General features: G+C 69.8%; 56 protein-coding genes (2 of these 56 running past the window's edge). 29 read left to right on the plus strand and 27 right to left on the minus strand.

The annotated features are described in order from the left end of the window. A protein-coding gene (locus tag V3W47_RS04895) for a cation:proton antiporter (protein WP_331824059.1) crosses the window boundary here: on the plus strand, window positions 1-975 show its 3' portion. The gene continues 192 nt to the left of window position 1, outside the view; the window shows 975 of its 1,167 coding nt (coding positions 193-1,167); its start codon lies beyond the left edge, outside the window; its stop codon occupies window positions 973-975. An 18-nt stretch (window positions 976-993) separates the two neighbouring features. On the opposite strand, the gene V3W47_RS04900 is transcribed toward V3W47_RS04895, so the two are convergent. From V3W47_RS04900 to icd, 4 genes are all read right to left on the minus strand, one after another. Continuing rightward, window positions 994-1,659 carry a hypothetical protein gene (locus V3W47_RS04900; RefSeq protein ID WP_331824060.1) on the minus strand — a complete coding sequence of 222 codons (666 nt, stop codon included), beginning with the start codon at window positions 1,657-1,659 and terminating at the stop codon, window positions 994-996. A 133-nt stretch (window positions 1,660-1,792) separates the two neighbouring features. Beyond that, a complete protein-coding gene (locus tag V3W47_RS04905; protein WP_331824061.1) occupies window positions 1,793-3,325 on the minus strand; it encodes a B12-binding domain-containing radical SAM protein in 1,533 nt (510 codons plus the stop codon). Between the two features lie 138 nt (window positions 3,326-3,463). Continuing rightward, a complete protein-coding gene (locus V3W47_RS04910; protein WP_331824062.1) occupies window positions 3,464-3,691 on the minus strand; it encodes a hypothetical protein in 228 nt (75 codons plus the stop codon). Between the two features lie 305 nt (window positions 3,692-3,996). Beyond that, window positions 3,997-5,256 (minus strand): NADP-dependent isocitrate dehydrogenase, encoded by a 1,260-nt coding sequence (gene icd, locus V3W47_RS04915; RefSeq protein ID WP_331824063.1) that lies wholly within the window; start codon window positions 5,254-5,256, stop codon window positions 3,997-3,999. 595 nt (window positions 5,257-5,851) lie between these two features. Here icd and V3W47_RS04920 point away from each other — a divergent pair. The 7 genes from V3W47_RS04920 to V3W47_RS04950 all read left to right on the plus strand — a co-directional run bounded on the left by V3W47_RS04920 (window position 5,852) and on the right by V3W47_RS04950 (window position 12,256). Further along, complete coding sequence (locus tag V3W47_RS04920) at window positions 5,852-6,097, plus strand: hypothetical protein (RefSeq protein WP_331824064.1); 246 nt, start codon at window positions 5,852-5,854, stop codon at window positions 6,095-6,097. A gap of 88 nt (window positions 6,098-6,185) precedes the next feature. Next, window positions 6,186-7,118 carry a carbohydrate ABC transporter permease gene (locus V3W47_RS04925; RefSeq protein WP_331824065.1) on the plus strand — a complete coding sequence of 311 codons (933 nt, stop codon included), beginning with the start codon at window positions 6,186-6,188 and terminating at the stop codon, window positions 7,116-7,118. After that, window positions 7,111-8,034 carry a carbohydrate ABC transporter permease gene (locus V3W47_RS04930; protein ID WP_331824066.1) on the plus strand — a complete coding sequence of 308 codons (924 nt, stop codon included), beginning with the start codon at window positions 7,111-7,113 and terminating at the stop codon, window positions 8,032-8,034. The genes V3W47_RS04925 and V3W47_RS04930 overlap by 8 nt, the downstream gene beginning before the upstream one ends. Before the next feature lie 209 nt (window positions 8,035-8,243). Further along, window positions 8,244-8,438, plus strand: a complete 195-nt coding sequence (locus V3W47_RS04935) for a hypothetical protein (protein ID WP_331824067.1) — start codon at window positions 8,244-8,246, stop codon at window positions 8,436-8,438. Next, complete coding sequence (locus tag V3W47_RS04940; protein WP_331824068.1) at window positions 8,435-9,862, plus strand: FAD-dependent oxidoreductase; 1,428 nt, start codon at window positions 8,435-8,437, stop codon at window positions 9,860-9,862. Before V3W47_RS04935 ends, V3W47_RS04940 begins: the two co-directional genes overlap by 4 nt. Before the next feature lie 118 nt (window positions 9,863-9,980). Further along, window positions 9,981-10,763 carry an alpha/beta hydrolase family protein gene (locus V3W47_RS04945; protein ID WP_331824069.1) on the plus strand — a complete coding sequence of 261 codons (783 nt, stop codon included), beginning with the start codon at window positions 9,981-9,983 and terminating at the stop codon, window positions 10,761-10,763. Further along, window positions 10,760-12,256 (plus strand): DUF4127 family protein, encoded by a 1,497-nt coding sequence (locus V3W47_RS04950; RefSeq protein ID WP_331824070.1) that lies wholly within the window; start codon window positions 10,760-10,762, stop codon window positions 12,254-12,256. The genes V3W47_RS04945 and V3W47_RS04950 overlap by 4 nt, the downstream gene beginning before the upstream one ends. Here the strand turns inward: V3W47_RS04950 and V3W47_RS04955 are convergent. Then, entirely contained in the window at window positions 12,253-12,615 is a 363-nt protein-coding gene (locus V3W47_RS04955) for a hypothetical protein (RefSeq protein WP_331824071.1), read from the minus strand. The genes V3W47_RS04950 and V3W47_RS04955 overlap by 4 nt on opposite strands. 80 nt (window positions 12,616-12,695) lie before the next feature. On the opposite strand from V3W47_RS04955, the gene V3W47_RS04960 reads away from it, so the two are divergent. The 3 genes from V3W47_RS04960 to V3W47_RS04970 are packed head-to-tail and all read left to right on the plus strand — an operon-like array spanning window position 12,696 to window position 14,489. Continuing rightward, entirely contained in the window at window positions 12,696-13,040 is a 345-nt protein-coding gene (locus V3W47_RS04960; RefSeq protein WP_331824072.1) for a hypothetical protein, read from the plus strand. 10 nt (window positions 13,041-13,050) lie between these two features. After that, on the plus strand, window positions 13,051-13,962 hold the full coding sequence (locus V3W47_RS04965; protein WP_331824073.1) for an ROK family protein: 912 nt from the start codon (window positions 13,051-13,053) through the stop codon (window positions 13,960-13,962). Next, entirely contained in the window at window positions 13,959-14,489 is a 531-nt protein-coding gene (locus V3W47_RS04970; protein ID WP_331824074.1) for a GNAT family N-acetyltransferase, read from the plus strand. Before V3W47_RS04965 ends, V3W47_RS04970 begins: the two co-directional genes overlap by 4 nt. 190 nt (window positions 14,490-14,679) lie before the next feature. On the opposite strand, the gene V3W47_RS04975 is transcribed toward V3W47_RS04970, so the two are convergent. Further along, a complete protein-coding gene (locus V3W47_RS04975) occupies window positions 14,680-15,876 on the minus strand; it encodes a branched-chain amino acid ABC transporter substrate-binding protein (protein WP_331824075.1) in 1,197 nt (398 codons plus the stop codon). Between the two features lie 99 nt (window positions 15,877-15,975). Beyond that, window positions 15,976-16,197, minus strand: coding sequence for a hypothetical protein (locus V3W47_RS04980; RefSeq protein WP_331824076.1), 222 nt, complete (start codon window positions 16,195-16,197; stop codon window positions 15,976-15,978). Window positions 16,198-16,414: 217 nt separating this feature from the next. Here V3W47_RS04980 and V3W47_RS04985 point away from each other — a divergent pair, with 217 nt between their 5' ends. Beyond that, window positions 16,415-17,992 carry an L-glutamate gamma-semialdehyde dehydrogenase gene (locus V3W47_RS04985; protein ID WP_331824077.1) on the plus strand — a complete coding sequence of 526 codons (1,578 nt, stop codon included), beginning with the start codon at window positions 16,415-16,417 and terminating at the stop codon, window positions 17,990-17,992. Window positions 17,993-18,131: 139 nt separating this feature from the next. On the opposite strand, the gene V3W47_RS04990 is transcribed toward V3W47_RS04985, so the two are convergent. Beyond that, the gene (locus V3W47_RS04990) at window positions 18,132-18,476 is read right to left on the minus strand and encodes a DUF4180 domain-containing protein (RefSeq protein WP_331824078.1); all 345 of its coding nucleotides are present in this window, start codon (window positions 18,474-18,476) and stop codon (window positions 18,132-18,134) included. 60 nt (window positions 18,477-18,536) lie between these two features. Between V3W47_RS04990 and V3W47_RS04995 the strand changes: the two genes are divergently transcribed. From V3W47_RS04995 to V3W47_RS05010, 4 genes are read left to right on the plus strand one after another with little or no spacing between them, the layout of a single operon-like run. Further along, window positions 18,537-19,040 carry a DinB family protein gene (locus V3W47_RS04995; protein WP_331824079.1) on the plus strand — a complete coding sequence of 168 codons (504 nt, stop codon included), beginning with the start codon at window positions 18,537-18,539 and terminating at the stop codon, window positions 19,038-19,040. Next, the gene (locus V3W47_RS05000; protein WP_331824080.1) at window positions 19,034-19,531 is read left to right on the plus strand and encodes a DinB family protein; all 498 of its coding nucleotides are present in this window, start codon (window positions 19,034-19,036) and stop codon (window positions 19,529-19,531) included. Before V3W47_RS04995 ends, V3W47_RS05000 begins: the two co-directional genes overlap by 7 nt. Further along, the gene (locus V3W47_RS05005; protein WP_331824081.1) at window positions 19,525-20,436 is read left to right on the plus strand and encodes an aminoglycoside phosphotransferase/kinase family protein; all 912 of its coding nucleotides are present in this window, start codon (window positions 19,525-19,527) and stop codon (window positions 20,434-20,436) included. Before V3W47_RS05000 ends, V3W47_RS05005 begins: the two co-directional genes overlap by 7 nt. A gap of 29 nt (window positions 20,437-20,465) precedes the next feature. Beyond that, window positions 20,466-21,767 carry an aminotransferase family protein gene (locus V3W47_RS05010; RefSeq protein ID WP_331824082.1) on the plus strand — a complete coding sequence of 434 codons (1,302 nt, stop codon included), beginning with the start codon at window positions 20,466-20,468 and terminating at the stop codon, window positions 21,765-21,767. A gap of 3 nt (window positions 21,768-21,770) precedes the next feature. Here V3W47_RS05010 and V3W47_RS05015 read toward each other — a convergent pair whose 3' ends face one another. Together V3W47_RS05015 and V3W47_RS05020 are read right to left on the minus strand one after the other, a co-directional pair. Further along, entirely contained in the window at window positions 21,771-22,541 is a 771-nt protein-coding gene (locus V3W47_RS05015; RefSeq protein WP_331824083.1) for a metallophosphoesterase family protein, read from the minus strand. Between the two features lie 3 nt (window positions 22,542-22,544). Next, the gene (locus V3W47_RS05020) at window positions 22,545-23,309 is read right to left on the minus strand and encodes a WecB/TagA/CpsF family glycosyltransferase (RefSeq protein ID WP_331824084.1); all 765 of its coding nucleotides are present in this window, start codon (window positions 23,307-23,309) and stop codon (window positions 22,545-22,547) included. A 119-nt stretch (window positions 23,310-23,428) separates the two neighbouring features. On the opposite strand from V3W47_RS05020, the gene V3W47_RS05025 reads away from it, so the two are divergent. Further along, on the plus strand, window positions 23,429-24,103 hold the full coding sequence (locus V3W47_RS05025; RefSeq protein ID WP_331824085.1) for a Crp/Fnr family transcriptional regulator: 675 nt from the start codon (window positions 23,429-23,431) through the stop codon (window positions 24,101-24,103). A gap of 323 nt (window positions 24,104-24,426) precedes the next feature. Next, window positions 24,427-25,986, plus strand: coding sequence for a bacillithiol biosynthesis cysteine-adding enzyme BshC (gene bshC / locus V3W47_RS05030; RefSeq protein WP_331824086.1), 1,560 nt, complete (start codon window positions 24,427-24,429; stop codon window positions 25,984-25,986). Here bshC and V3W47_RS05035 read toward each other — a convergent pair. The 4 genes from V3W47_RS05035 to V3W47_RS05050 all read right to left on the minus strand — a co-directional run bounded on the left by V3W47_RS05035 (window position 25,979) and on the right by V3W47_RS05050 (window position 31,473). Next, window positions 25,979-26,734, minus strand: coding sequence for a hypothetical protein (locus V3W47_RS05035; protein WP_331824087.1), 756 nt, complete (start codon window positions 26,732-26,734; stop codon window positions 25,979-25,981). The two genes, bshC and V3W47_RS05035, sit on opposite strands and share 8 nt — an antisense overlap. A gap of 100 nt (window positions 26,735-26,834) precedes the next feature. Next, window positions 26,835-27,359, minus strand: coding sequence for a DUF402 domain-containing protein (locus tag V3W47_RS05040; RefSeq protein WP_331824088.1), 525 nt, complete (start codon window positions 27,357-27,359; stop codon window positions 26,835-26,837). 97 nt (window positions 27,360-27,456) lie between these two features. After that, the gene (locus V3W47_RS05045; RefSeq protein ID WP_442877205.1) at window positions 27,457-29,991 is read right to left on the minus strand and encodes a U32 family peptidase; all 2,535 of its coding nucleotides are present in this window, start codon (window positions 29,989-29,991) and stop codon (window positions 27,457-27,459) included. Window positions 29,992-30,177: 186 nt separating this feature from the next. Then, a complete protein-coding gene (locus tag V3W47_RS05050; protein WP_331824090.1) occupies window positions 30,178-31,473 on the minus strand; it encodes a hypothetical protein in 1,296 nt (431 codons plus the stop codon). A 208-nt stretch (window positions 31,474-31,681) separates the two neighbouring features. On the opposite strand from V3W47_RS05050, the gene recN reads away from it, so the two are divergent. The 4 genes from recN (at window position 31,682) to V3W47_RS05070 (ending at window position 37,080) form a co-directional block, all read left to right on the plus strand. Continuing rightward, window positions 31,682-33,376: a DNA repair protein RecN gene (gene recN / locus V3W47_RS05055; RefSeq protein ID WP_331824091.1), complete on the plus strand. Its 1,695-nt coding sequence runs from the start codon at window positions 31,682-31,684 to the stop codon at window positions 33,374-33,376. 318 nt (window positions 33,377-33,694) lie between these two features. Then, entirely contained in the window at window positions 33,695-34,876 is a 1,182-nt protein-coding gene (locus tag V3W47_RS05060; RefSeq protein ID WP_331824092.1) for a protease complex subunit PrcB family protein, read from the plus strand. A gap of 225 nt (window positions 34,877-35,101) precedes the next feature. Beyond that, window positions 35,102-36,691, plus strand: a complete 1,590-nt coding sequence (gene pckA / locus V3W47_RS05065) for a phosphoenolpyruvate carboxykinase (ATP) (protein ID WP_331824093.1) — start codon at window positions 35,102-35,104, stop codon at window positions 36,689-36,691. Between the two features lie 23 nt (window positions 36,692-36,714). Continuing rightward, the gene (locus V3W47_RS05070; RefSeq protein ID WP_331824094.1) at window positions 36,715-37,080 is read left to right on the plus strand and encodes an immunity 8 family protein; all 366 of its coding nucleotides are present in this window, start codon (window positions 36,715-36,717) and stop codon (window positions 37,078-37,080) included. A gap of 52 nt (window positions 37,081-37,132) precedes the next feature. Here V3W47_RS05070 and V3W47_RS05075 read toward each other — a convergent pair whose 3' ends face one another. Beyond that, complete coding sequence (locus V3W47_RS05075; RefSeq protein ID WP_331824095.1) at window positions 37,133-38,020, minus strand: EamA family transporter; 888 nt, start codon at window positions 38,018-38,020, stop codon at window positions 37,133-37,135. 93 nt (window positions 38,021-38,113) lie between these two features. Continuing rightward, window positions 38,114-40,630 carry an alpha-glucan family phosphorylase gene (glgP, locus tag V3W47_RS05080; protein WP_331824096.1) on the minus strand — a complete coding sequence of 839 codons (2,517 nt, stop codon included), beginning with the start codon at window positions 40,628-40,630 and terminating at the stop codon, window positions 38,114-38,116. 126 nt (window positions 40,631-40,756) lie between these two features. Here glgP and V3W47_RS05085 point away from each other — a divergent pair, with 126 nt between their 5' ends. Beyond that, the gene (locus tag V3W47_RS05085; RefSeq protein WP_331824097.1) at window positions 40,757-41,224 is read left to right on the plus strand and encodes a hypothetical protein; all 468 of its coding nucleotides are present in this window, start codon (window positions 40,757-40,759) and stop codon (window positions 41,222-41,224) included. A gap of 190 nt (window positions 41,225-41,414) precedes the next feature. Here V3W47_RS05085 and V3W47_RS05090 read toward each other — a convergent pair whose 3' ends face one another. Next, window positions 41,415-41,591 carry a hypothetical protein gene (locus V3W47_RS05090; protein WP_331824098.1) on the minus strand — a complete coding sequence of 59 codons (177 nt, stop codon included), beginning with the start codon at window positions 41,589-41,591 and terminating at the stop codon, window positions 41,415-41,417. Beyond that, window positions 41,592-42,380, minus strand: a complete 789-nt coding sequence (locus tag V3W47_RS05095) for an inositol monophosphatase family protein (protein WP_331824099.1) — start codon at window positions 42,378-42,380, stop codon at window positions 41,592-41,594. A 210-nt stretch (window positions 42,381-42,590) separates the two neighbouring features. On the opposite strand from V3W47_RS05095, the gene V3W47_RS05100 reads away from it, so the two are divergent. Continuing rightward, window positions 42,591-43,250, plus strand: a complete 660-nt coding sequence (locus tag V3W47_RS05100) for a hypothetical protein (RefSeq protein WP_331824100.1) — start codon at window positions 42,591-42,593, stop codon at window positions 43,248-43,250. Window positions 43,251-43,262: 12 nt separating this feature from the next. Here V3W47_RS05100 and V3W47_RS05105 read toward each other — a convergent pair whose 3' ends face one another. The 5 genes from V3W47_RS05105 to deoC all read right to left on the minus strand — a co-directional run bounded on the left by V3W47_RS05105 (window position 43,263) and on the right by deoC (window position 48,020). Continuing rightward, complete coding sequence (locus tag V3W47_RS05105) at window positions 43,263-45,320, minus strand: peptidoglycan D,D-transpeptidase FtsI family protein (protein WP_331824101.1); 2,058 nt, start codon at window positions 45,318-45,320, stop codon at window positions 43,263-43,265. Further along, on the minus strand, window positions 45,317-45,874 hold the full coding sequence (locus V3W47_RS05110; RefSeq protein WP_331824102.1) for a Rod shape-determining protein MreD: 558 nt from the start codon (window positions 45,872-45,874) through the stop codon (window positions 45,317-45,319). The genes V3W47_RS05105 and V3W47_RS05110 overlap by 4 nt, the downstream gene beginning before the upstream one ends. Beyond that, window positions 45,871-46,653 (minus strand): rod shape-determining protein MreC, encoded by a 783-nt coding sequence (gene mreC, locus V3W47_RS05115; RefSeq protein WP_331824103.1) that lies wholly within the window; start codon window positions 46,651-46,653, stop codon window positions 45,871-45,873. The genes V3W47_RS05110 and mreC overlap by 4 nt, the downstream gene beginning before the upstream one ends. Window positions 46,654-46,747: 94 nt before the next feature. Then, window positions 46,748-47,350 carry a Maf family nucleotide pyrophosphatase gene (locus tag V3W47_RS05120; protein WP_331824217.1) on the minus strand — a complete coding sequence of 201 codons (603 nt, stop codon included), beginning with the start codon at window positions 47,348-47,350 and terminating at the stop codon, window positions 46,748-46,750. A gap of 7 nt (window positions 47,351-47,357) precedes the next feature. Continuing rightward, a complete protein-coding gene (gene deoC, locus V3W47_RS05125) occupies window positions 47,358-48,020 on the minus strand; it encodes a deoxyribose-phosphate aldolase (RefSeq protein WP_331824104.1) in 663 nt (220 codons plus the stop codon). Window positions 48,021-48,100: 80 nt separating this feature from the next. Between deoC and prxQ the strand changes: the two genes are divergently transcribed. Together prxQ and rpiA are read left to right on the plus strand one after the other, a co-directional pair. Continuing rightward, the gene (gene prxQ, locus V3W47_RS05130) at window positions 48,101-48,595 is read left to right on the plus strand and encodes a thioredoxin-dependent peroxiredoxin PrxQ (RefSeq protein ID WP_331824105.1); all 495 of its coding nucleotides are present in this window, start codon (window positions 48,101-48,103) and stop codon (window positions 48,593-48,595) included. Further along, window positions 48,588-49,274 (plus strand): ribose 5-phosphate isomerase A, encoded by a 687-nt coding sequence (rpiA, locus tag V3W47_RS05135; protein WP_331824106.1) that lies wholly within the window; start codon window positions 48,588-48,590, stop codon window positions 49,272-49,274. The genes prxQ and rpiA overlap by 8 nt, the downstream gene beginning before the upstream one ends. A gap of 470 nt (window positions 49,275-49,744) precedes the next feature. Here rpiA and V3W47_RS05140 read toward each other — a convergent pair whose 3' ends face one another. Continuing rightward, entirely contained in the window at window positions 49,745-51,787 is a 2,043-nt protein-coding gene (locus V3W47_RS05140; protein WP_331824107.1) for a thioredoxin domain-containing protein, read from the minus strand. A gap of 110 nt (window positions 51,788-51,897) precedes the next feature. Between V3W47_RS05140 and V3W47_RS05145 the strand changes: the two genes are divergently transcribed. After that, window positions 51,898-52,806 (plus strand): transglutaminase-like domain-containing protein, encoded by a 909-nt coding sequence (locus V3W47_RS05145; protein WP_331824108.1) that lies wholly within the window; start codon window positions 51,898-51,900, stop codon window positions 52,804-52,806. Between the two features lie 42 nt (window positions 52,807-52,848). Here V3W47_RS05145 and V3W47_RS05150 read toward each other — a convergent pair whose 3' ends face one another. From V3W47_RS05150 to V3W47_RS05160, 3 genes are read right to left on the minus strand one after another with little or no spacing between them, the layout of a single operon-like run. Beyond that, window positions 52,849-53,274 carry a DUF4262 domain-containing protein gene (locus V3W47_RS05150; RefSeq protein ID WP_331824109.1) on the minus strand — a complete coding sequence of 142 codons (426 nt, stop codon included), beginning with the start codon at window positions 53,272-53,274 and terminating at the stop codon, window positions 52,849-52,851. 41 nt (window positions 53,275-53,315) lie between these two features. Then, window positions 53,316-54,521, minus strand: coding sequence for a cysteine desulfurase-like protein (locus tag V3W47_RS05155; RefSeq protein WP_331824110.1), 1,206 nt, complete (start codon window positions 54,519-54,521; stop codon window positions 53,316-53,318). A gap of 38 nt (window positions 54,522-54,559) precedes the next feature. Then, a complete protein-coding gene (locus tag V3W47_RS05160) occupies window positions 54,560-54,922 on the minus strand; it encodes a hypothetical protein (RefSeq protein WP_331824111.1) in 363 nt (120 codons plus the stop codon). A 53-nt stretch (window positions 54,923-54,975) separates the two neighbouring features. On the opposite strand from V3W47_RS05160, the gene ybeY reads away from it, so the two are divergent. Further along, window positions 54,976-55,443: an rRNA maturation RNase YbeY gene (ybeY, locus tag V3W47_RS05165; RefSeq protein ID WP_331824112.1), complete on the plus strand. Its 468-nt coding sequence runs from the start codon at window positions 54,976-54,978 to the stop codon at window positions 55,441-55,443. Between the two features lie 10 nt (window positions 55,444-55,453). Continuing rightward, window positions 55,454-55,486: the start of a diacylglycerol kinase gene (locus V3W47_RS05170; protein ID WP_331824113.1), read on the plus strand. 357 nt of this gene lie beyond the right edge of the window; only the first 33 of its 390 coding nucleotides appear in the window; it begins with the start codon at window positions 55,454-55,456; its stop codon lies beyond the right edge, outside the window.

Raw genomic sequence — 55,486 nt, forward strand, 5'->3', positions numbered from 1 at the left:
GTGCTGCTGCTCTTCACGCTGGGGCTGGAGTACACCAGCCGGGAGCTGCGGGACAACCTCGCGGCGAACCGGCAGGTCGGCCTGCTCGACCTCGCGCTGAACTTCACGCCGGGCCTCGTCGCGGGGCTGCTGCTGGGCTTTCCCCCCCTCGCCGCCGTGCTGCTGGGCGGCGTGACCTACCTGAGTTCCAGCGGCATCGCCAGCAAGGTCCTGAACGACCTGGGTCGCCTCGGCAACCGCGAGACGCCCATCATCCTGGCGGTCTGCGTGCTGGAGGACGTGGCGATGGCCGTCTACCTGCCGGTGGTCGCGGCCCTCCTGATCGGGGGAACGCTCGCCGCCGTGGGCGTGAACCTCGTCGTCGCGCTCGCGGCGTTCGGGCTGGCCTTTTTCCTCGCGCTGCGCTACGGGCACGTCCTGAGCCGGGTGCTGAACGTGCAGAGCAGCGAGGCCCTGCTTCTGAGCGTGTTCGGGCTGGTGCTCGTGGTGGCCGGGGCCGCCGACCTCCTGAAAGTCAGCGCCGCCATCGGGGCCTTCTTGGTCGGTATCGCGCTCTCCGGCGAGGTGGCCGACCGCACCCGTCCCCTCATCGAGCCGCTGCGGGACCTCTTCGCCGCCGTGTTCTTCGTGTTCTTCGGGCTGCAACTCGACCTGGGCACGGTACCGGGCGTGCTGCTCCCCGCCGTCCTTCTGGCCGTGCTGACGAGCCTGACCAAGTTCGTGACGGGCTGGTGGGGCGCGGCGCGGGCGGGCGTGCAGACGCGGGGCCGCTTCCGGGCGGGGGCCACCCTCATCCCGCGCGGGGAGTTCAGCATCCTGATCGCCGGGCTGGGCCTGAGCCTCGCGCCGACGCTGGGGCCGCTCGCCGCCGTGTACGTGCTGCTGACGGCGATTCTGGGGCCGATCCTCGCGCGCTTCGACGGGCAGGTGGCCCCGCTGTTGGACCGAAGGCTGCGGGAGGCGCGGGCGGGTTAGTGGAAACCGTGGAAAAGCTTAATAAGGCAGCCCCAAAAATTTACGTGCTTTAGCAGCAATAGTATATTTACCCGCCATGTCCTTAGCTGGGTAGACCTTCAACATTCCATCCTGCTCGTATACATCGCCAATAGGAGTCAAATCTAACTGACCGTCAGTGTAGTATGCCTGTCCAAAAAACCCGTAGCCAGCCCCCATCTCATCGCCCATCATCACCATAGTGTCATCCGCATCCTGAGAATGGAGCGCGACTATCAAATCCATTTTGCTAATAGCCTGAGCAGCGTCAAAACTATTTTGTTTCATAGCAAGCATAGAAGCCCAGCTCCTAATAGTGCCTGAATAATATAAGTAATAGTCTACATACGCAAGCTGTGCGATTGACATTCCCGAGAGATTCATCTTTGGATAATCAGCTTTGTTAAATATTGCATGGAATATAATCGAGTTCTTCTCACCATCAATTGACACGGTACATCCACAACGCTTCATATTTAATTCCCCGGCTTTAGCATTTGCTAAGTCGGAGTATATTTTACTGCTCGCGCTCTTAAAATAATTTCTATAAGGTGTATCCAAGTTGTTTAATTGAATATTGACGCTAGGTGCAGCAAGCGCACTACCAAAAGTTGAACAGATAAGAGCGAGGTGAAGGGTAGCCGCTGAACTAGACTTTCTTGACATCGAATCGCAGTGTATCAACCAACTCGTACAAAATTCTGACACTTTTGCGCGTTTACCGCTTGGGTAGAAAGTCAAAGTTTTACAAAGTAAAGGGGCCGGAGCTTTCACGCCCCGGCCCCTTTACTTTGTGTCCCTACACCGCCAGCCCCTGTGCGTGCGCGCTCACCTCGCGCGGCTCGTACTGGCCGGGGGGCAGGCCGATGGCGGGCGTGTTCGCCTCGAACTCGTCGCGCCAGCCGACCTCCTCCAGCGCCTTTTTCCACGCGCCGATGCTCTCGTTCCTGTAGATGGAATAGGCCGCCATGCCGACCTCGGGGCCGCCGCGCGCGATGACTGACTCGACCCAAGCCCACTTGGCGGAGACGTTGCGGAGTTCGGCGGTCGTCCGCAGCTCCTTCTGGATGCGCTTGAGGCGTTTCTCGATGGTCACGACGCCGCCGAAGGGGTCGGCGAAGTGCGGCGTGTGGCGCTTGGGCACGAAGGGGCTGATGCCGAGCGCCACCCGGTTGATCTTCGCCAGGTCCTTCGTGAAGGAGATCAGCTCGGTGATGTCGTCGTCGTTCTCGGGGCCGAGGCCGATCATCATGTAGACCTTGATGCCCGAAAAGCCGAGGTCGCGGCTGATCTGCGCGGTCTTCGTCAGGTCCTCCGTCGTGATGCCCTTCTTCAGCCAGCGGCGCAGGCGCTCGGAGGGGGCGTCGGAGGCGACGGTGAAGGTCCGCAGGCCGCCCGCCTTCAGAATCTCGGCGAGTTCGGCGTCCACGGTGTCGGCGCGGATGGAGCTGACGCCCAGCTTGATGCCCCGGTCGGTCAGCGTGCGCCCGACGTACTTCGTGTGCGGGAAATCGGAGAGGGCCGCGCCCACCAGCCCGACCTTCTCCACCCAGTCGGGGATGGTGTCGAGGAGTTCCTGCGCCTGGTTGTTGCGGTTGGGGCCGTACATCGTCCGCGCGAGGCAGAAGGTGCAGGGACGCGGGCAGCCGCGCTGCGCCTCCACGAGGAACATGTTGCTCAGTTCCGAGTTGGGCGTGACGATCTGGCTGTAGGCGGGCAGCAATTCCTTCGGCGCGGTGGCCCACGTCGGCTCGTGGACGTGGCGGGCGGGGAGGAAGATGCCGGGCATCCCGTCGATCAGGTCGTAGAAGTCCTCACGGGTCTGCGACTCCCGCAGGGCCTCGGACACCACGGGCACGATCTGCTCGCCGTCGCCGATCACGATGATGTCGGCGAAGGGCGTCAGCGGGTACGGGTTGGAGGAGGTCAGCGGCCCGCCGATCATCACGATGGGATCGTTGTCGCTCCGTTCCTCGCGCAGAGGATTCATTCCCGCCACGTCCAGCGTGCGGATGATGTTGGTCAGGTCCAGCTCGAAGCTCACGCTCAGGGCGAACAGTTCGCAGTCGCCCGCGTCGCGTCCGCTCTCAACGGTGGGCAGCGCCTGCCCCATGCGCTCGAAGGCGTCCACGTCGTCGGGGAGAAAGGCCCGCTCGCAGGCGACGCCCTCCTCCTGATTGAACATGCGGTAGATGACCTGATAGCCCAGCGAGGCCATCCCCACGGAGTAGCGGTTGGGAAACGCCAGCGTGACGCGGATCGGGGCCTGCTTGAACATCGTGCCCGTCTCCGCGTCGAGCAGCGGTTTGATCTGATTGCGCCAGTAACTCAAGAAGCCTCCGTTGAACCCGGAATGGGGCGGCGCTGGGGAGCTTCTGTCGCTCAGGCGTCAGCGCACGTCACAATCGAATAGTTTAACGGATTTTGTTTCCCGAATTGAAGGGCGCGTCACCGGGCCTATGTCATTAGGTCAAGTACCCGGCTCCCGCACGGGCCGCCACGCGCTCGCCAGGAAGTAGGCCAGCCCGCCGAGCAGCCCCGTCACGAGCAGAAAGCCGAGCAGCCGCCCCAGCACACCCGCCGTGCCGACGAGGAAGACGCCCAGCCCGGCGAGCAGTTGCCCGACGAGCCACACCAGCGCCAGCGCGAGGACGGCAAGCAGGAGCACCCCCGCGAGGGCGAGGAGGAGGCGGGTCATGGGGGCAGGATAGAGTGCTCGGCGGTCAGCCATCAGCCCTCAGCAAAAGACGCCCGGTTGTAAGAGGGGGGAGGGGCAAAAGAAATAGCTTCATGTCCTCGTTTGGTCGTCCACCAGATGTGCCCTTTGCTCCCTCCCTCCTTGTGGGGGAGGGTCGGGGAGGGGGGTGACGAGCACCGCTCGTCCTTGTCTTTGACGATGAAAATACGCCGCTTACCCAAGCCATCACTTACATCAAGCGCAAAAAGCGAGGGCAGAGGGCCGGGGATGGCCTCTGCCCCTCGCCCTCTGCCTTCTTGCTTTGCTCAGGCGTTCCGCATGTTCTCGATGATCTTGTCCCCGAACTCGCTCGTCTTCACCTCGGTCGCGCCCTCCATGTTGCGGGCGAAGTCGTAGGTGACGACACGTTGCTGAATGGTCTGGTCCAGCCCCTTGAGGATCAGGTCGGCGGCCTCGGTCCAGCCCATGTAGCGCAGCATCATCTCGCCGGAGAGGATGACCGACGAGGGGTTGATGACGTTCTTGCCCGCGTACTTGGGGGCCGTGCCGTGCGTCGCCTCGAAGACGGCGTGGCCGGTGACGTAGTTGATGTTCGCGCCGGGTGCGATGCCGATGCCGCCCACCTCGGCGGCGAGGGCGTCGGAGATGTAGTCGCCGTTGAGGTTGAGGGTGGCGATCACGTCGTACTCGGTGGGGCGCAGGAGAATCTGCTGGAGGAAATTGTCGGCGATCACGTCCTTGATGATCATGCCGTTCGGAAGCTGGCACCACGGGCCGCCGTCGATCTCCACCGCGCCGAACTCCCGCTTGGCGAGGTCGTAGCCCCAGTCGCGGAAGCCGCCCTCCGTGAACTTCATGATGTTGCCCTTGTGGACGAGGGACACGCTCTTGCGCCCGTTGTCGACGGCGTACTGGATGGCGGCGCGCACGAGGCGCTCGGTGCCCTCCTGCGAGACGGGCTTGACGCCGAAGGCGGAGGTGTCGGGGAAGCGAATCTTCGTGACGCCCATCTCGTTGATCAGGAAGTCACGGAGCTTGGCCGCCTCGGGGGTCCCGGCCTTGTACTCGATGCCCGCGTAGATGTCCTCGGTGTTCTCGCGGAAGATCACCATGTTCACGTCACCCGGACGCTTGACGGGGCTGGGCACGCCCTCGAAGTACTGGACGGGGCGCACGCAGGCGTAGAGGTCGAGTTCCTGGCGCAGCGCCACGTTGATGGAGCGGATGCCGCCGCCGACGGGCGTGGTGAGGGGTCCCTTGATGCCGACGAGGTATTCGTCGAAGGCGTCCACGGTCTCCTGCGGGAGCCATTCGCCCTCGCCGTAGACCTGCACGCTCTTCTCGCCCGCGTAGACCTCCAGCCACTCGATCTTGCGCTCGCCGCCGTAGGCCACCTCCACCGCCGCGTCCAGCACGCGCACCGACGCCTGCCAGATGTCGGGGCCGGTGCCGTCGCCCTCCACGAAGGGGATGATGGGGTGATTAGGCACGTTGAGCTTCTCGCCCCCCATGGTGATCTTCTCGCCCTGCGCGGGCACCTTGACATGCTGCCGGGTATTGGTCATGACGGCCCAACTCTACCCCCACGGCGGGGGAAGGGGAATTGGTCACGGTGTTACCTGGGGGGTATGCACGCGGTTCAAGTTTTGCGGGAGGCGGGTGATGGGGGAGCTGAGGACTGCGTTTCCGGGGTTGCCAGGCCCGCTTCATCCCCTCTGCTTCGCAGCTCTGCGAGTCCCAGGCTCCACCCAGGGGACGCCTGATGTGCAATAAAAACCGAGCGTCCTAGACGTACTCTCTTCCCCCTCCTTGTGGGCGAGGGTCGGGGAGGGGGTGACGAGCAACGCTCTCCTCTTGCTGGATAGCGAAAACGCCTTCACTGCCCGATCTGCAATTCACATCAAGCGTTCAAGGGGGAGGAGCAAAAGAGCGAGGGCCTGAGCTGCTTTTCTCCCTCTCCCCTCGTGGGTGACTCGAAGAGCCGCGAAGCGGAGGGCCGAGATGAGGGGGCGACGTGACGACGCACCGCCCAGACCCTCCCTGCTCCCCAATGCCCCCAAACTGTAACGTTCCCCCCAACACCCCCCTCACCCACCGCCGCGCTTGCCGGAGCATCGTGAGACACCCAACCGGGAATTCAACGCACAGGAGGTCACACGCATGAGTGACGACAAGAGCACGCTGGGCAACCTCGCCGACGCCGCCAAAGCCAAGATCAACGAGGGGGCCGACCGCGCCCGCGCCGCCGGACACGACCTTGCCAGCCACGTCGGGGGCACCGCCGACAACCTGGGCGACAAGGCCGAGGCCGCCGAGGACCGAGCGAAGGCCGAGGTCCACAACGCGAAGGCCAACGCCGAGTACCAGGGGGGCAAGCGCGAGGCGCAGGACGGCGACGGCAGATAACGCCCGGCACCACCCGACTGGACCGGCTTCCTGCAAAGGGGCCGGTTTTTCATGCCGCAACTGCACAACTGCCCGTAGACTGCCGGGCATGACCACCACCCCACGGCGGGAATCGCGCCGGGCCGGGCACGTCCGGGGCGGGCAGGGGGCGCGCGTCACCGTGCGAAACACCCTGATCGCCTACGCCTTCATGCTGCCGTTTCTCGCCCTGCTCGTGCTGTACCACACCTGGCCGGTCTTTTTCGGCACGTACCTCGCCTTCACGAAATACAACATCATCAATCCGCCCGAGTGGGTGGGGCTGGAGAACTTCCGCGTCCTCGCCGCCGACTCGCAGTTCTGGTCGGGGCTGAAAAACAGCCTGAAGTACATCCTCGTCGTGCCCGTCATCCAGTTCCTGAGCATCGCCGTCGCCATGCTCGTCAACCGCCCGCTACGGGGCATCGGCTTTTTCCGCACCGCGTACTACGTGCCCGTCGTGACGAGCTTCGCGGTGGTCGGCCTGATCTGGACGTGGATGTACCAGCAGGACGGCCCGGTGAACGCCGTGCTGCGGGCGCTGGGGCTGGAAGCGCGCGGCAGCCTGCTCAACAACCCCGTCACGGCCCTGTATGCGGTGATGTTCGTGACGCTGTGGAAGGGAATTGGGTACTACATGGTGCTGTATCTGGCGGGCCTCCAGGCCATCGGGCGCGAGCTGGAGGAGGCCGCCGTGATCGACGGGGCGACCCGCTGGCAGGTCTTCGTGAACGTGACGCTGCCGGGGCTGCGGCCCACCATCCTCGTGTGCAGCCTGCTCTCCACCATCAGCGCGATCAAGGTCTTCGAGGAAATCTACGTGATGACGCAGGGCGGCCCGGCGGGAAGCACGTACAGCGCCCTCTTCTTCACGTTCTCGCGGGCCTTTATTGATTTCCAGTACGGGCTGGCCGCCGCCGCCGGGCTGATTGTGGCAGTCATCAGCATTTTCTTCGGGCTGATCAATTTCAAGTTGACGCGGGGGGGGAAGGCGGATGCTTAAGGAAGCTGTCAGCCGTCAGCCGTCAGCGATCAGCCCGACCTATGCGGAACTCAGGGCGCGCAGGCGGCGCAAGGACCTCCTCGCCAACACGCTCGCCTACGGCGTCCTCGTCCTCATCGCGCTGATCATGCTCTACCCGTTCTACTGGACGCTGATCACGAGTTTCGAGCCGACGGGGGACATCTACCGGGCGAAGCTGTGGCCGAGCGGCTTCAGCCTCCGCAACTACGCCGAGGTGTTCCGGGGGACGACGGTGCCGTTCTGGCGGCTGGTCCTGAACTCGGTCATCATCTGCACGCTGGGCGTCACGCTGACGGTCACGCTGGCGGCGCTCGCCGCGTATCCGCTCGCCAAGATGCGCTTTCCGGGGCGCGACCTGATCTTCTACGCCATCCTCGTGCTGATGGTCCTGCCGAACGAGGCGGGCCTGATCGTCAACTACATCACGACAATCAAACTGGGGCTGCTCCAGCAAACAAATCCCGTGCTGGACGCCGTGCGCCAGTATTCGGCGGTTGTGCTGCCGGGTATCGCGAGCATCGTCGGGCTGTTCCTGCTGCGGCAGGCGTACCTCGGCGTGCCCATCGAACTGATCGAGGCCGCGCGCATCGACGGGGCCAGGGAACTGACGATCTGGCGGCGCATCATGCTGCCGCTCGCGCTGCCGACCATCGTGGCCTTCGCCATTCTGGAGTTCGTGGCGTACTGGAACTCCTTCCTGTGGGCGCGCATCATGCTGCCCGACAAGGAGTTGATGCCGCTCTCGGCGGGGCTGCTGGAGCTGTCGGGCACCTTCTCCACCAACTCGCGCGCGGTGATGGCGGGGGCGGTCCTGACGATCCTGCCCATTCTGGTGATCTTCGCCTTCGGGCAGCGGTACTTCATGAAGGGCATCGAGGGAGCGGTGAAGGGGTGAGGCCGACATGGAAAAGCCGCGTCCTGACAGCCGCGTTGCTGGGGCTGCCGCTCACTGCCTGTCAAGACAAGGCCAGGAACGAGACCGCAGAAGCAGCGATGCCCCGTCATATGCGCGCAGAGCAGGCCGCCATCCAGCCCCCAGACGCGACAGGTGGGCGAGAGATCACCTGGGAGGTATACGTACACTCCTGCGACCCCTTTCGGAGCATGAGCGTGCAGCGTCAAGGGAACACCGTGGAGATCAGCGTGTTCACCACACCCCCGCCGCAGACCTGCACCACAGAGAGCGGCCACATGGAGCCGATGAGTATCCGGCTGCCTCCAAACACCTTCGCCCGCGCAGGTGAACCCGTGACCATCTTTCTGAACGGCAAGGAGATCGGCACGGTGAATACACCATGACCCTCCCCTACCGCACTGAACCCCGCACCTGGGATGTCCTCGTCGCCGGGGGCGGCACCGCCGGGGCGATCGCGGGCATCGCCGCCGCGCGGGCCGGGGCGCGGGTCCTCGTCGTGGAGGCACAGGGCAGCCTGGGCGGGACGGGGACGAACGCCTGGGTCACGCCGCTGATGCGGAACGTCTCGGCGGGGCGGAATCTCAACCGGGGGTTGACGGACGAGCTGAAGGCCCGCCTCCACGCACGGGGCGACGGCGCGACCGACGCGGGCGGCAACGACAACTGGTTCAACCCCGAGGGCATGAAGTTCGTGCTGGAGAACATGCTGCTGGAGGCGGGCGGCGAGGTGCTGTATCACACACAGGTCGTCTCGCCACTTCTTTCTCCCCTCTCCCCCGGTGGGAGAGGGGCCGGGGGTGAGGGGGCGCTCGCCTCGACTCCGAAGAACATCACCGCCCTCGTCGTCCACAACAAGGGCGGATTGCAGGCGCTCAAGGCGGGCGTCTTCATCGACTCGACCGGGGACGCGGATGTGGCAGCGGGGGCGGGCGTCCCCTTCCACGCGGGCGACGAGGACGGCATCCATCAGGCGATGAGCCTGCGCTTCACGCTCGCGGGAGTGGACACGGGGCGGCTGTGCGCCTTCCTGAACGCGAACGGGCAGGGGCAGACTTCAGCCGACTTCCTCCACTTCTGGATGGTGTGGGGCAAGAAATCCACGCTCGAACCCCTCTTCCGGGAGGCGGTGGCGGCGGGCGTATTGGAGGAGCGCGATGGCGACTACTTTCAGGGCTTCTCCGTGCCGGGGCGACCGGGCGAGATCAGCTTCAACTGCCCTCGCATCCGCGCCGACCTGAACGACGGGGCGAATCCGTGGCACCTCAGCGCGGCGCAGACGGACGGGCGGGCGGCCATCGACCGTCTCACCGCCTTCTGCCGGAAGTATCTGGAGGGGTGCGAGTCCGCCTACATCGGCACCGTCGCCCCGATGGTCGGCGTGCGGGAGACGCGACGCATCCAGGGCGATTACACGCTGACGCTGGAGGACATTCTGGAGTGCCGCCGCTTCCCGGATTCGATCTGCCGCAACCACTACCCGGTGGACATCCATTCGGTGAGGGGCGGGGCGCGGCTCCTGCACGAGCGCGACGGGGTGGCCCCCTACTTCGCCCCGGACGCCTACCATGAGATTCCCTACCGGGCCATCGTGCCGCAGGGGGTCTCCAACCTGCTCGTGCCGGGGCGGGCGGCGTCCAGCACGTTCGAGGCGCAGTCGGCCATCCGTGTGCAGCAGAACTGTCACACGATGGGCGAGGCGGCGGGGCTGGCGGCGGCGTGGGCGGCGCGGGACCACGGGGGCGAGGTGCGCGCGGTGGACGTGGGCGCGTTGCAATCGGAGATGCGGCGGCTGGGGGGGAATGTTTGAGCCGTCAGCTTTCAGCCGTCAGCGGTCAGCCTGGGGGCGCAGTGGGGACGCTCCTTCTCCCGCGAAACCCGGACGTGTGGCGGCTGGATGTAGATGGACACGTGGAACGGGTGGAGCCGTGACCGGGCAGCCCTTCCACCCCGCCGACCCCCACGCCACGCCCATGCACGAGGGCACGCCGTACCTCGTCGAGCGGCGGGTGCTGGCGGGCGTGCCCGTGCTGATCGAGCGGCCCGCTGAAGCCTCCGACGTGCGCGCTTTTTGCCTCGTCTACCACGGGGCGTGGGCCGCGAAGGAGGGCAAGCTGGGCGTCTACTCGGCGCTGACGGCGCGGGGCGGGGCGGTCGTCATCCCCGACGCGGCACTGCACGGCGAGCGGGTGGGCGACACGCCGCCCGGCCTGAACGCCCGCGAGTATGTCTGGGAGAGCGTGCGGCGCACGGTGGCGGAGGCTCCGGCGTTGCTGGACGCATTGGCGGAGGCGTTCGGTCCGCGTCCCCTCTTCGTCGTGGGGTCCAGCATGGGCGGGTACGTGGCGCAGACCCTCGTCCGCACCGAGCGTCGGGTGACGCGAGCGGCGGCCCTCATCACGTCCGGGGTGTGGCAGGAGCCGGAGGTGCGGGGGCCGGAACTGCGCGCCTTTCTGGACGACCACCGCCCCGTCACGCACGCGGCGGACGCCCCGCCCACCCCCCTGCTGCTGGCGAGCGGGGACAGCGACCCGACCTTCCCCCTCTCCGCACACCACGTCCCGACCGCCGCCGTGTACAGCGAGGTCTACGCGCGGGCGGGCCATCCCGACGCCTTCCGCGAGATCGTCTTGCCCGGCGTCGGGCACTACACGAGCCGGGCGATGCGGGACGAGGTGTTGCGCTTCTTTCTGACAGACTGGCCCGCGTGACCCGCCTGCTCCTCATCCCGCCCGACACGCGCCCGCCGACCCTCGACCTTCCCACCGGGCTGGCGCGCATGACGGGGGCCGAGGTCCGCGTGCCGCCCGCCGCCGCGCTGCCAAACTTCTTCACACCGGGAGACACGGGGGCGCTACGCGACTGGCTGCTGGCCGAGGTCGGGGACGCCGACGCCCTCGTCGTGTGCCTGGAGACGCTGTGCCTCGGCGGCATGATTCCGGCGCGGCGGGTGTCCGACCCGTTGGAGACGGCGCTGGAACGGCTGGGGGCGCTGCGGGAGGCGAAGAGGCTGAACCCCGATCTGCGCGTTTACGCCTTCGGGGTGATCGTGCGGGTGGCCCACGACAACGATCCGCACGAGGAGAAGCCGTACTACGGCGAGTGGGGGCGCGAACTGCGGGCGTACTCCACGGCCTTCGACCGCCACGCGCGACACGGCGAGGGCGAGCGAGCGGCGCTGGAGACGGCGCAGGCGGCCCTTCCGGCGGAGATTCTGGCCGACTGGCTGGGCACCCGCGAGCGCAACCGGGCGCTGCACCTCGCGGCGCTGGACCTGCTGGCGGACGGGACGCTGGCGCACCTGTGCCTCACGCTGGACGACACGACCCCCTACGGCCTCGCCGCCGCCGACCGCCGGATGCTGGAGGCGCGGGCGGACGAACTGGGCGTCTGGGAGCGGCTGGACGTGTACCCCGGCGCGGACGAGGTGCCGTGTGCGCTCGTGGCGCGGGCGCTGAGGCCGGAGCGGGTGCGGGCTTGGGTGCGCTACAGCGGGGTGAATGGGGCGGGCGCGGAGCTGATCTACGAGGACCGTCCGGCGGGTGAACTCGTGCGGGCGCACCTGCGGGCGGCGGGCTGCACCGTGGCCGACACGCCCGCCGAGGCCGACTTCATCCTCGCGGTGAATACGCCGGGCACGCGGCAGTCAAGCTCCCAGCCCGACTTCGCCACGGTGGATACGCCGCACCGTTCCCTCCCCGCCTTCGTGGACAGCCTGAGAGACGACCTCGCGGCGGGGCGTGCGGTCAGCCTCGCGGACATCGCGTACCCGAACGGGGCTGAAAAAAGGCTATGGACGATGCTGCAAGGGCTGCCCCTCGCCCAACTGGCAGGCTACAGCGCGTGGAATACGGCGGGGAACACGCTGGGGTCGGCGGTCGCCTTCGGCAAGCTCGCGCGCCTCGTGCGGGACCGGGCGGCGCATGTTGAGGCCCTCTTCTCCCGCATGGTGGACGACGCGCTGTATCAGGCGTTCACGCGGGCGGAGGTCCGCGCCCGGTTGGACAATCCCAGCCCCTTCGACTTAGGAGAACAGAGGGAGACGGCGGAGGCGTACTTGCAGGAGATCATCATGCCCCGGATTCATGACTTGTGGAACGCGCATTTCTCCCGCGAGGACCTGCATTTGGAGGTCGGGACCCCGCACCTCGCCTGGCCCCGGCTGTTCACGGGCGTCTTTCCGCTGAGGGTCAGGGGCGGTTAGGGACGGACCTGCTCTACCGCCCGGCGGTCGTCCGCCGCGCCGCGCCAGAACAACGCGGCCAGCAGGAGCAGCCAGCCCACGGCCTGAGCGAGGCTGATGACCACCCCCACAATGCCGAACACCCCCGCGAAGGACGACGGGCTGGCGTCTCCCCGCATGATCAGCACCGGGAGCAGCGTGCTGAACACCGAGCCGCCCATCCCCACGATCAGGTGAAGCGCGAGCGCGGCCAGCACCAGCCCGTACCGGGTCGGGGCCTCGCGTCGGCGCATTGCGGCAAGGATCATCCCGACGATCAGGACGAGGTACACCGGGAATCCGACCGACAGGTTGACGAGCGTGCTGACCCACATTTCCATACAGAACCTCTTTCACCCACATCTTGAGCCTCCGACGGAAGGAGGACGCGCCGAGCCAGAGCACCGGGCAAGCTGGCCCCATGCACCCCCGCCGCCTCCTTCTCCCCGCCGCCTTCGGTCTGAGCCTGTTCGGTCTGGGAGCGTCGGCCTACGCGATGTTGTGGCCGATCATGGATGTGCGGGTGGTCAACCGGAGCGGCGCGACCCTGAGAAACCTGCGCGTCTGCGTCCACGAGTGCGTAACGCGGGCGGAGTTGAGAGAAGGCCGAACGTGGCGCGTCCCCCTGCAAGTGAGGCAGGACGGCGGCGCGACCCTGATCTACGAGGGACTGAGCGACGAGCAGAACGCGAACACGTACATCACGCCGGGGCTGGGCGTCCACTGGGTCGTTCGGGCAGACGGGCGGATCGAGCAGAAGCAGTGAGAATAGGCGTGTGACCCCGACCGACCCTTCCTCTTCCTCTCCCCTCCTCGCCCTCGACATCGGCGGCACGTCCATCCGCGCCGCGCTGATCGAGCGTGGGCGCGTCACCGAACGGCTGGAGGTCCCGACGCCCCGGCCCGCCGTGCCCGACGCGGTGATCGCCTCGGCCCTCGGTCTCGCCACCCCCCTCGCCCCGCGAGCATCGGCCCTCGGCGTGGCGTGCGCGGGTGCGGTGGCGGGCGGGCGCGTGACGGCGACGGCGACGCACACCTTCCCCGGCTGGACGGATATTGCGCTGGCGGAACGGCTGGGGGACGGGCTGGGCCTGCCGTGTGCGGCCCTCAACGACGCCCGCGCCGCCGCCTGGGGCGAGTTCGCCGCCGGGGCGGGACGTGGGACGAGCGAGTTCATGTTCGTCACCGTCAGTACGGGGGTCGGGGCGGGTCTCGTCCTCGGTGGGCGGCTGCACCTCGCGGGCAACGGGCTGGACGCCGAACTCGGCTTCGTGAGCGTGCCCGCCCGCTGGGGAGCCGGGGTGGAGGTTCCCGCCCTCGGCCCGCTCGGCCCGCTGGAGTTCGAGACGAGCGGCACGGCGCTGGGTGAGCAGGCGCGGCGGCTGGGCCACACGGACGCGCGGGCGCTGTGCGACGCCGCCGAGAATGGGAACGCGGTGGCGGAGGCCGCTTATGCCCACTCCGCCGCCCTCATCGGCTGGAAGGTTGCGGACGTGGCCGCGCTGCTGGGGGTCACGCGGGTCGCCCTGGGTGGGAGCGTCGGCCTGCGCCCCGGCTACCTCGCGCGGGTGCGGGAAGCCCTCGCCCACTTCCCCGCCCGCTACCAGCCGGAGGTGGTTCACGCCGAGTTGGGCGCGGATGCCGGGCTGATTGGCGCGGCGCTGTGGGCGGAGAGGGTCGGGGAGTGACGGGCTTCAGGATCGAGGTCGAGGTGCTGTCCGACCATTCGGACGTGGGGACGGTCCAGGCCGCGCGGGACCTGCTGGGCGAGTACCTGACATTCGTGCAGAGTCTGTCCCTCGGCTTCGGGACGGCCAGACTGGAGGAGGAGATTGCCAACCTGCCCCACAGCTACGCGGCGCAGGGGGGTGAACTCCTCCTCGCCCACGTGGGGGACGAACCCGCCGGATGCGTAGGCTACCGCTCGCTGGCCTTCCGGGGACTCCCCGACGCCTGCCAGATGAAGCGGATGTACGTCCGCCCCGCCTTTCAGGGAGCCGGGGTGGGCGGGGCGCTGGGAGAGGCCGTGCTGGAGCGGGCGCGGGGGGTGGGCCACCGCCGGATGTACCTCGACACGGAGCCGCACGCGATGGCGTCGGCCTACCGCCTCTACCGTAGGCTGGGCTTCGAGGAGTGCGCGCCGCCCTTCCCGGCGAGTGAGGTGGGCGTGCGCTTCCTGATGAGGGAGGTGGGGGAAGACGGCGAGCGCATCTGACAGCAGCAAAGGGCCTCCTCCATCTCGTGCGGGGGTGCTTCGTTGACGCTCAGAATGACCGGTCCTCTGGCAGCCCGTGAGGGTGCTCAGGGGTGCAGAAGATCGAAGGGAAAAGGCACATGTGGTCGGCCTTCAGCTTTCTGCCTTCTGCACCCTTCGCCCCAGGTCTCCTGTTTCCCCAGCTTCCCGGCTACTTCAAGTTCTCGGCGTTGACGATCTGGACTTTGGCGAGCTGACTTTCGAGCACGTCGCTGAAGCGCATCACGAGCACGCGGGAGCGCAGGCGTTCGCCCGTGCTCGAAAAACCGATGGCCCCGGTGATCGTCTGGCAGCGGCTCGCGTCCGCCTCGAAGCACGCGGGCAGGTTGACCTTCCGCACCGCCGCGCTGACCTGCGCCCGGCTGGGAAGCGCCCAGCCCGGCTTGAGGGTGGACTTCAGGGCCGCGAGCAGCACGTTCGTCGCGTCGTAGGCGTAGACGGCGGCCCCGCTGGGCCTGGCTTTGTAGGCGGCCTGGTAACGGGTAACGAAGCCCAGCGCGTTCGAGAAGCCCGACACCGGCCCGAAGCCCGTGCTGTAGATCACGCCCGCGCCGTCGATGCCCACCCGCTTGAGGAAATTGGGCGTGTCCAGCCCGTCGCCGCCCATGAAGGCCGCCGTCACGCCCGCCGCGCGCAGGGCCTTGAGGAGTTGCGAGCCGGTGTCGTCGGTGCCGCCGAAGTAGACCAGCCCGGCCCCGCTGGCCTGAATACGCGCCACCGCCCCGGCGATCTGCGCGGGGGTCGAGGCCCCCGTGTAGCCCGCCACCGGGACCTGGCGGGCCTTGAGGCCGCCCAGCAGCACCCGCGTCAGGCCGTTGCCGTAGGCCGTGTTGTCGGACACGACGTACACCCTGTCCGCCTTCAACTCGGCGGAGATGTACTCGGCGGCGGCCAGCCCCTGCGCGCTGTCGGGGGCGACCACGCGGCTGAAGTGCGCCCAGTTGTTCGCCGTCAGGCCGTCGTTCGTGCTCGCGGGCGAGATCATGGCGACCTTCGCCGGGGCCAGCCCCTGCGCGAGCGTGTTCGACACGCTGGAATTGAGCGCCCCCACCACCCCGAGAATGGCGCGGTCGGCGGTGATCCGCGCGGCGATCTGGGTCCCCAGCGGGGCCGAGGCCTGATCGTCGAAGGAAACGAGCGCGAGGTCGTGCCCCAGCGCCCGGAAGGCCGCCGCCTGCTCCCGCACCGCCAGCTCGGCCCCACGTTTGACCTCGGAGCCGATGGCCGTGAGGTCGCCGCTCAGGGGGCTGACGGTGGCGATCTTGAGGCTGGCGGCCTGAGCGCCGCCGCCGAGGAGCAGGCCCGTGAGCGCGAGACGGCAGGCGGAACGGAGGGAGCCTTTCTTCATGCGGCTGAGCATGGCACTCCCGCGTTGACAGTCCTCTTACGGCCTCCACCTCTTCCGGCCTCCATTGGAGCGGAGCGAACCGACACCGCCGGGCGACGGCTACAGGCGACTTCCGACGATCCAGCCGTTGTTGACCCCGATCTGCGGGCACTGGAGGACCGTCATGATCATCAAAATTTCGTCGGCGGAGTTGGCCTGGACCGGCAACCACTGGCCTCCAATCTGCACGTCGATACTCCACCGGTCCGCGCCCGGATGCAGGTTCAGACGGTAGTTGCTGATGGCGTGGGTTCCGGCGGGTGCGCCTGCGACGTGTGGCATCTCGGCTCTCCTGCGAAGGGGGAATGGGGTCCCTTCGCCCGGAGAATGCGCGCCGATGCGTGACCGCCCCATGACCGCCTTCCAATTGAAAAGAACAGGCCCCGAAGCGTGCCCTTTCCAGCCTGAGCGGCGGACCATTTTTTGCCGTCTGACAGCGGTTTTACATCCTCTCGCCCGCCGTGTTAGCCTCCCCTCCAAGCACAAGGAGGCCGGGCCGATGACGAGCACGCTGATGGAGGGCTTTCTCCCCTTCGAGCATGAACCCTATTTCGCCTTTGGGCGCGAGGACGTGGCGCAGGCACAACGGGACGCTTACCGCATGGTCCGTGAACGGGACGTGGGCCGGACGTTCCCCCTGTACCTCGGCGGCGAACGGGTGGAGGGCGGCGAGACGTTCAAGGTCCGCAACCCCGCCGACACGCGCGAGGTCGTGTGGCACTTCCCGAGGGCGACGCCGGAGCAACTGGAACAGGCGGTAGCGTCGGCAAAAACAGCCTTCGAGACGTGGCGTTTCTCTGACCCCATGCAGCGGGCGACGATCTTCAAGCGGGCGGGCGAGTTGCTGCGGGCGCGGCGCATGGAATTCAACGCCGTCATGGGCCTGGAGAACGGCAAGAACTGGGCCGAGGCCGACGGAGAAATTGCCGAGTGTGTGGACCACTTCGAGGTCTTCGCCCGCGAGACCCTGAAATGGGCGCAGGGCAAGCCCGTCTACCCCCTGCCCGGCGAACACGTCACGACCGTCTACGAACCCATCGGCGTCGTCGCGGCTATCAGCCCGTGGAACTTCCCGGCGGCAATTCCGCTTGGGATGGCGCTGGGGGCGCTCGCGGCGGGGAATACGGTGGTGTGGAAGCCCGCGTCCGAGACGCCGCTGAGCAGCCTCCTCCTCGTCGAACTGCTGTTCGAGGCGGGGTTGCCCCGCAACGTCATCCAGTTCATGACCGGGACGGACGAGGTGCTGGGCGATCCGCTGGTGGACCACCCGGACATTCGGATGATCGCCTTCACGGGCAGCAAGGAAATCGGCTGCCGCATCATGGAGCGGGCGGCGCGGGTGCAGCCGGGCCAGCGGTGGCTCAAGCGCGTCATGGCCGAGATGGGCGGCAAGGACCCGACGGTGGTGTGCGCCGACGCCGACCTGGACGCCGCCGCCGTGGGCATCGTGCAGGCCACCTTCGGGTACGCCGGGCAGAAGTGCTCCGCGTGCAGCCGCGTCATCGCGGAGGAGGTCGTGTACGGCGAGTTGCTGGAGAAGGTCGTCGCGCTCACGCGGGAACTGGAGGTCGGGTTGCCGGAGGAGAACGCCCCGCTCGGTCCTGTCATCCACGAGGGGAGCGCGCGGCGAATCCTGGGCTACATCGAGAACGGGAGGAGGACGGCCCGCCTCGTCCTCGGCGGGAAGCGGGCGGAGAGCGGGGAGCGCGAGGGCGGCTACATCCAGCCCACGATCTTCGCGGACGTGACGCCGGACGACCCCCTCTTCCGGGAGGAAATCTTCGGGCCGGTGCTGAGCTTCACACGGGCGCGCGACTGGCGGCACGCGATAGACCTCGCCAACGACTCCGAGTACGGATTGACCGCCGCCTTCTACAGCCGCGACCCCAGCAAGATCGCGGAGGCACGGCGGCTGATGCACGTCGGCAACCTGTATATCAACCGCAAATGCACGGGGGCGATGTCGGGAACGCACGCCTTCGGTGGCTACGGCCTGAGCGGCACGAACGCGAAGGTGGGTGGGCCGGACTACCTCTTCTGGTTCGTGCAGACGAAGACGGTGGCGCAGCGGTACTGACAGCGGTGGCCCCATGAATTGAAGGGAAGACCTTCAATCTATGGGGTCCGAGCGGAGCGAGAAACCGTAACCGGAGCGGTCGAAGTGGAGTTGATGGGTGTGCTTTCCTCCCATCAACGTAACGGAGTACCGCGATGAGTCAGGTGACGGACGCCAGCCACGCCCGCGCCTCTTCCTCGGTGTGGACGAAGCGAATCCAGCCGTGGGTTCTGTGCTCGTAGGCCAGCTCCGCGAAGCGTTCGCCGTGGGCCGAGGGGTCGGGCAGCACGAGCGCGACCCGGACGCGGTAGTTCGTGAACTTCTGGAACGCCTCACCCGCCAGCCCACTTTTCAAGCGGAAGAACTCGGGCGAGAGGTCGGCCTCGGTGAGAATCAGCCCGTCCAGCCCGTAGGTCGCGCCGATCACCTCCAGCACGTCCGGCAGTGTGCGGAGGGCCACGCCGAGTTCACCCGCCGTCCTGATTTGAGGGGAGTCCGTGGTCATACGAGACGTTAGCAAACCGCGCCCAGCCGCCCGCACCCCCTTCTCTGCGAAACTACCCCCATGACCGACCCCACCGACCGAAACGAGCGTGCCCAACTCGCCTTCGCCCGGCTGCTGCCCAAGCTCTTCCGGGGCGGGCAGGCGTTCGTGGGCGTGGAGGCGTCCCTCAGCGGGCTGGACGCGGAGACGGCGGCGCGGCGACCGGAGGGGCTGCCTCACAGCGTCGCGGACCTCGTGGTGCACGTGAACTGGTGGAACCGCTGGATGCTGGACGTGATCGAGGGCGGGCGGGCGATGCCCTACCCGAAGCACGCGGCGGACACCTGGCCCGAGGTGACGGAGGGCGACTGGGCGCGGGTCAAGGCGGAGTTCTACGAGCTGCTCGCCCGCATCGACGCCCACGCCGCGCGGCCCGATCTCGCCAGCCCGGTCAACCACGAGGAGACCATCGGGGAGCTGCTGGCCGACTTTGCGCTGCATACGGCGCACCACTTCGGACAGGTGGTGACGGTGCGGCAGGCGCTCGGGGCGTGGCCGCCTCCGGGGGGTGGGGACACGTGGTAGGGGAGCTTTCAGCAGTCAGCGATCAGCCGTCAGCTTTTGGGAAGGCCGTCGGGAACCTATTTAGCGGGGGTCCGACGAATGTCTCATGGGCGCGGGCGCTGGAGGGGCTGGGGGCGGAGGAGGCGGGGCGGGTGCCGGAGGGGTTGCCGCATTCGGTCGCGCAGATTGCCGCGCACGTGGCGTTCTGGCAGGACTTCGTGTTGGAGGAGGCGGGGGGAGGCACGCCCGTTCGACCCGCACACGCGGCGGGCGGGTGGCCGGAGCCGGGCGACTGGGAGGAGACGCGAACGCGCTTGCTGGACGGGCAGGCGCGGCTGCGCTCGCTGACCCGCGACCCCGCCTTCATCTCCGGCGTGACGCGCGAGGGGCACCCGTGGGCCGCCCTGCTCGCTAACTTCGCGGGGCACGGCCTGTACCATCTCGGGCAGGTGGTGACGGTTCGGCGGGCGCTAGGGCTGTGGCCGCCGCCGGGTGGGGGCGACACGTGGTAGGGGAGCGGCCAGCTTCCAGCGACCAGTTGCCAGCGGTGGACCTGGGCGGGGCGCTCGCCGTCACCGAACTCAACGCGGGTGATTCCAGCCGGGCCTCGCACGTGTGGCGGGTGGACCTCTCGCGGGGGCCGGTGATCGTGCGGCGGGCGTGGTGGACCGTGCCGGAGGTGAGCGCGTTCATGCTGGGGCTGAATCGGCTGTTCGGAACGGACCCGCGCGACCTGGGGATGACCTCGGCGGCCTACACCCGCTGGCGGGAGGTCGGGGCGTGGGTGGTGCCGGAGACGCTGGGGCTGACTGAGTTTCGGGGCAATCCGGCGCTCGCGGTGGAGTTCGTGGATGGTGAACCTTCCCGTGACCTGCACGACGCGGACGCGGCGGAACTCGGTCGGCGGGTGGCACAGGTCCACAGCCACACCTCGGACATGTTCGGGGACGTAATGGGCCGCGCTCGCCGTCCGGTGGCCGACTTTTACCCTTCCGCTCTGCACGTCATCCGCGAGGTAACGGCCCACTTCGAGCCGGAAGCGTGCACCTCCCACTGGCCGGAAGTCGAGGCTGCCTTCGCCTCCGCACCCTCACCCACCCGAGCCATACCGATGCTGCTCGACTGGCACGGCTCGCAGTTCGTGTGGCGTGACGGGCAACCCTTCGCGCTCGTGGACGTGGAATCGTCGGCCCTCGCCCCGCCCGAACTCGACCTGTGCTTGTGGGAACTCCTCCTCACGCTGGAAGGCGCACAGAGCTTCCGCGCCGGGTACGCCGAACGTCTCCCCTTCCCCGACCTCGGCCCACACCGCGCCGCCTGCCGCCTCATCCTCCGCGCGCTGGAGGTCGAGGGATCGCCACCCCTGCGAGACTGGCTCGCCCTCCCACCCCTCTTTTCCCCAATTCCTAACGACTAACCCCTCACCCCTTCCTCCCGAAAGGCCCCATGTCCCCCACCAGCGCCGTCTTCTCCCGCTCCCGCCAGACCTACCCCACCGCCGTGCGCGGCGAGGGCGTGTACCTCTACGACGAAGGGGGACGGCGCTACCTCGACGGCTGCTCTGGCGCACTCGTGGCGAACGTCGGGCACGGGCGGGCGGAGGTCGGGGAGGCGATGGCGCGGCAGGCGCGGGAGTTGCCCTTCGTCCACGGCTCGCAGTTCACGTCACCCGTGTTGGAGGAGTACGCCTCAAGGCTGCTGACCTTTCTGAACCTGCCCGGCTTCCGGCTGTGGGCCGTGTCGGGTGGGTCGGAGGCGAACGAGAGCGCGATCAAGTTGGCGCGGCAGTACCACGTCGAGCGCGGGGAGCCGGGGCGCTACCGGGTGGTGACGCGCGTGCCGAGCTACCACGGCGCGTCGCTGGGGGCACTCGCCGCAAGTGGGATGGGCGCGCGGCGCGAGTTGTACGCCCCCCTGATAAACGAGGCCGCGTGGCCCAAGATGCCGAGGCCCGACCCCCGACTGAGCGGTGAGGACGACGCCGAACGCCTGCGCGCGGTGCTGGAGGCGTGCGGCCCTTCGAGTGTCGCCGCCTTCCTCGCCGAGCCGGTCGTGGGCGCGTCGGACGCGGCGCTCGCCCCGAACGCGGGCTACCACGCGCGGATTGCCAAGATTTGCCGCGAGTACGGCGTCCTCTTCATCGCCGACGAGGTGATGAGCGGGATGGGGCGCTGCGGGGCACCGCTCGCCGTCCGCCTCCACGACGACGTGACGCCCGACCTCGTGGTTCTCGGCAAGGGCCTCGCCGCCGGGTACGCACCGCTGGCGGGCCTCGCCGCAAGTGGGCACGTGTACGACACGGTGATGAACGGTTCGGGGGCCTTCAAGCACGGCTTTACCTACGCGGGCCACCCCGTCAGCGCGGCGGCGGGCCTCACGGTGCTGGACATCGTGGAGCGGGAGGGGTTGGTGGAGCGGGCGCGGGTGCGGGGCGAGCGGTTGCTGGCGGGCCTGCGGGAGCTGAAGTCACGTCATCCGGTCGTGCTGGAGGCACGCGGGCACGGCCTCCTCCTCGGTCTGGTTCTCGGCGACCCAATGACAGGTGAGGCGTTCGAGACCCCCGGAGTGGCCGGACGTGTGGCGGCGGCGGCCATGCGGCGCGGCCTGATGACCTACCCCGGCAGTGGCGCGGTGGACGGAACGCGCGGGGACCATCTGCTGCTTGGCCCGCCCCTGACAGTCACGGACGCCGAGGTGGACGAGTTGCTGAACCTGCTCGACGGGGCGCTGGGGGACATGAGCGGCTGAGCGTCACCCCTCCGCCTCCCGCCGCCGCGCCCGCTCCTCCAGAAAGGCGCTCATCCCATCCGGGAAGAGAGGAAATTTCAGGGCCTCCAGCCAGGAATCGCTCAGGGGATGCCCGCTCTCGCGGAACCGGGCGACGGCCCGCCCCCGGTCGTACCCGGCGCGCCGAAATTCCACCCCCGGACTGAGCAAGGCCCACACGGCACCGGGCGGCCTGCCGAGTGGACGCGAGAGGTGGCCCGCGCTTCCCGTCCCCACCACGTGAACACCGCCCACCAGGCGGTCGAACGCGACGAGTTGGCCGCAGATCACGACGCGCTCCTCCACCCCCGCCAACACGTGCCCCAGCCGCTCCTCCGGGGTCAGCGGCGTGAGGATGTCCCCGTCACTGCGGGGCGAGCCGTGGCAGAACAGCACTGGCCCCAGCCCCTCCACGTCCACCGTGAGGCACCCCGGCAGGGCGGCGAGAAAGTCGCGGTGCCGCCGCTCGATCTGCCCCGCCTCCCACTCCAGCCCCCAGAGATCACCGGGGGACAGGGAGTCGCGCGCCGTGCCGTGATCGTAGAACTCCACCAGGTCCCGCTCGGCGTCGCCGCGAAGCCATAGGGCGCGGCCCCCCAGCGAGAGCAGCAGGTCCAGCGTCTCGCGCACGAACAGGCCGCGAGCCACGCCCCCGCAGATCAGGAGCCGTTCGACGCCGAGGCGCTCCACCTCCTCCAGCACGGCCTCCAGCGCGGGCAGGTTGCCGTGGAGGTCGGAGAGGACGGCGAGGGCCACGGCCTACCGCCGCCGCTGCTCCGCCCGCACCAGCCGCACGAACTGGGCGAGGCGGGGGGCACGGTTCCAGCGTTTGCGGTCGAGGCCGACGCGCCACAGGAACTCCACCCCGAGCCTGCGCGTCCACGCCGGGGCGAGGTCGGCGGTGCCCGCCAGCACGTCGATGACGCCGCCGCAGCCGATCAGGACGGGGGCATTCAGGACCTGCCGCCAGTACTGGTTGAACGTCTCCTGCCGCCCGCCGCCCATCGCCGTGAGGACGAGGTGCGCGCCCGACGCCCCGACGAGTTCCGCGACGCGCTGGTCCTCGGGGAGGTCGAAGTAGCCGTGGTGGACGCCCGCGACCTGAATTCCGTAGTCCCGCACGGCGTTCTGCGCGGCCCGCTCGGCGACGCCCGGCTTGGCCCCGAGGAAGAACACGCGCAGTTCCGGGCCGTGCCGCGCCATCAGTCCCCGCACGAGGTCGTAGCCGGGGGCGCGGGGCACCTCGCGGCGGTGGAGCTGCCGCGCCGCCCACACGATGCCCACGCCGTCCGCCGTCACGAGGTCCGCCGCCTGCACCGCCGCCGCATAGTCGGGTCGGCCCTGCGCCTGCACGATGAACTCGGGGTTGAGCGTCACGACCGTGTGGGGGGAGCGCGGCGCGCGGAACATCCACTCGCCGAGGCGGTCGAGCGTTCCCTCCAGCGTGATCACGTCCAGCGGCAGATCGAACAGGGTGAGGCGCTGGGTCGCTGCGGATGGGACGGTGGGCGTGGGTCGGGCCATGCGTGGCGGGGATTGTAACACGGGGGTGGGCGGTCTTCCCAGCTTCGAGGGGGGTTCTTCCACCAGCTCCCCCCAGCCACGCCCCCACTTCCAAAGTGCGGTGTGGCACACTAAACCCCATGATGTCGGGTGCATTCGGGGCGCTGCCGCAGGAGACGCTGGCGCAGGTGATGGCGGCGGCGCGGGTGGGCCGCTGGGCACGGGGCGGGCTGCTCTTCCACCCCGAGGACGCGGCGGAGACGCTGCACGTCCTCACGCGCGGCAGCGTGCGGCTCTACCGCCTGGGGTCGGGGGCGCGCGAGGTCACGCTGGATGTCCACGGCCCCGGCACGCTGCTGGGCGCGGCGGCGCTGCTGCCGGGCGGGCAGTACGGCATGTACGCCGAGGCGATGGACGACACCGAGACGCTGATGCTGGGCCGCGAGACCCTGACCCGCCTCACGCGGGCGCATCCGGCGGTCGGCGTGGCCCTCACCGAGCAGATGACCCGGCAGACGCGCGGCGTGCAAGAAAGGCTGGCCGGGCTGGTCTTCATGGAGGTCTCGCAACGGCTGGCGCTGGCGCTGCTGGCCCTCGCCGAGCGGGAGGGTCCCTGGCCGGAGGGCGGCGTCCTCGCCCTGCGCGAGCGCGTCTCCCATCAGGACCTCGCCCACGCCGTCGGCAGCACCCGCGAGACGATCACCAAGCTCCTCGGCGACTTCCGGGCACGCGGCCTGCTGGACCTCGGCTACCGCCGGATCATCCTCACGGACAGGGCGGGGCTGGTCACGGCGTCGCGCGAGCCGTTACGGTAGGGGTGAGTGGGCTGACAGAAGGCGGGGCGTTTCGGAGCGTGTTCACGAGGTTGCTCACCAATTCCCGGTGAGACGAGAAGCCCTCTCTTTTTGCTCCTCCCCCCTTGTGGGGAAGGTTGGGAGGGGGCGGGCACGTCGTCCCGGCGCACTTCGTCGGACATGAGGCCCTTCTTGAAAGAAATGCGGGGAAGTGTCGCGCGCACGACAGCCCATGGGGACATGAGCCAACGGGTACATGCGCCCTCCCTTTAGCCCGCGTGAAGACGCCACCCGAGCGGCCCGTGCTCTAGGCTGAGGCTGATGTTCAAGGCGGCGAAAGGTTCATGACCACGAGGAGCATCGCGGCGGCGTACCGGGCGGGCGACCTGCCCGGCTTCTTCCGCTGGCGGGCGGACGATCTGGAGGGAGCGCGGCGAACGGAGAGGCCCGACGTGGACCGCGTGGCCCTCGCGGACGCCCTGCGCGCGTATCACCGCGACCTCGGGACGCTGGACAGGAATGTGGAAGCGACGCTCACCCGGCTCTCGCACCCGAACTCGCGCGTCGTCGTGACCGGTCAGCAGGCGGGACTGCTCACCGGCCCGGCGTACAGCGTCCACAAGGGGGCCGACGCCGCCCTCCTCGCCCGGCACCTCGACCGGGAGGATGCGCCCGTGGTCGCCGTCTACTGGGTCGCCAGCCAGGACCACGACGCGGCGGAGGTCGCCTCGACCACCCTGCTCGACCACTCGGAGAAGTTGCACTGTCTGACGCTGGACGTTCCCCAGGGCGTGCCCGTGGGCCGGGTGCCGTGGCGGGAGGAATGGACGGCGGAGGTCCTGCGGCTCCTCGACGCCTTCGACACGGCCCCCGAATACCGGGCGGCGGTGCGGGCGCGGGTGGAGCGGGCGCTGGCGGGCGGCGGCAGCTACGCGGACGTGTTCGCCCGGCTGATCCACGGGCTGCTCGCCCCCGCCGGGCTGCTCGTCCTCGACCCCCTTCACCCGGCCCTCGCCGCCCGGATGGCCCCGACGCTGGCCCGCGAGCTGGAGCGCCCGCTCGACGGCCCCGCCCGCATCGAGGACGCGGCGGCACGGCTGATAGAGGTGGGCTTCGAACCGCAACTGCGCCGCCCGACGGGGGCGACGAACCTCTTTCTGGAGGGGGAGGACGGGCAGCGGCGGCTCCTCCGCTTCGACGGCAGGCGGTTTTCCACCGAGGCGCGCGCACACACGCGGGAGGACCTGCTCGCCATCCTCAACGCCGACCCCTCGCGGCTGACTCCGGCGGCGGGACTGCGCCCGGTCGTGCAGGACGCGCTGCTGCCCACACTCGCCTTCGTGGTAGGGCCGGGCGAGATTGCTTACGGGGCGCAACTGGCGGAGGTTTATGAGTTACACGGGCTGACCCAGCCGCTGCTATGGCCCCGCCTGAGCGTGACGTGGCTGGAGCCGAACGTGGCGCGGCTGCTGTCCCGGCTGAACGCGACCGCCGCCCAGGTGCAGGCTGACCCGGAGGGCGTGCTGGGGCGGGCGCTGGCCCGTGAGCGGGGGGCCGGAGCTGCTTCCACAGAACGGCTCGCCGCGCTGGACGCCGAACTGCGCGCCCTGACAGACGAACTCGCGGCCCTCGATCCCACCCTCGCCGGGGCCGCCGAGCGCACCCGCCTCCGCACGACGGCCCGTGTTCGGCACCTCCAGACCCTCGCCGTCCGCGCCCTCGCCCGGCAGGAGGACGACCGGACGCGGCAGCTCACGCGTCTGAAACGCCACCTGCTCCCGAACGGGGTGCCGCAGGAACGCGAGATGAACTTCCTAACCTTCCTGCTCAAGCACGGGGACGCGCCGCTGGGCAGGCTGCTGGACCTTCCGCCGGGGACGCAGGCGGAAGTGCCGCTCACGTAGGACGAGACGGCGGCGAGCCGACGGGGTGCTCGACCCACAGGTTCTCCTCCACGTATGTCCCCCGGTCCCGCTCACGGTCGATGTGGACCAGATTCAACGCCTCCGGCACGACGTAGCTGCCCGTGACGGGAAAGAGCATGTCCGTCCAGGCTTCCCATTCGGCCACGGTCCCCTCGATGACCATCGAACGCCGCGCGGGTCCGAGGATGCCCGCCCCCATCCGCTGGTGGGTGCGAATCCACGGGTCGATGGAGAGGCCGTCGGTGCGGGTCCAGCGGGCATACTCCGCCATCGGAATGTGGGGGGAACGATGTTTCCACGTCGGGCGAAGCGGGGCCACGACGCGTTCCAACCCTGCATCGAGGCCACGTTCAATCAGTGCCCGCAGAACCTGGGTCGCCAGTCCACGGCCCTCGTCGGTGGCCGCCACGGACGCGGCCATGAAGCTCAGGGTATTCGGTCGTCGGCCCGCCTCGTGCTCCCCGACCGACCGGATCAGCGCGTCGTCGTACCCCGTGGGCAGATCAACGACCGAGCCGTCCCAGGCGAACGGAACGCCCCAACCCCCGGCCACGACGCGGCCCTGCTCCAGCAGGAGAAGGCTGTACTCGGGGAAATACCGCTCGACCCTCCCCATGTACCTCGGCGGCACCTCGTCATGAAAGATGAACTCGGGCCACCCCTTACGGAAGGCCGCTCCCGCCCCGGCCATCAGGTCTGGTCGCCCGGAAGTCGTCACCACCTGCATGGGGGAAGGCTACGCGAGACGGGAGCCGGGTGGGGACGGTTTCAACGCCTGGTCAGGCTCAGACGGGGATCGACGTTTCGAGCGGAGAACACGGCTGCTCTCAGACCGTCACCGACTCGGGCACGCCCACCCATTCCACCCGCACGCCCTGCGCGGCCAGCCAGTCGTTCACGCTGTAGCGGGCCTGGGCCAGACCGGAGACGACCTGCCGGGCGGCGGCGACCGCATGGTCCACCTCCACCGCGCCGATGAAACCCGCCCCGTGTGCAGCGAGGAGTTCGTCGGTGTCCACGATCTCGGCGGCCATGCCGTCATGCACGATCACGTCGAGGTAATGGTCACGCACCGTCCAGAGGTCGCCGTCCCGCGTCACGGTGGCGATGTCGATGTAGTAGTCATGTTCGCGGGGGCCGTGGAAGCTGTAGCGGCACACCTGCACGCCCAGCGCGGGGAGAAGGTGGGCCTGCCAGTGCCGGATGCGCGGGTGAGCCACGAAATCGCGGGCGACGAGGAGGCCGTGGGCGTGTTCGCGGTAGGTGTGGACCGGGCGAACTCCCGTGTTCGTGTGGTGTTGCCGCCGCTCCACGTCGTGCCGCTCGATTTTTACGGGTTCCGCCGCGCTCATGCGCCATCGTAAGGGGGCACGCCCGCCGGGGAGCGTGAACATCTTGGCAGGCGGGGTTTCATGAAGTATGGGTAATAGATGAGCTAACCAGTGCCTCTTACACGACGGGCAGCGCGGGCAGGAGGTCGAACCCCTCCGGCACGAAGAGGCTTCCCTCGGTGGTGCCCTGGTCGGAGAGGGCGCGCAGGCGGTCTTCCAGTCCCCGCCCGTTCAATTCGCCCGCCAGGAAGGCGCGGTGGGCGCGGACGACCTCGCGCACCTCCTGGGGCGTCTCGTGGACGAATTCGAGGCGGAAGTCGCGCAGGCCCGCCGCCAGCCACTCGCCCAGGTGAGCGCCCGCCACCTGCGGACGGCCCTCGAACACGGTGTTGCGGCAGCCCACGTCGGCGAGGACGGGGTGAGTCCGGCCCCGCTCGTCGCGCAGGGCGACGCGGTGGGACTCGCAGGGGTGGCCGCAGTTCGTGTAGTCCGTGCCCGACGACAGGAAGCGGCAGAACACGCAGTGCTCGGTGTGAAAGACGGGGAGGTGCCCGTAGGCGACGACCTCCAGCCGCTCCGGGCCGACCAGCCCGGCCAGCTCGGTGATCTGCGCGGCGTTCAGGTCGTGGGTGGGCGTTACCCGCGTCAGGCCGAGGTCCAGCAGCGCCCGCGTGGTGAGGACGTTCGCCGCGTTGAGGCTGAAATCGCCCGTCAGGGGCGGGAGGTCCGGCGTGCCCTGCAAGCCCTCCAGCAGCCCGCCCGAGCGCACGAGCACCCCGGCCTTCAGCGACAGCAGGAACTTCTGGAGGTTCTGCTCCGTCGGCTTGAGGATGCGCGGGCTGGCGACGCGGACGGGAACGCCCGCCGCCCGCACGCGCTCCACGCTCGGCTTGAGGCCGTACAACTCCAGATAGTCGAGCGTGATGGAATCGGGCCGTTCCTCGATGGCCGCATCCAATTGCTCAGGAGTGCGGACGAGGAGGTGGAGGCGGGGGTGTGGCTTGTCGCTCGTGGCTTGTGGTGGGGTGGAGATGGCCTCGCGCAGCACGTCGTCCAACCGGGGTTGAATCCGGCGCTCGGGGGCCTGACCACGCAGCGCCGTCAACCGTTCCACCGCCTCGCGCCGCAGGGCGTTGAGGGCCGAGACGGGGAGGAAGCCGGGGCCGCCCAGGTCCGCCGTCAGCCCGGCGAGGTGGTAGCCCGTGCCGCCCAGCTTGCCGAGTTGCTCGGTGAGGGTCGCCCCGTCCAGCGCACGGTTCCGGGCGGGCTGGAGGGGGTCAGGGAGGGTTGCCGTGACGCTCCTCCCCCGCTCGTCGGTGAGGGTCAGCGTGGGCACCTCACCGACGTGGCCCCGGAAGTGGGCGGCGACGGGGCGGGTGTGAACGGGGTCGGAGGCTTCGAGGAGGGGCTTCACGCGGGCGGCGAGACCGGGGTCGTGGGTGCGCCACACCGGGTCGCCCACCCTCACGCGGGCCGGGTCCACCGCGCCTCGCCCGAAGCGGAGTTCGGCGGTCTCACCGGGCCTGACCGTCTCCACCTGCCGCCCGCGCTGCCACAGGCCGTACAGGAAGCCGCCCTCCTCCCGGCCCTCCGGGGTGCGCCAGTTGGCGGGGTCGAACACCAGACCGTCGCCGGGCTTCACCTCCCCCGACAGTTCGACGAGGACGCCGCGCTCGGTGATCCCCCGCACGGTGCCGACGCGGACGCCCCGGTGCCTCGGTGCCCGGCCACGGACGACCTGCTGATGGTTCGTCCCGCTCAGGAAGTGGGGGCCGAGGCCGCGCGAGTAGACCTGCTCCAGGTCGCGCTCCTCGTCCGGCGTGACGGAGAGGGGCAGGCCCGCCCACGCCTCGTCCACGGCCTTACGGTAGGCGGCGGTCGTCAGGGCCACGAAGTCGGCGTCCTTGTAGCGGCCCTCGATCTTGAGGCAGTTCACGCCGAGGGCTACGAGGTCGGGCACCTGATGGAGCGCGTACAGGTCGCCGGGAGAGAGGAGGTAGCGCGCGTCGCCGAGGTCGCGCCTCACTCCGTCCACGAACAGCTCGTAGGGCAGACGGCACGCCTGGGCGCACTGGCCCCGGTTCGCGCTCCGCCCGCCCCACGCCTCCGATGAGAAACACTGCCCGGAGTAGCTGACACACAGCGCCCCGTGGACGAAGGTTTCCAGCTCCACATCGGTCTGCGCGGCGATGCGCCCGATGTCGCGCAGGCTCAACTCGCGGCCCAGCACGACGCGGCTTGCCCCGAAGCGGCGGGCGAGTTCGGCCCCCTCGGCGGAGGTGATGCTCATCTGCGTGGAACCGTGGATGGGCAGGTCGGGGCAAATCTCGTGCGCCAGCCGCGCGACCCCGTGATCCTGCACGATGATCGCGTCCACCCCCGACTCGGCGAGGTGGATGAGCTGGCGCTCGGCCTCTCGCAACTCGCGGTCGAAGACGAGGACATTGAAGGTGACGAAGCCCAGCACGCCGCGCCCATGCAGCGTCCGCATCAGGTCGGGCAGTTCCTCGTTCGTGAAGCCGACCTTCGCCCGCGCGTGGAACGCCTCCACCCCGAAGAACACGGCGTCCGCCCCCGCCTCCACCGCCGCGCGCAGTTGCGGCCAGCCACCGACGGGACTCATGACTTCGGGTTTCACGCTCTCTCTCGCCATAAACGCGCCAGTCTATCCGAAGGAGTCGGAGGTGAGCGTGAGGCAGGGAACGGGGGGAGCGGCCAGCCACCAGCGGCCAGCGGAATGTGGAACGCTCGACAGCCCTCGTGCAGAGGCATTCCAAAGAGGGGGCCGCCGCCAGCTTCCGCCGGCGGCGACCTCATGGGTCATCTCAGAAACCCTCGATCAGTTCGTCTTGTTCCCCGGATTCTGCCCTGTGGGCGGCGTTTCACTCCCCGCAGTGGCGGACGACCCGGCGGCGGGGGAGCCTCCCCAGGTCGCGCCCGTGGTCGCGGCCCCGGTCCTCGGTGCGGCGGCGGGCGCGGGGGCCGGGGCCGCCGTCTCGTCGCGCTCCAGCCACATCGTCCCCACGAGGTTGCGGGCGTTGCGGCCCGCGCGGCGCAGGCTCTGTTCGGCCTCCGGGTTCATGCGGCCCACGGCGTCGAGGATGGCCTGACGCGCCGTGGGCACGCGGGCGAGCACGAAGGCACCCGTCCCCAGCAGCGCGAGGCCCACGAGACCGCCCCCCATGCCGCCGCTTCTCGCCGGGCGGGTCTCAACCTTGACGGCGCGTCCCCGGTGCCGCCCCTGCTTCTCCAGCCGGGCGAGTTCCTTCATCGTCTGACGCTGGAGGGGCGCGACCTGTTTCTCGACGGCGCGCTCGATCTGCTCGGCGCTCCACGTCTTCCGCAGGGCGCGAAGTTCCCGCTCGGCATCGCGGCGTGCCCCCTTGAGTTCCTTCCCGGCCTGACGGCGGTGGGCCTCCACGGAGAGGGCGGCCTTCCCGGCGGCCTTGGCCCCCTTCACCCCCGCGGAGCGCACCTCGCGCCCCACCTCACGCTTCACCTGCTTTTGAACCTTCCCGGCGTCCCGGCGGCGCTCTTCCGCGAACTCGTGGGCGCTCTCGCTCAGCGCCTCCAGGCCGTGCGCGGCGCTCTGGCGCACGTCGCGGGCGAGGTCGGCAGCTTTGGCGGTCGCGGTGCTCGCCGCCGCCGTCGCGGTCGTGGCAGCTACCCCTGCCGCGTGTCCGGCGGTCTCCAGCAGCGGGCCGACACGGGCGGGCACTTCTTCGCGCAGGGTCTCTACCGTCTCCATTGTCTTCTGCGCGGTTTTCTGGGCGGTCTTCTGGGCGGCCACCCCCGCCGCGTGCCCCGCCCCGGTGGCGGCGGTCGCGGCGACACTTGCCGCATGTCCAGCGCTCTCCAGCAGCGATCCGGCACGGGCGGGCACCTCCTCACGCAGCGTCTCCAGAGTCTCCGCTGTCTTCTGCGCGGTTTTCTGGGCGGCGGTCGCGGCGGTCGTCGCGGCGCTGGCGAGGGCGGGCTTCACGGTGTCGTCCAGCGTCTCCTGCGCCGTGCCGAGGAGGTGGCGGGTGCCGCCCACGACCTTCTGGCGGGCGTCGGCGTTCAGGGCGAGGGCGCTCAGGCCACCCAGCAGCAGCAGTCGGCGGCCCGTCCCCCGGTCCGAATCGAGGTTCTCCATGTCGGCGCTCCTTTCACGTCCCGCGCGCCTTGCCACACAACTCGGCGGTGGAGGCGGGGGAAGCTACGCGGCCCCATTGTCGGGGTCCCAACCCCCCTGAACGTGGGTGAACCGTAACGTGGGTTTCATGTTCCGGCGCGGGGCCGAGCCGCGACACCGTGACGCCCGTGCTCCTTTTCCCGCGCCCGGACGCTCTACACTCGGGGGCGTGACCCGCAAGGCCCGCGCCGCCACCGCTGCCCCGCCCACGCCCGCCGCGCCCGCCCCGGCGGGGTCGCCCCTGTCGCAACTGGCCCTCTCGCGGCTGGAGGTGCGCAACCTCGCCACCATCCGCGAGCTGAGCCTCGACTTCCGGGGCGGCTTCAGCGCCTTTACCGGCGAGACGGGCGCGGGCAAGAGCATCATCGTGGACGCGCTGGGGCTGCTGCTCGGCGCGCGGGCGAACACCGATCTCATCCGCACGGGGGAGGACGGTCTCCTCGTCACCGGCTTCTGGGGGGCAGAAGGCGACGACGAGTGCAGCGCCAGCCGACGCGTGACCATGCAGGGACGCGGCATCGCCCGCCTCGACGGCGAGGTCGTCTCCGTGCGCGAGTTGCAGGAATGGGCGTCCACCCGGCTCACAATCCACTGGCAACACTCGGCGGTCAGCCTACTCACCCCCGCCAATCAACGTTCTCTCCTCGACAGACAGGTAGGTGAGGAGGTCGCGGCTTACACGGCGGCTTACCGCGCATGGGGCGAGGCGAGGGCGCGGCTGGAGAACCTGCGCGCGGGCGAGCGCGAGCGGGCGCGGCAGCTCGACCTGCTGACCTTCCAGGTGCGCGAGATCGAGGGGGTCGCCCCCCAGCCCGGCGAGGAGGAGCCGCTCTCCGCCGAGCTGACCCGCCTCTCCAATCTGGAGACTATCGCGCAGGGGGCGGCGGGGGCGCTCGACCTCCTCTCCGACGGCGAGACGAGCGCGGTGGGCATGATCGCAGAGGCGATCAAGGCGATGAATGCGGGCGCGAAGTACGACGAGACGAGCGCCCAGCTTCAGCGCGAGTTGCGGGGGGCGCTCGACGCCGTGCAGGCCGTGGTGGGCGAGTTGCGGGACGTGGCCGAGGACAGCGCCCCCGATCCCGAGGAACTCGACCGGGTGGAGTCGCGGCTCACGGCCCTCGGCAGGCTGCGCGCCAAGTACGGCCCGACGCTGGAGGACGTAGTGGCCTTCCACGCGGCGGCGCAGTCGGAGTTGGAGGCGTTGAACCGCGACGAGCGCGACGCGGGCACGCTGGAGGCAGAGGTCAATCGGCTTCAGGGCGAGGCCGTCCGCGCGGGCGAGACCCTGGACGCCGCCCGCACCCGGCGGGCCGGACCGCTCGCCGCGCAACTCGTGACCGTCATCCGCGAGCTGGGAATGCCCCACGCCCGGCTGGAGTTCCGGCTGACGCCCCTGCCCCAGCCCGGTCCCTCGGGCCTGAGCGACGTGACGCTCCACTTCACCGCCAACCCCGGCGAGGACCTCGGCCCGCTCGCGGACGTGGCCTCGGGCGGCGAGCTGTCGCGCGTGATGCTGGCGATCTCCACGGTCCTCGGTGCCGAGACTCCCGCCGTCGTCTTCGACGAGGTGGACGCCGGGATCGGCGGGGCGGCGGCGCTGGCGGTGGCCGCGCAACTCGGGCGGCTGGCGCGGGAGCGGCAGGTCCTCGTCGTCACCCATCTCGCCCAGATCGCCGCCCACGCCGACCACCACTACAAGGTGGAGAAACACGTCGAGGAGGGGCGCACCGTCAGCCACGTCCGGCTCCTGAACGAGCGCGAGCGGCTGGAGGAAATCGCGCGGATGCTCAGCGGCAACACTTCGGAGGCGGCGCTCACGCACGCGCGGGAGCTGCTGGGGCGGCGGGCGGCGGCGAGCTGAGGGAGGAGTCGCCAGCATTCAGTCGCCAGAGGTCACGCGGCCTTCTATCTCTTGAACGGAACGTCCGATGCAAGGGGTGGGTGTTGTTCCCCCTCTCCCCTTGCGGGTGACTCGGCGAGCTGCGAGGCAGAGGGCCGGGCAGAGGGGTGGCAAGCGCGGCTTGCCCTGCTGGTGTGGCTTCCGAGACACTCCAAGTTGAGTTGGAGGCCAGGCCCGTTCGCCCCCGGCGACCCCTTTCCCCCTCCCCCGTCCCCAGCGTGGGTGTTGTCTGAAGGTGAGCTTCAGTCGGTCGTCAGACGCCGCCCCTAAGCTGATCTCATGAAGAAGACCCTGACCGCCGCGCTCACGCTGGGCGCGGGCCTCCTCGCGGGCTGCTCCATGACCGGCCCCGGCAACCTGCGGGTTCACGAGGTGCTGCTGTACGGCGGCACCCAGGAACGCATCGTGTGGGTGTACGGCGACCTGCGGGGGACCGCCCAGAGCAGTGTGAAGCTCGGCAGCGCCACCGTCGAACTGCGCGCCCAGGTGCCCGACCCCCTCGCCGTGGCGGGCACCCTGAGCGTGAACGGCAGGGCGACCTACCGCGTCCCCACCGCCGCCGTGACGCCCAAGCTCGCCGTGACGCGCGACACGCGCGGCCTGTTCGACGTGACGCTCAACGAGGCGGCGGGCACCGTGTTCTATACCGACGGGCGGGCGTGGAGCCGCCTGAGCGCCGCGTCCGGCGCGGGCCTGCGCGGCACCGCCGTCGCCGGGCTGCGTGGCGCGGGCAACCTGACCGAGACCGAGGCCGACGCCCTGAGCGCCGCGTTCCTCAATCAGGGGCCGCTCGCCGTGGCCGTCCTCAACGAGGCGACCGTGCCCGACCCGGCCCTCACCGTGGAGCCGAGGCCGGGCGAGTACCGCCGCACCGCTCTGTACGTCCTCTCCGGGGTGCGGACGGTCGTTCCGGCGGGAAGCGTCACGGGCACCGTGACCATCACGCCGACGCCGGGAACCACCGCACCGGGAACGGGCACGCCCGGCACGACCCAGCCCGGAACAACGCTGCCCGGCAGCGGCCAGCCCGTCGCCAGTCAGGGGGTGCGCGTGAGCTTTACCGAACTCGCCAGCGGCACGAACGCCGCCGTCACCACGTCCTCCGTGCAGGTGGCGGCCACCCAGGGAGCCGTCAGCGCGTTGTATGGCCTCGCCTACGGGCGGCAGACGGGCACCCCCGCCGTGCCCAGCGTCACGGCGGGCAGCACGGTCGTCGGCGTCTTCCTCGGGCAGCGGCCCACGGGCGGCTACAGCGTGCGCGTCACCGGGGCCAGCGCTCAGAACGGCGTCCTCACCCTCACCGCCGAGGTCCGCTCTCCCGGCGCGGGCAGCATCACCACCCAGGCGATCACCAGCCCGTGGACCCTGGTGCGTGTTCCCGGTGCCTACCGCGAGGTCCGCGTCGTGGACGCGCAGGGCAATCCGCTTCCCACTGGGGCGGGCGGCGGCCAGACCCGATAAACCTACATCACCCCGAGAAGGAGGCACCTGAACGACCGGGTGCCCCTTTTCTTTTTCGCCCTTGCACCTTCTGCCCCAAACCTTGCCTTTCGTGCCTTGCATGCGCGGGTGTTTCCCGGCCCGTGACAACACCAAGTTTGGAATGGAACCGCTTCACGGGCAAAGATTAAGCAACCTTAGTCCTCGTCCATCTCGCCGCCCCCTCACCTTCCCCGGAGGCCCCCCATGAGCCTGACCAGCCCCAACCCCCTGCAAACCCTAGGTATCCAGAACGCGACCCTGCACCACAACCCCGGCGTGGACGAGCTGTACGAGGCCGCCCTGCGGCTGGGCGAGGGGGAGCGGGCGGCGGGCGGACCGCTGGCCGTGCGGACGAACAAGAAGGGCCGCAGCCCGAAGGACCGCTTCATCGTGGAGGACGACCTCACCCGCGAGACGGTGTGGTGGGGCGGCTTCAACACGCCGATCCGCCCGGAAGTCTTCGACCGCCTGCTGGGGAAGATGACCGCCTTCGCCGAGGGCCGGGAACTCTTCGTGCAGGACGTGTACGCGGGCACCGACCCCGCCCACCGCCTCGCCGTGCGCGTGGTGACGGAGATGGCGTACCACTCGCTGTTCGTGCGGAACATGTTCGTGCGGCCCACCGAGGCGGAGGTGGAGACGTTCCAGCCCGATTGGACGGTGCTGAACATCCCCTCCTTCCGGGCGGACCCGGAGACGGACGGCACCCGGAGCGAGACTTTCATCCTCGTGAACTTCAGCCGGAAGATGATCATCGCGGGCGGCACCCAGTACGCGGGCGAGAACAAGAAGGGCATCTTCGGGGTGCTGAACTTCCTGCTGCCGGAGGCGGGCGTGATGCCCATGCACTGCTCGGCCAATGTGGGACCGGACGGCGACGTGGCCCTCTTCTTCGGCCTGAGCGGCACCGGCAAGACGACCCTGAGCGCCGACCCCGCCCGCAAACTCATCGGTGACGACGAGCACGGCTGGACGGATACGGGCGTCTTCAACTTCGAGGGCGGCTGCTACGCGAAGGTGATCAACCTCAACCCGGAGGCCGAACCCGCCATCCACCGCACCACGCGGACCTACGGCACGGTGCTGGAGAACGTCGTGCTGCGCGGGGACGGCACGCCCGATCTGGACGACGGCTCGCTGACCGAGAACACCCGCAGCGCCTATCCCATCACGCAGATCGACAACATCGTGGAGGAGGGCCGGGCCGGGCATCCGCAGAACATCGTCTTCCTGACCGCCGACGCCTTCGGGGTGCTGCCGCCACTGAGCCGCCTCACGCCCGAGCAGACGATGTACCAGTTCATCAGCGGCTTCACCGCCAAGATTCCGGGCACCGAGGACGGCGTGACCGAACCCAGCCCGACCTTCTCCACCTGCTTCGGCGCGCCCTTCATGCCCCGTCACCCCGGCGAGTACGCCCGGCTGCTGGCAAAGAAGGTGCAGGAGAGCGGCGCTCGCGTCTGGCTCGTCAACACGGGCTGGACGGGGGGGCAGTACGGCCAGGGCCACCGCATGAGCATCCGGCACACCCGCCGCCTCATCAACGCCGCGCTCTCCGGCGAGTTGGACGGGGTGGAGTTCGTCCGCGAGCCGTTCTTCAATCTGGAGATTCCGACCGAGGTCCCCGGTGTGCCGAGCGAGGTGCTGAATCCGCGCGACGCCTGGGCCGACGCGGACGCCTACGACCACACCGCCCGCAAGCTGGCCGGAATGTTCCGCGAGAACTTCAGGCGGTTCGAGGATGGGGTGGACCCGGCGATCACGGCGAGTATGCCGGAGCATGGGGAGGCGTAAGACCTTCCCGGACGGTGTAACCCATGAGAGCGGAACTCAAGGAGATGTTTTCTCCAGACCTGGCTTCTCCTCTACAGGATTATTGGCCGGAAACCGAGGGCAACTTCGGGTTTTCGCTTCGTCTGATGATAGGACCGGAAGGCAGCGATGCAGCCGAGTCGTTTGACGTGTTCGTGTGTACGCCAGATTGGCTCAAGCAAGAGCACGCCGACGAAAAATACGTCTGGGGACGACATATGCTCATCGTGCTTGAGTACGACGCAGCTCTTATCAAAAGAGCTGTGGAGCGACACGTTTCAAGATGCCTGGGAACCGATTGGAGTGAGATAGCTCGAAGACTGAGCCGCTTTGGGGCGTGGGAGTTTGAAGATTACCAGCCCGATTCCTGAAGTTGCTTGACGAATGGCTTCTCATCTCGCAAGGATTAGCCCTTCAACTCCCTCAATTCGCCGGTTCCCCCTCCACTACCTGTCGCCCGCCGCTCAGGCTGATGCCCGCGCTGGCGGCGATCACGCAGCCCATCGCCAGCCATTGCAACAGGGTCAGGCGCTCGCTCAGGAAGAGCAGGCCGCTCAGGGCGGCGAGGGCGGGTTCGAGGCTCATCAGCACGCCGAAGACGCGGGCGGGCAGGGCGCGCAGAGCGGCCATCTCCAGGCTGTAGGGCAGGGCGCTGGAGAGCACGGCGACGGCGAGGCCAGCGAGGAGAGCGGTGGGGGCGAGTAATCCACCGCCCGCTTGGACGATCCCAAAGGGCAGAGTGATGACCGCCGCGACGAGCATTCCCGCGACGACGCCCGTGACGCCCGGCACCCGCCGCCCGACCGCCCCGCCCGCGAGGATGTAGAGCGCCCAGAACGCCCCGGCAGTGAGCGCCAGCGCCGCGCCGAGGGGATCGAGGCCACCCCCCTCCCCCCCGTGCGGCGCGATGAGGACGATGCCGAGCGCCGCCAGCCCCACCCACGCGAGGTCCGCCGCGCGGCGTGACAGCACGAGCGACAGCACCAGCGGCCCCACGAACTCCAGCGTGACGGCCAGCCCCAGCGGCAGCCGCGTCAGCGAGAGGTAGAAGGCGAGGTTCATCAGGCCGAGGGCCGCGCCGTAGGGCAGGACGGCCCGCCACGCCTCCGCCGTGAGGTCCCGCAGCCGGGGTCGGAAGATCAGGCTCAGGAGGGCGGCGGCGAGCGTGACGCGCAGGGCGGTGGTCCCCGCCGCGCCGAGCGTGGGAAAGAGCGTCTTGGCGAAGGCGGCCCCACCCTGAATGCTCAGCATGGAGAGGACGAGCGCCGGAATGGGAGGAGGCGAGGTCAGGGCACGGCGCACACGCGCCATTATGCCCCCGTCCGAAACGAGGCCGCCCCCACCGACGATGCGGCGAGAGCGGCCCTGCTGATGGCTGAGAGCTGACGGCTGACAGCTACCCCCTCACGCCCACTTGATCAGCCCCGCCTCCAGCGGGTTGCTCAGGCCCTCGATCTCCGGCACCATCCGCACGCCGACCGAGTACAGGCCGCTGTCGTCGAGCGGCACCTGCGCGCTGAACTTGCCGTCGCCGTCGTGGGCGAGGGGCACGCGGGTCACGTGGTCGCCGCGCTTGAGGACGGCCTCGACCTGAAGCTCCTCGGGGCGGATTCCGGCGGGGTTGACGCTCGCGCGGACCTCCACGCGCTCGCCGGGCTTGGCGGTCGTGGGCAGGTGGGCGGTGGCGTGCAGGGTCGTGTAGGGCCACTGCTGGCGCACCCAGGTCTTCCACGCGGCGATCTCGCGGGCACGCTTCCCGCCCTCGGCGGCGACCTCCGCCCCGCGCCCGGTCAGCGGCAGGTAGAACTTCTGCACGTAGTCGATGACCTGCCGCTGCATGGAGAAGCGCGGGCTGACCGTCTGGATGGCCCGGCGCACCGTCCTCGCCCAGCCGCTCCGCTGCCCGCCGCTGCCGTAGTACAGGGGCACGATCTCGCCCTCCAGCGTCCCATACATGCTGTAGGCGTCGGCGTCGTCCTGAACGTGGAGGTCGCTGTACTCGCGCTCCTCGCCGATGGGCCAGCCGTTCGTCTCGTCGTAGCCCTCACGCCACCAGCCGTCGAGGATGGAGAAGTTGGGCGACCCGTTGAAGCTCGCCTTCATGCCGCTCGTCCCGGAGGCCTCCAGCGGGCGGCGCGGGTTGTTCAGCCAGATGTCCACCCCCTGCACGAGGTGGCGGGCCACGTTCATGTCGTAATTTTCCAGAATCACGATCTTGCCCCGGAACTCCGGCTCCTGCGAGACGCGGTAGATCTCCTGGATGAACGCCTTGCCGGGGTTGTCGGCGGGGTGCGCCTTACCCGCGAAGACGAACTGCACGGGGCGGTCGGGGTCGTTCACGATGCGGCTGAGGCGGGCCTTGTCGCGGAAGAGCAGCGTCGCGCGCTTGTATGTGGCAAATCTGCGGGCGAAACCGATGGTGAGCGCGTTCTCGGACAGCACCGTGTCGGTGGCGGCCACGTCGGCGGCGCTGGCCCCGTTGCGGAGCATCTGATTGCGGAGGCTGCGGCGCACGAACGTCACCATCTCGCGCTTCATCTCCAACTGCACGTCGGAGAGTTGGGTGTCGGTGAGCTGCTCCACCGCCTCCCACATCGCCTCGTCCTCCAGCCGCTCGGTCCAGTCGGCGGGCAGCACCGTGCCCAGCAGGTCGCGCATGGGCTGGGAGGTGAAGGTGAGGTTGTGCGCCCCGTTCGTCACGTGGCCGATGGGCACCTCGCCCGCCTCGGCCCCCTCGTACAGGAAACGCCACATGTCGCGGCTGACCTCGCCGTGGAGTTCGGAGACGCCGTTCGCCGCGCGGCTCATGTTCAGGGCGAAGACGGTCATGGAGAAGGTGGGGACCCAGTGGCCGTCCCAGAACTGCTCGTGGCGGGCGAGGGCGTACAGGTCGTCGCGGCCCGCTCCCAGCAGGCCGGGCCACTGGCCGAGGTAGCGGTCCATCAGGTCGTAGGCGAAGGCGTCGTTCCCGGCGGGGACGGGCGTGTGGGTCGTGAAGAGCGTGCTGCTCGCCACCGTCTCCACGGCGGCGCGGAAGTCCAGCCCCCCGGCGACGTACTCGCGCACCCGCTCCAGCCCGAGGAGGGCGGCGTGGCCCTCGTTCATGTGGTAAACCCCGGCGGGGACGTTCAGCAGCCGCAGCGCCCGGATGCCTGCCACGCCGAGCAGCACGTACTGCTGGACGCGCAGTTCCTGGTTGCCGCCGTACAGCCGGGCGGTGAGCTTGCGGTCCTCCTCGCTGTTCTCGGGCACGTTGGCGTCGAGGAGCAGCACCTTGATGCGTCCCACCGCGAGTTCCCACACGCGGATGTGGACGGTGCGGCTCCCGATCTGCACGCTGACGCGGGCCTCCTCACCGTCGGCGGTCAGCGCGGGCCGGATGGGCAGGGTGGTCAGGTCCAGCTCGTCGTAGGCCTCCTCCTGCCAGCCGTCCTTGTTGAACATCTGGCGGAAGTAGCCCTGATGGAACAGCATCCCCACCGCCGTGAAGGGCAGCCCGAGGTCGGACGCGCTCTTGCAATGGTCGCCCGCCAGCACGCCGAGGCCGCCGGAGTAGATCGGCAGCGACTCGTGATAGCCGTACTCCATGCTGAAGTAGGCGACGGGCGCGAGGTCGGCGGCGTTCTTGCTCGCCCACGTGTCGCGCTTGGTCATGTAGGCGTCGAACTCGGCCATCACCCGCTCGTAGCGGGCCACGTAGTCGGCGTTGGCGGCGGCGCGGGTCAACCTCTCCTGCGAGACCTCCAGCAGCGTGCGGACCGGGTTGTGCTGGTAGGTCTCCCACGCCTCTGCGTCGAGTTCCTGGTAGAGCGCCTGGGCGTGCGGCGTCCAGGACCAGTAGAGGTTGTAGGCGAGTTCGGACAGCCGCCCGATGGCGGGAGGCAGTTGGGGAAGCACGGTGACCTTGCCGATGACGTTCATATCCCGCTGAGACTACACCATCGTCTCATGGGCGAATGCGGGGGTTGTATGTCGTCCTGCACGCCAAAAATACGTCCTGTCCAGACAGCAGACGCCGCGCTTCCGGACCGTTACGCTGGGGGCACGATGACGACCTCGGATGATCCACAGGCCCTGTTGCGTGAGGAGGGGGAACGCCTCGCGCGGCGGCTGGCGCAGACGCTCGGCACCGGGGAGGCGGACGTGGCCCGCGCCCACCTCCTCGGACTGAGCCTCGTCACGAACCTCGTGAACGCCCTTCTCCCCACGGTCGAGCAGGTCTCGCGCCACGCCGGGCGGCCCCTCCACGCCCACCTGACCGCCGACGAGCGGGGCCGGGCGGTGGTGGAGACGGTGACGCTGGACGGCGAACTCCACGTCCGTCTCCCCGTGGATGACCTGCTGGCCTCGGCGCTGTATGCGGGCGGGCGGCTCCACCCCACGGTCGCCGCGCATCTGGAGGAGGGGATGCGGGGGAGTGAGCACCACGCGGCGCGGGCGCTGGCGGCGTGTCTGAAGAGTGCGCCCGTGTTGAAGGCGCTGCAAAAGCATCTGACGGCGGTGCTGAAAGGGTGAGTGCGAGGGTGAGGAGGAGTTGACGGGCAGGATTGCTGGGGAGGCCCGGCCCGTTTACTCCCACCCGGCCTTCCCCCTCAAGGGGGAGGAGCTAAAAGCAAGGGCCTGAGCTGTTTCTCTCCCTCTCCCCTCGTGGGAGAGGGCCGGGGTGAGGGGGCGACGCAGTGACCTCACCGCCTAACTCCCTCCCCTACCCCGGCTCCCGCAACCTCCGCAGCAGCCACAGCCCGACCACATCCAGCCCCAGCAGCAGCGCCGTGGACCTCATGGCGGGCGACCACTCGCCATGCCCGAATTGCAGCAGGATGCTGGCGACCCCGCCGACGTTGAGCAGCACGATCAGGAGGGTGAGGAGGACGGGCAGCACTCAGCCCTCCTCCTCGCGCAGCAGGGCGAGGAGTTCGGCGTGGAGGTGGCCGTTGGTGGCGACGATCATGGGGGCGTAGGGGGTGGCGGCCCCCGCCCGGTCGGTGACGCTGCCGCCCGCCTCCTCCACGATCAGGCTTCCGGCGGCGCTGTCCCAGGGCTTGAGGCCGAACTCCCAGTAGGCGTCCATGCGCCCGCAGGCGACGTTGCACAGGTCCAGCGCGGCGGCCCCCGGACGGCGGACGGGCACCCCGAGCCGCAGCAGCCGCGCGACGAGGGTGAGGTTGCCGCCCCCGCTCGCGTCGTATGGAAAGCCGGTGGACACGAGCGCCGGGGTGGTGAGGCCGGGCGTCTCGCTCACGCGGATGGGCTGGCCGTTCAGGAAGGCCCCGCAGCCGCGCGTGGCGGTGAACAGTTCGTCGCGGTTGGGGTCGTACACGACGCCGACGACCCGCTCGCCGCGTTCCTCCAGTCCCACGCTCACGCAGGAGACGGGGAAGCCGTGCGCGTAGTTCACGGTGCCGTCCAGCGGGTCCACGACCCAGCGGTGGGAGGCGTCCTCCAGACCCGCCAGCCCCTCCTCCTCCCCGAGGACCGCGTGATCGGGGTAGGCGCGGGCGATGATCTCTCTGATGGCGGCCTCGGACAGGGCGTCCACCTCCGTCACGAGGTCGCTGTAGGTGGTCTTGGAGCGGATGTTCAGCGCCTTCCCGGCGTAGGCGAGGTGAATGGCCCCGGCGGCGCGGGCGGCCTCCACGGCGACGGACAGGGCCGGGGCGAGGTCGGTCATACGGGGCAAGTGTAGGCGATGGAGACGGCGGCGGGGACACGGGTCTTCAGGGTGGCTCAAGGCGGTGGGGGGGAGGGGGTCAACCGCTAGCCGCCAGCTTCCAGCGACCAGCTCGACAACCGCGACAGATTCTGGATATCGCGCCGGGGAAGGGGTCCCGATCAGGCTCCCTTTTTCCCGCCGGGCCGTGCTCTACTCTCCGGTCGGAAGATGATGAAGACCCGACCCCTCGCCGCCCTCCTCCTTTGCCTGACCCTCTGCGCCTGCACGCCCGGCGGGGTGCGCGAGCTGCGCTTCCGGGAGGGGCCGCCGGACGTGGAGGTGAGCGCGGCGCGGCTGCTGACCGATCAGATCGTGCCGCAGGGTCGCCTCCTGGGGTTGAAGGAGGCCGTCGCCCGCGCCCCGGAGGGCAGCCTGATCCTCGCGTGTGGGGCGCGGTGGAGTCCGTTGCGCCCGTGGGGCATCTGCACCCACGTTTCCCGCAAGATCGCGCCGGGATTGCTCACCGAGGCCCCCGGCCTGCTCGGCGTCGGCGGCGGGTTGCTCGACGGCGGGCCGAAGACCATCCCCCAGGAGCGGCTGGAGTCGCGGGACGTGGTGATCGTCCTCGACGTGGGCGTGCGCCCCCAGCACCTGCCCGCCCTGCGCGCCGAGGCCGCCCGGCTGGACGGAATGCCCTACCGGGTGGGCGTCGTGGACGACCCCAGGAACGGGCTGGACTGCTCGACGTACCAGAACGCCCTCCAGCGCGCGGTGGGCCTCCCGGAAGTCGTTCCCCGGCACGGCGAATGGAACCTCTATCTGCCGCAGGACGCCCTGGGGATGCCCGGCGTGCGGGTGCTGTGGGTGGGCGTGAGGGGACGGGAATAGGCCACCTCTGCCCTACTCCTCGGCCTCGGCCTCCGCCCGCGCCCGCTGCGCCGCCTCCCGCTCGGCCCTGATCTTGTAGACCTCGTGCATCCGCTCCAGCTCGCCCGTGCAGGGCTGCTGCTCGCCGAGGGGCAGGGCGCTGCCGCGCTCGTCCAGCGTCACGCACCAGCGGGCGGCGAACATCTTCTTGGCGGCCTTCAGCGCCGGGCCGGACCCCTCGCCACCGTTCTGGAAGAAGGTGACGACCGCGAAGTTGGGGTTGTTCAGCGGGCCGTAGCCCTCGTACCAGGCGTGCGTATAGGCGTAGTTGTAGCGGCGCGAGAGGCCGTTTTCCGCCGTGCCCGTCTTGCCGCCCGTGCGGACGGGGAAGAGCAGGGGGCCGACCTCGTGGCGGGCGGTGCCCGTGGGGATGCTCGTCGCCCAGGACATGCCCTCCTTGACGAATTTGAAGATGTCGGTGTTGCCGTTCCTCACCACGCTGACGGCGGGCTTTCGCGGCTGGGCCTTCCCTCCCACGCTCTTCAGGACGGTGAGGGGCCGCTTCATCCCATCGTTGACGATGGTACTCATGACCGAGATGAGCTGCGCGGGCGTGACGAGGACATCGCCCTGGCCGATGCTCATGTTCAGGCCGGAGCCGCCGTACCACGGATGTTCGGGGGTGGTGTAGTCGTCGATGTCGGGCACGTCGCCCAGCTTCTCGCCGACGAGTTCGAGGCCCGTGGGCGAGCGGAAGCCGAGTTCGGTGGCGCGGGCCTTGAGCTGGCGCGAGTACCCGGCGGGGCCGCCCTTGACCGCCGAGGTGTAGTACCACGGGTTGCAGGAAAAGGCGATGGCCTTGCGACCGTCCACCGGGCCGAGGCTGTAGCGCGCCCAGTTGCGGAAGGCCGCCCGCCCGAAGTAGTACACGGGCGCGCAGTTCGTGGTGAAGTTGCCCCACTTCTCGACGAAGGCGATGGTCGAGGTGAGCTTGAACACGCTGCCGGGGTTGTACGGCTGCACCACCCGGTTGCTCGTCACGGCGTCGAGCGCAGCGTCCTTGCGGTTGGGGTCTACCGCCCACTGCTTGGCGACCGGATCGGGGCCGGGCACCCGCGAGAACCAGTTGGGGTCGAAGGTCGGGCTGCTCGCCATCGCCAGCACCTCGTTCGTGCGCGGGTCGATGGCGATGACGGCCCCGCGCGTGTACGGGTCGGGTCGGCCCCCGCCCGCGAGGCGGCCCCGGTTCACGTCGGCCAGCCCCTCGCGGAGCGCGGCCTCGGCGGCCCGCTGGAGGGTGCTGTCGAGGGTCAGCACGAGGTCCTGTCCCTGCCGTCCGGGATCGATGATCCGCTCGGTGAGGGGCCGCCCGTTCGCCGTCACCTCGCGGCGGCGCAGGCCGTTCATGCCCGCCAACACCGACTGCTGGCTGTACTCCAGCCCGGAGATGCCCACCATGTCCCCGACCGCGTAGCCCTCCTCCTCGACCTGACGGCGGTTGGCCTCCAGCACGTAGCCCAGGAGGTGCGCGGCCAATTTGCCCTGCGGGTAGACGCGCTCCACCCGCTCGCGCAGCTCCAGGCCGGGCGCGAGGACCGTGTACTCGTACAGCGCCGCCAGCCGCTCCTGCGGGACGTTGCGGGCGAGGACCACCTCCGTCTCACGCTCGGGGTCGGGTTCGCGGGGCTGCCCGTTCACGAGGTCGCCCGGCCTGACTCCGGCGAGGGCTTGAATCCGGTCCCACGCGGGGATCGCCTGCGCGGGGTCCGCCGGGTCGCGCCGCCCGGTGTACACGAGGTCCACGGCGAGGCGGTTCGTGGCGAGGAGCACACCGTCGCGGGTGGAAATCTCCCCGCGCAGGGCGCGCACCACCTCGTCCCGCTGGAAGTTGCTCGCGGACTGGACGGCGAACTGGTCATGCCGCGTGACCTGAAGCTGGAAGAGCCGCCCGCCGAGGACCACCAGCGCCAGGCTGAAGCCCACGGCCATCACGCGGACGGGGAGGGCACCCGAGATGGGGGCAGCGGCCCGCCGTCCCACCCGGCGGCGCGGACGGGTGCGGCGGCCCAGCGCGTCCCCGGCCCGGCTCATCCCAGCCCCCCCTGCGACCCGGCGCGCGGCCCCAGACCCCAGCGCACGACCCTCTCCCACAGGGGGAAGGCGAGCAGCGTCGTCAGGAAGGCGAGGGGCACGGTGCGGATCAGTGTATCGAGCGTCACGAGGTCAGAGCGCAGCCAGTAGGTCAGGAACAGGAAGGCGAGCCACTGCCCCACCGTCGCCGCCAGGACCGTCACCACCGCCTGCACCGCGCCCGCCCCGGCCACGAGCCGCCGCACCGTGAGGACGAGCAGCACGCCGCCCGCCACCCCCGCCGCGTGGAGGCCCAGAACGCCGCCGCCGAGGATGTCCTGCGCCAGCCCCACCCCGTAGGCCCCCAGCAGCGCGGCGACCGGGGAGAAGCGCCACACGAGCGCCACCGCCGTCAGCAGGAAGAGGTTGGGCGGCGGCACGGGCGAGCCGTCGAGCAGCCTGGAGAGCGCCCCCTGCACCACGACGAGCAGCAGCGCGTAGAGGACGGGACTGACCCACCGCCCCGGTCCCCCCACCGCGAGGCCGGACCGCCCCCCCACGCCGGAGCGGATCACAGGCCCTCCAGCAGCGTCACGTCTTCCACCGCGCCCACGTCCACGGCGGGCCGCACGACGACCGCGCGGTTCACGTCGTTGGGGCCGAGGGGCAGCACCCGCTCCACGGTGCCCACCCGGATGCCCACCGGATACACCCCGCCGAGGCTGCTCGTGACGAGGACATCGCCGGGTTTGACGGGCACGCTGCGGGAGAACTGGGCGCGCAGGCGGTCGGGCGGGAAGCCCACCGCGAGGCCGCGCCCGCCCCGGCTGCCCTCCAGCGTGACGCCGACGCTGCTCTCGGGGTCCACCAGCCCGACCACCGTGGCGCGGTTGGCGCTGACGCCGACGACCTGCCCGACCAGCCCGCCGGGCACCGTGACGGGCATCCGCACCCGCACGCCGTCCTCCTGCCCCCGGTTGAGCGTGAGCCGGGCGAGCAGGGGGCTGGGGTCCACCGCCACGACCTGCGCCAGCCCCACCGCGTTTGGGGCCTGGGTCGCGCGAATCTGCACGACCTGTCGCAAGCGGGAGACCTCGCGCGACAGGAGTTCGTTGCGCTGGGTCAGCGCGTCGTTCTGGCGGCGCAGGTCGCGCACCTCACCCGCGAGGTTCCGTTCCTGCACCACGTTCACGTAGGCCCGGCGCACGTTGTCGGTGGCGGTGAGAACCACGCGCGTCACGGGTGCGGTCGCCCCGCTCAGCGCGGTCGGCGCGACGACCTGAAAGCGGGTGGCGACCATGCTCACGAGGAGGAGCGCGGCGTAGAGGAGCAGGAGTTGGCGGGTGGCTCTCATGGGGACTCCGGGGAGGGGTCGCCAGTCGCCAGTCGCCAGTTGCCGGGGAGGTCAGGCTCCTGCCGGGCGGGGGTGGGAGGGAAGATGAGCCGTCTCACAGGGATACGCGCGCCTCTCCCCCACTCCGAACCTCGCCCCAGACGGGCACGCCCGCCTCACGCAAGAGCCGGACGACCAACCCGAGCGGGAAGCCGACCACGTTGGAGTAGTCGCCGTCCACCCGCGCCACGAGCGCCATGCCGACGCCCTGAATGCCGTAGCCGCCCGCCTTGTCCAGCCCCTCGCCCGTGCGGGCGTAGTGGGCTATCTCAGCGTCCGTCAACTCACGGAAGGTCACGTCCGTGCGCTCCACGTCGCCCGCCGTGCCACGCGGGGAGACGACCGTCACGCCCGTATACACCTGATGGGTCCGCCCGGAGAGCCGCCGCAGGAAGGCGCGGTTCTCGGCCTCGCCCTCCGGCTTGCCGAGCAAGGAGCCGTCCACCGCGACCACGGTATCGGCGGCGATGACCACGGAAGTTGGATGCTCCTGGGCGACCGCTCCAGCCTTGAGGTTGGACAGCTCGCCCGCGAGTCGCGCCGGGTCCGTCTCCGGGCTGTCCTCGTCCGCGCCGCTCACGACGACCCGGAACGCCACGCCGAGGTGGGTCAGGAGTTCGCGCCGCCGGGGGCTGCCCGACGCGAGGACCACGCTCACGGCCACGCTAGTACCCTGCCCCGGCCCGCTCGCCCGCCACGAGCGCCACGCCGCCCGAGGTCCCCAGCCGGGTCGCGCCCGCCGCGATCATCGCCTCCGCGTCGGCGGGGGTACGCACGCCGCCCGCCGCCTTGATCTGCGCCCGGCCCGCGATCACTTCGGCCATCAGCCGCACGTCCTCCACCGTCGCCCCGCCCGTGCCGAAGCCCGTGGAGGTCTTCACGAAGTCGGCCCCGCCCCGCACCGCCGCCCCCGTCGCGCCCCGCTTCTGGTCCTCGTTGAGGTAACACGTCTCGATGATGACCTTGAGGACCGTCCCCGGAATCGCCCGCCGCACTGCGCGCACGTCGGCTTCCACCGCCTCCCAGTCGCCCCCCAGCGCCGCGCCGAGGTGGATGACCATATCCACCTCGTCCGCGCCCGCCTCCACGCTGAGCCGCGCCTCCACCGCCTTCTGCTCGCTCAGGACCGCGCCCAGCGGGAAACCGCACACGGTCGCCACCTTCACGCCAGACCCCGCCAGCTCGGCCACGGCGAGGGGCACGAAGACCGGATTGATGCACACGGCATAGAATCCATGCTCGCGCGCCTCGGCGCAGAGGAGGCGGATGTCGGCGGCGGTGGCGGTCGCCTTCAGGAGCGTGTGGTCGATGTACGGGGCGAGCTTCACGCCGTCCAGAATACGCGCCTGGAGGTAAGAACTCTAAAGGGACTCCGCCCCGCCCCGGCCTTTCCGGTACGCTCTGGGACATGACCGACCTCACCCCGACGCCCACGCCCGGCGACCCCTTCCCCACCTTCGCCCTGCCCGACGCGGAGGGCCGCACCCACCGCCTCGCCGACTACGCGGGCCGCTACGTCGTCCTCTACGCCTACCCGAAGGACGACACCCCCGGCTGCACGCGCGAGGCGTGCGACTTCCGCGACAGCGCGCTGCTCAAGGCCCACGGTGCCGCCATCCTCGGTGTGAGCCGCGACGACGCCGACAGCCACCGCGCCTTCGGGGAGAAGTACGGCCTGCCCTTCCCCCTCCTGACCGACGCGGACGCCGTCTTCCTGCGGACGGTGGGTGCTTTCGGCCCCAAGAACAGCTTCGGCAAGGTGACGGAGGGCGTGAAACGGACAACTTTCCTGATCGACCCGGACGGTCGCCTCATCAAAGCCTGGCCCACCGTGCAGGTCGAGGGCCACGCCGACGCGGTGGCCGCCGCCATCGACACTGACCGGGAGGCGCGAGGTGCCTGACCTGGAGGCCCTGAAGGAACAGGCCGCCATCCGCGCCGCCCTGCTGGTGGAGAGTGGGATGCGGGTCGGCCTGGGCACGGGCAGCACCGCGAAGTACGCGATTCTGGAACTCGGGCGTCGGCTCGCGGCGGGTGAGATCAGCGGCGTGGTCGGCGTGGCGACCTCCGACGCCTCGGAGGCGCTGGCCCGCGAGGTCGGCATCCCGGTGCAGCCCCTCGACCCCCGACCCCTCGACCTCGCCATCGACGGGGCGGACGAGATTGACCCGGCGCTCAACCTCATCAAGGGCCTCGGCGGGGCGCTCCTGCGCGAGAAGTTGACCGAGGTGCAGGCCCGCCGCCTCGTCATCATCGCCGACCACACCAAGCTCGTCTCCCGCCTGGGCGAAAAGGCACCGCTGCCCGTGGAGATTGCGCGCTTCGGCTTCCTGTCCACCATCGAGCGCCTGCGCGCCCTGGGACTGGGGGGACGATTGCGCCAGCCCGGCGCTCAGCCCTACGTGACCGACAACGGCAACTACATCTTCGACGCGCGGTTGCCGGAAACCTTCGACGCCCCGGCCCTCGAACGACAGATCAAGGGCACCCTGGGCGTGGTGGAGACGGGCTTCTTCCTCGGCATGGCGGAGGTGGCGTTTGTGGCCGCGCCGGAGGGGGTGCGGGAGGTGGGGCGGGGGTAAGGAGGGAGCACAAGAGCATCATTGCGACTTGTGTGAAGCTTCGGGCGGGCGTTGCTCGCCATCCCCCTCCCAACCTCCCCCACGAGGGGAGAGGAGCGTTGTTTGTGAGGGTTAGGCGGTGGAGTGGGTCACACGTCCCCTCCCCTCACCCTGGGCCTCTGCTTCGCAGCTCTCCGAGTCCCCCACGAGGGCAGAGAGAGAAAAGACGCTTGAGCTTTTGCGCTCTGAAAACCGTCACTCTCAACGCCCAACCCTTGTCCGTGAACCGACGCCCCACGCCACCACCACACCTTGCTCGCGGAGCTTCCTGGGTGGGCCTTCCAGATAGGGCGCAACAAGATCAGACCTTGCCAGCTAGAGAACACGCACTCCCACGCAGCCAACGAGCACTTTGCCTAGCGCAGCGCCACTCCCCCTGCCCCCTGTGGGAGGTGGGGGCAAACGGCGTAAGATGCCCTGCCCCTCCTCCATCACCCCACCAACCGCCGAAGCTGCCCCTCCAACACCCCCGCCTCCCGCGTCGGCAAGTCGCAGGCGTGCCCGACACACACGTAGGCCGTCCCCCCACCCGAACGCCCCTCCAGCACGGGCAACCCCTCCCCACGCTCGGCGGGTGCCAGCGCCGCGAAGGGCAGAGGATACCGCGCCACAACCCGCTCCAACGGCGCTCTCTCCTCACGCGTGCCGATGAGCGCGACCTCCACATGGGGCGCTTCCAGAAAGGCGGCGGCCTGCCACAGCCCCCCGAACCCGCTGACGGCGGCGAGCATATCTCCCCGGTAGGTCAGCACCGTTCGGCGTGCCAGCCGACCAGCCTCCTCGTCCCCGAAATACCGCTCCACCCAGAGGCCGAGGAGCGCGGCGGCGGCGTTGTCACTCAGCACGGCGGAGTCGAAGCCCTGCGCCTGCCGGGTGAGGAGCGCCTCGGCCCGCCCGCCCGTAGAGCGGAAGAGGCCCGCCTCCTCGTCCCAGAAGTCACGGCGCACGACCTCCCACAGCTCCCGCGCCCAATGCAGGTGCGCGAGGTCGCCGCCCGCCTGATACAGCGCGACGAGGCCGAGGGCGTACAGGGCGTGGTCCTCCAGCAACCCCTCCACGCGGGCCACGCCATCCTTGAAGGTGTGGCGGAGGGTGCCGTCGGGCAGGCGCAGCCGCTCGCGCACGAACTCGGCGTTGCGGCGGGCAAGGTCGAGGTAACGGCCCTCCCCCAGGATGCGGCCCGCGTCGGCGAAGGCGGCGAGGGCCAGCCCGTTCCACGAGGTCAGCACTTTGGTATCCGTGCCGGGCTGGGGCCGGGCCTGCCGCGCGGCGAGGAGGCGGGTGCGGGCGGCGTCCAGCCGGGCGGTCAGCACCCCTTCCGGCTCGCCCAGATCGCGGGCCAGCGCCTCGACGGGGGTGGGCACGTGCAGCACGTTTCGCCGCCCCGCGTCCCTCCGGTGGGGGTCCTCGAAGTTGCCCGCGTCCGTCACGCCGTACACCCGCAGCACGAGGTCGGCGTCCGGCCCGTCGCCCAGAACCTCGCGGATTTCAGCGGGCGTCCAGGTGAAGGTCAGGCCCTCCACACCCTCGGTATCGGCGTCCTGAGCGGAGGAAAAGCCCCCCTCCGGCGACAGCATCTCGCGCTCCAGATACGCCAGCGTCTCGCGGGCGAGGTGGGTAAAGCCCTCATCTCCGGTGTACTGCCACGCGCGGAGCAGCGTCCGGGTGAGCTGCGCGTTGTCGTAGAGCATCTTCTCGAAGTGGGGGACGAGCCAGCGGTCGTCCACGGAATAGCGGTGGAAGCCGCCGCCGAGCTGGTCGTACAGCCCGCCGCGCCCCATCATCCGCAGGGTGTGGAGGGCCATGTCGCGCCCCTCCGGCTGGGTGAGGAGGAAGTCGAGGGTCGTCGGCGCGGGGAACTTGGGCGCGCGGCCAAAGCCGCCCCGGTCGCCGTCATAGAGGCGGCGCAGGTTCTCCACCCCCCGGCGCAGGAAGTCGGCGGGGAGGTCTTCCTCCCCCGAGGCCGGGCGCGGACGGCTCGCCTCGCGGACGTGTTCGGTCAGCGCCCGCGCGTTGCCGAGCAGCCCCTCGCGGCCCTCCTGCCAGGTGTGGGCGACGGAGGCGAGGAGACGCGGAAAGCCCGGCATCCCATAGCGGTCCACAGGCGGGAAGTACGTGCCCGCGTAGAAGGGTTCGCCGTCCGGCGTGAGGAAGACCGTCATCGGCCAGCCGCCCTGCCCGGTGAGGGCCTGTGTCGCCGCCATATACACGCCGTCCACGTCGGGCCGCTCCTCGCGGTCCACCTTGACGTTGACGAAGTGCGCGTTCATGACTGCCGCCGTCTGAGCGTCCTCGAAGCTCTCGTGGGCCATGACGTGGCACCAGTGGCAGGTCGAGTAGCCGACCGAGAGCAGCACGGGCACGTCCCGCCGCCGCGCCTCGGCGAAGGCTTCCTCCCCCCACGGCCACCAATCGACCGGATTCTCGGCGTGTTGGAGGAGATAGGGGCTGGACTCCTGGGCGAGGCGGTTCATGGGGGCAGGGTAGCGGCCCCCGGTGTGAGTGTCTGGCGCGGAGGTCTCAAGGGGACGCGGAATAGACCACACATCCGCTTCCCGCCTCCGGCACGGCAAACTGTACCTGTATGGCCCAGCTCGACGCACAGACCGAACCTGCCACCCTCCCCATCGAGCAGCCGATTCGCATTCGTGCGGGCTTTTCCCTGACGTTCGACGTGCAATATCCCACGCCCATGCTGTTCGTGGTGCAGCCCCAGGAACGCCTCGGGGCCACCGGCACCCGCCAGCGCCTCGTGGACCAGCGGATGCTGGGGGCCGCCGAGGGCATCCACACCTACACCGACACCCACGGCAACCTGATCTGGCGTGTCCTCGCCCAGCCGGGAGAGTTCGTCCTCGGCCACGACCTGCTCGCGGAGGTGACGGGCCACGCCGACCCGGTGCTGCCGAACCTCCGCAAGCATCTGGTGGAGGAACTGCCCGACGAGACGATCACCTACCTTCTGCCGAGCCGTTACGTGGACAGCGACCTGATCAGCAACGAGGCGTGGGAGCGGTTCGGGCATATCCAGGGCGGCTGGGCGCAGGTGCAGGCGGTGTCGGACTTCCTGCAAGACGAGTGCGTGTACGGCTACGGCAGCAACTCCACGACCACGGCCAAGCAGGCGTTCGACAGCAAGCGCGCGGTGTGCCGCGACTTCGCCCACATGGGCGTGGCCTTCTGCCGGGCGCTGAACATCCCCGCCCGCTACGTGTGCGGCTACCTCCCCGACATCGACTTCGACTCGGGTGGCGTGCCGATGGACTTCCACGCGTGGTTCGAGGCCTTCCTCGACGGCGAGTGGCGCACCTTCGACGCCCGGCACAACGTCCCGCGCATTGGCCGCGTGCTCATCGCGCAGGGACGCGACGCCTCGGACGTGGCCTTTACCACCGCTTTCGGCAACGCCCGCCTCACCCACATGAAGGTGTGGGCCGACGAGGCGCGTCCCGGCGAGACGCTGGACGACGAGCCGTCGCCGCGCGTGGACTGAGGGGGCGGCAGGCAGGCCGTCAGGGGTCGGGAGGTCGAGGAGTCAGCGGTCGAGGAGGGGTTGCAGGGGCAGAAAGCGGGCGTCGAGGCGGTCCTCCCACGGGAAGGCACCCGCCCTGTCAAGCCATACACACTGGAGGGCCGGGAAGGGCTGGCGGCGGTAGAGCCAGACGGCGGTGCCCAGGTAATCCCGGAAGTGTGGTGCGGCGACCTCCACGAAGGCGCAGTCGTAACCTTCCAGCACACCCGACTCCTGCCGCCCGGCGGCGTAGCGCCGCTCACCCGCCTTCACGTCGTCCCCGATGCCGTTCAAAATTTGCTGCATCAGGTCGAGGTCGAGGCCGAAGATGATGACCTCCGGGTGATCGAAGCGGGCGTACAGGCCCAGCGTGAAGGCGAAACCCGGCCCCTCCTCGTCGGCAGGCACCTTGATCACGTGCCAGCCGTGGCGGCGGATGTCGTCCAGCATCTTCCTATCGGCGGCATCTTCGGGAGCGGGAAAGCGGAAAGTCACCCTCGCAGGCCCGCCAACAGCCGCTCCACATCCTCCAACGTCGTGTAGTGCCCGATGCTCGCCCGCACCACGCCCTCCGGGTACAGGCCGAGGTCCGTGAGGGGCTGCACAGCGTAGAAGTGCCCCGCCCCCGCATCCACCCCCCGGCGCGTGAGGCGGTCGGCGGTGGCCTCCGGCGTTTCGCCATCAACCCGGAAGGCGACGGTGCCGACCCGGCCCTCCGTCGTCGGGGGACCGTACACCGTGACGCCCGGCGTCTCCAGCAAGCCTTCGAGCAGCCGCCCCGCTACAGGCCGTTCCAACTCCGCAATGTGGGCGAAGGCCGTCTCCAGCGCCGCGCGGTTCAGCGTCTCGCCCCCGCCGAGGTCGCGCAGGTAGTCCAGCGTGCCGAGCCACCCGGCGAGGAGTTCGAACTGGGGCGTGCCGTGCTCCAGCCCGGTAATGTCCCCCTCCGGCACGAAGCTCAGGCGCGGCCAGGGCAAGTGCTCGCGCAGCTCCGGGTTCACCCACAGCGCCCCCAGGTGCGGCCCCCACACCTTGTAGGGGCTGAAGGTCACGAAGTCAGCCCCCCATGCCCGCACGTCGGGGAGGCGGTGGGCCGCCGCATGCACCGCGTCCACGACCGTCCACGCGCCCGCCGCCCGCACCTGCGCCGCCACGGCGGGCACGTCCACCGTCACGCCGAGGACGTTGCTCGCCGCCGTGACCGACACGAGCCGCGTGCGGGGCGAGAGCAGCGCGGCGAGGTCGTCCGGGTGAAGCCGCATCTCGGGCTGCCGCGCGTGCCACACCCGCACGGTCACGCCCACCCGCTCCAGCTCGCGCCACGGACTCGCGTTCGCCTCGTGCTCCAGCCCGCTGACGATCACCTCGTCGCCCGGCCCCCACAGCCGCGCGAAGGCCCCTGCCAGCCGGAAGGCGAGGGCGGTCGCGCTCGGCCCCAGCGCCACATCCTCGGGAGTCGCGTTCAGGAAGAGGGCCGTTCCCTCCCGCGCCCGGTGCTTGAGGGCCAGCACCTCCCGCCCCGGCGCGTGCCCCGGCATGGCGTTCGTCGCGCCGTAGCGGGTCAGGTGGTCCGTGATCGCCGCGATGGACCGCGTGGGCAGCAGGCCGCCCGCCGCGTTGTCGAGGTACGCGCGGCCCGAGGCGAGGGGCGGGAACTGTGCCCGGATGGCTTCGAGGGGGAGCGAGGTCAGGGTCATAGCAGCAGTCTAGAGACAGGAACTCGGGGTCATCGAAATCACCAGGAGAAGTTCTTCAGGGAGACGCTGGCGTTGGCCGTGCGAACCGTCTCGCCTGTCACGACGCAGGAGTATGGGTCGCTGGTTCGCACGGTGCCCTCCTGTGAGCTGACCATCCGTGCCTCCAGTTTCCAACGTCCGGGAAGGCGCGTGGGTCTGGTCAAGACCTCGTTTTGCATTTGAGGACCGGACCGCTTGTTCACCTTCTGCACGGCGAGTTCCGCCGTGGCCTGACAGAAGCCCACCACATCCGCCGCCGTCAGCAGGCGGTTCCCTTTGTGCCGGAGTGTGGCTGACCGGTTCTCGCAGGAGGTGAGAACCAGCAGGAGCAGGCCAAGCGCAAGACGGCGGGAAGGGGGCATCGGTGCGCCGAGTCTGCGCCCGGCACCCGCCCCCGTGCATTACTCTCTTCCCCGTGATCGACCTCATCGCCCGCAAAGCTTCCCCCGCCGGACTGCGGCCCGCCCTGCGCGCGGCGCTGGCGGCGGCGATGCGGCATTTCGGGGTCGAGGACCGGGAGGTGACGGTCGTGCTCGTGGGCGACCGGGCCATCCGCGCCCTGAAGCGCGAGCACTGGGGCGAGGACGCGGCGACGGACGTGCTCAGCTTCCCGACCTGGGAGCCGGGCGACCCCTTCATGCCGCCGCATCTGGGCGACATCATCATCAGCCTGGACACGGCGGCGCGGCAGGCAGAGGCGCGCAGGCACTCGCTGACGCGCGAGGTCGCCCTCCTCGCCAGCCACGGCCTGACCCACCTCGTCGGGCACGACCACCCCCACGCGGAGGGCCTGGGCTTCGAGGAGGGCGCGACCGGGGAGGAGTGGCAGGTCTTCCACGACGCCTGGAACGCCGCGCGGGCGGCTCTGCCCCAGGAAACGTGAGGCCGGGTCGGTGAGGTCGGAGGGGTCGGCCCTCTCGCTGCGG

Origin of the sequence: Deinococcus sp. YIM 134068 (genome assembly GCF_036543075.1) — a bacterium.
Classification (GTDB): domain Bacteria; phylum Deinococcota; class Deinococci; order Deinococcales; family Deinococcaceae; genus Deinococcus; species Deinococcus lichenicola.

Bases quoted from the DNA above. Each gene is read 5' to 3' on its own strand.
- mreC (WP_331824103.1), bottom strand. From the start codon at position 46,653: ATGAGAGCCACCCGCCAACTCCTGCTCCTCTACGCCGCGCTCCTCCTC.
- V3W47_RS05155 (WP_331824110.1), bottom strand. From the start codon at position 54,521: ATGACCCTGACCTCGCTCCCCCTCGAAGCCATCCGGGCACAGTTCCCG.
- V3W47_RS04935 (WP_331824067.1), top strand. From the start codon at position 8,244: ATGAGCGTGCAGCGTCAAGGGAACACCGTGGAGATCAGCGTGTTCACC.
- bshC (WP_331824086.1), top strand. From the start codon at position 24,427: ATGACCACGAGGAGCATCGCGGCGGCGTACCGGGCGGGCGACCTGCCC.
- V3W47_RS04955 (WP_331824071.1), bottom strand. From the start codon at position 12,615: ATGGAAATGTGGGTCAGCACGCTCGTCAACCTGTCGGTCGGATTCCCG.
- V3W47_RS05160 (WP_331824111.1), bottom strand. From the start codon at position 54,922: ATGCCCCCTTCCCGCCGTCTTGCGCTTGGCCTGCTCCTGCTGGTTCTC.
- V3W47_RS04940 (WP_331824068.1), top strand. From the start codon at position 8,435: ATGACCCTCCCCTACCGCACTGAACCCCGCACCTGGGATGTCCTCGTC.
- V3W47_RS04960 (WP_331824072.1), top strand. From the start codon at position 12,696: ATGCACCCCCGCCGCCTCCTTCTCCCCGCCGCCTTCGGTCTGAGCCTG.
- V3W47_RS05105 (WP_331824101.1), bottom strand. From the start codon at position 45,320: ATGAGCCGGGCCGGGGACGCGCTGGGCCGCCGCACCCGTCCGCGCCGC.
- V3W47_RS05020 (WP_331824084.1), bottom strand. From the start codon at position 23,309: ATGGCCCGACCCACGCCCACCGTCCCATCCGCAGCGACCCAGCGCCTC.
- V3W47_RS05035 (WP_331824087.1), bottom strand. From the start codon at position 26,734: ATGCAGGTGGTGACGACTTCCGGGCGACCAGACCTGATGGCCGGGGCG.
- V3W47_RS05095 (WP_331824099.1), bottom strand. From the start codon at position 42,380: ATGACCGACCTCGCCCCGGCCCTGTCCGTCGCCGTGGAGGCCGCCCGC.
- V3W47_RS05060 (WP_331824092.1), top strand. From the start codon at position 33,695: ATGAAGAAGACCCTGACCGCCGCGCTCACGCTGGGCGCGGGCCTCCTC.
- V3W47_RS05040 (WP_331824088.1), bottom strand. From the start codon at position 27,359: ATGAGCGCGGCGGAACCCGTAAAAATCGAGCGGCACGACGTGGAGCGG.
- V3W47_RS04900 (WP_331824060.1), bottom strand. From the start codon at position 1,659: ATGTCAAGAAAGTCTAGTTCAGCGGCTACCCTTCACCTCGCTCTTATC.
- V3W47_RS04925 (WP_331824065.1), top strand. From the start codon at position 6,186: ATGACCACCACCCCACGGCGGGAATCGCGCCGGGCCGGGCACGTCCGG.
- V3W47_RS05085 (WP_331824097.1), top strand. From the start codon at position 40,757: ATGACGACCTCGGATGATCCACAGGCCCTGTTGCGTGAGGAGGGGGAA.
- V3W47_RS05100 (WP_331824100.1), top strand. From the start codon at position 42,591: ATGATGAAGACCCGACCCCTCGCCGCCCTCCTCCTTTGCCTGACCCTC.
- V3W47_RS04975 (WP_331824075.1), bottom strand. From the start codon at position 15,876: ATGAAGAAAGGCTCCCTCCGTTCCGCCTGCCGTCTCGCGCTCACGGGC.
- V3W47_RS05070 (WP_331824094.1), top strand. From the start codon at position 36,715: ATGAGAGCGGAACTCAAGGAGATGTTTTCTCCAGACCTGGCTTCTCCT.
- V3W47_RS04990 (WP_331824078.1), bottom strand. From the start codon at position 18,476: ATGACCACGGACTCCCCTCAAATCAGGACGGCGGGTGAACTCGGCGTG.
- V3W47_RS04985 (WP_331824077.1), top strand. From the start codon at position 16,415: ATGACGAGCACGCTGATGGAGGGCTTTCTCCCCTTCGAGCATGAACCC.
- V3W47_RS04995 (WP_331824079.1), top strand. From the start codon at position 18,537: ATGACCGACCCCACCGACCGAAACGAGCGTGCCCAACTCGCCTTCGCC.
- V3W47_RS04910 (WP_331824062.1), bottom strand. From the start codon at position 3,691: ATGACCCGCCTCCTCCTCGCCCTCGCGGGGGTGCTCCTGCTTGCCGTC.
- V3W47_RS05075 (WP_331824095.1), bottom strand. From the start codon at position 38,020: ATGGCGCGTGTGCGCCGTGCCCTGACCTCGCCTCCTCCCATTCCGGCG.
- V3W47_RS04930 (WP_331824066.1), top strand. From the start codon at position 7,111: ATGCTTAAGGAAGCTGTCAGCCGTCAGCCGTCAGCGATCAGCCCGACC.
- V3W47_RS05150 (WP_331824109.1), bottom strand. From the start codon at position 53,274: ATGCTGGACGACATCCGCCGCCACGGCTGGCACGTGATCAAGGTGCCT.
- V3W47_RS05140 (WP_331824107.1), bottom strand. From the start codon at position 51,787: ATGAACCGCCTCGCCCAGGAGTCCAGCCCCTATCTCCTCCAACACGCC.
- prxQ (WP_331824105.1), top strand. From the start codon at position 48,101: ATGACCGACCTCACCCCGACGCCCACGCCCGGCGACCCCTTCCCCACC.
- glgP (WP_331824096.1), bottom strand. From the start codon at position 40,630: ATGAACGTCATCGGCAAGGTCACCGTGCTTCCCCAACTGCCTCCCGCC.
- V3W47_RS04920 (WP_331824064.1), top strand. From the start codon at position 5,852: ATGAGTGACGACAAGAGCACGCTGGGCAACCTCGCCGACGCCGCCAAA.
- V3W47_RS05145 (WP_331824108.1), top strand. From the start codon at position 51,898: ATGGCCCAGCTCGACGCACAGACCGAACCTGCCACCCTCCCCATCGAG.
- pckA (WP_331824093.1), top strand. From the start codon at position 35,102: ATGAGCCTGACCAGCCCCAACCCCCTGCAAACCCTAGGTATCCAGAAC.
- V3W47_RS05025 (WP_331824085.1), top strand. From the start codon at position 23,429: ATGATGTCGGGTGCATTCGGGGCGCTGCCGCAGGAGACGCTGGCGCAG.
- V3W47_RS04980 (WP_331824076.1), bottom strand. From the start codon at position 16,197: ATGCCACACGTCGCAGGCGCACCCGCCGGAACCCACGCCATCAGCAAC.
- V3W47_RS05050 (WP_331824090.1), bottom strand. From the start codon at position 31,473: ATGGAGAACCTCGATTCGGACCGGGGGACGGGCCGCCGACTGCTGCTG.
- icd (WP_331824063.1), bottom strand. From the start codon at position 5,256: ATGACCAATACCCGGCAGCATGTCAAGGTGCCCGCGCAGGGCGAGAAG.
- V3W47_RS05010 (WP_331824082.1), top strand. From the start codon at position 20,466: ATGTCCCCCACCAGCGCCGTCTTCTCCCGCTCCCGCCAGACCTACCCC.
- V3W47_RS05045 (WP_442877205.1), bottom strand. From the start codon at position 29,991: ATGGCGAGAGAGAGCGTGAAACCCGAAGTCATGAGTCCCGTCGGTGGC.